Origin of the sequence: Chromobacterium sp. Panama (assembly GCF_003052555.1) — a bacterium.
Classification (GTDB): Bacteria; Pseudomonadota; Gammaproteobacteria; order Burkholderiales; family Chromobacteriaceae; genus Chromobacterium.
This window is the reverse complement of record NZ_QARX01000001.1, coordinates 4,858,748-4,913,619: the sequence shown is the minus strand read 5'-3', so window position 1 is coordinate 4,913,619 and position 54,872 is coordinate 4,858,748. Positions and strand designations below refer to the sequence as shown.

General features: G+C 62.9%; 58 protein-coding genes and 1 riboswitch (1 of these 59 cut by a window edge). Of the genes, 27 read left to right on the top strand and 31 right to left on the bottom strand.

The window, feature by feature from the left end:
- Positions 1-406 precede the first annotated feature (406 nt).
- The 4 genes from DB032_RS22125 to DB032_RS22110 all read left to right on the top strand — a co-directional run bounded on the left by DB032_RS22125 (position 407) and on the right by DB032_RS22110 (position 3,203).
- Positions 407-1,162: a glycosyltransferase family 2 protein gene (locus DB032_RS22125; RefSeq protein WP_107801358.1), complete on the top strand. Its 756-nt coding sequence runs from the start codon at positions 407-409 to the stop codon at positions 1,160-1,162.
- A gap of 66 nt (positions 1,163-1,228) precedes the next feature.
- The gene (locus tag DB032_RS22120) at positions 1,229-1,669 is read left to right on the top strand and encodes a GNAT family N-acetyltransferase (RefSeq protein WP_107801357.1); all 441 of its coding nucleotides are present in this window, start codon (positions 1,229-1,231) and stop codon (positions 1,667-1,669) included.
- Between the two features lie 38 nt (positions 1,670-1,707).
- Positions 1,708-2,700 carry a S66 peptidase family protein gene (locus tag DB032_RS22115; protein ID WP_158274395.1) on the top strand — a complete coding sequence of 331 codons (993 nt, stop codon included), beginning with the start codon at positions 1,708-1,710 and terminating at the stop codon, positions 2,698-2,700.
- The gene (locus DB032_RS22110; protein ID WP_107802081.1) at positions 2,697-3,203 is read left to right on the top strand and encodes a GNAT family N-acetyltransferase; all 507 of its coding nucleotides are present in this window, start codon (positions 2,697-2,699) and stop codon (positions 3,201-3,203) included. The genes DB032_RS22115 and DB032_RS22110 overlap by 4 nt, the downstream gene beginning before the upstream one ends.
- A 144-nt stretch (positions 3,204-3,347) precedes the next feature.
- Here DB032_RS22110 and DB032_RS22105 read toward each other — a convergent pair whose 3' ends face one another.
- The 4 genes from DB032_RS22105 to DB032_RS22090 all read right to left on the bottom strand — a co-directional run bounded on the left by DB032_RS22105 (position 3,348) and on the right by DB032_RS22090 (position 6,631).
- A complete protein-coding gene (locus tag DB032_RS22105) occupies positions 3,348-4,667 on the bottom strand; it encodes a hemolysin family protein (RefSeq protein ID WP_107801355.1) in 1,320 nt (439 codons plus the stop codon).
- 142 nt (positions 4,668-4,809) lie between these two features.
- Positions 4,810-5,532 carry a uracil-DNA glycosylase gene (locus DB032_RS22100; RefSeq protein ID WP_107801354.1) on the bottom strand — a complete coding sequence of 241 codons (723 nt, stop codon included), beginning with the start codon at positions 5,530-5,532 and terminating at the stop codon, positions 4,810-4,812.
- A gap of 116 nt (positions 5,533-5,648) precedes the next feature.
- Complete coding sequence (locus tag DB032_RS22095) at positions 5,649-5,972, bottom strand: rhodanese-like domain-containing protein (RefSeq protein WP_107801353.1); 324 nt, start codon at positions 5,970-5,972, stop codon at positions 5,649-5,651.
- Positions 5,972-6,631 carry a protein-L-isoaspartate O-methyltransferase gene (locus DB032_RS22090; protein WP_107801352.1) on the bottom strand — a complete coding sequence of 220 codons (660 nt, stop codon included), beginning with the start codon at positions 6,629-6,631 and terminating at the stop codon, positions 5,972-5,974. Before DB032_RS22090 ends, DB032_RS22095 begins: the two co-directional genes overlap by 1 nt.
- Before the next feature lie 93 nt (positions 6,632-6,724).
- Positions 6,725-6,875: riboswitch (TPP riboswitch) on the top strand.
- 118 nt (positions 6,876-6,993) lie between these two features.
- Here DB032_RS22090 and thiC point away from each other — a divergent pair.
- Together thiC and DB032_RS22080 are read left to right on the top strand one after the other, a co-directional pair.
- Complete coding sequence (thiC, locus tag DB032_RS22085) at positions 6,994-8,874, top strand: phosphomethylpyrimidine synthase ThiC (protein ID WP_233246806.1); 1,881 nt, start codon at positions 6,994-6,996, stop codon at positions 8,872-8,874.
- Positions 8,875-8,989: 115 nt separating this feature from the next.
- On the top strand, positions 8,990-9,223 hold the full coding sequence (locus tag DB032_RS22080) for a DUF2789 domain-containing protein (protein WP_107801350.1): 234 nt from the start codon (positions 8,990-8,992) through the stop codon (positions 9,221-9,223).
- On the opposite strand, the gene DB032_RS22075 is transcribed toward DB032_RS22080, so the two are convergent.
- Positions 9,220-10,131 (bottom strand): 5'-methylthioadenosine/S-adenosylhomocysteine nucleosidase, encoded by a 912-nt coding sequence (locus DB032_RS22075; protein WP_107801349.1) that lies wholly within the window; start codon positions 10,129-10,131, stop codon positions 9,220-9,222. The genes DB032_RS22080 and DB032_RS22075 overlap by 4 nt on opposite strands.
- Before the next feature lie 172 nt (positions 10,132-10,303).
- On the opposite strand from DB032_RS22075, the gene DB032_RS22070 reads away from it, so the two are divergent.
- Complete coding sequence (locus DB032_RS22070) at positions 10,304-11,068, top strand: SDR family oxidoreductase (protein WP_107801348.1); 765 nt, start codon at positions 10,304-10,306, stop codon at positions 11,066-11,068.
- On the opposite strand, the gene DB032_RS22065 is transcribed toward DB032_RS22070, so the two are convergent.
- Entirely contained in the window at positions 11,069-11,638 is a 570-nt protein-coding gene (locus DB032_RS22065) for a PTS sugar transporter subunit IIA (RefSeq protein WP_107801347.1), read from the bottom strand.
- Positions 11,639-11,748: 110 nt separating this feature from the next.
- Positions 11,749-12,078: a hypothetical protein gene (locus DB032_RS22060; protein WP_107801346.1), complete on the bottom strand. Its 330-nt coding sequence runs from the start codon at positions 12,076-12,078 to the stop codon at positions 11,749-11,751.
- Between the two features lie 159 nt (positions 12,079-12,237).
- Here DB032_RS22060 and DB032_RS22055 point away from each other — a divergent pair, with 159 nt between their 5' ends.
- Together DB032_RS22055 and DB032_RS22050 are read left to right on the top strand one after the other, a co-directional pair.
- Positions 12,238-12,687, top strand: coding sequence for a GNAT family N-acetyltransferase (locus DB032_RS22055; protein WP_107801345.1), 450 nt, complete (start codon positions 12,238-12,240; stop codon positions 12,685-12,687).
- Between the two features lie 25 nt (positions 12,688-12,712).
- Positions 12,713-13,186: a pyridoxamine 5'-phosphate oxidase family protein gene (locus tag DB032_RS22050; protein WP_107801344.1), complete on the top strand. Its 474-nt coding sequence runs from the start codon at positions 12,713-12,715 to the stop codon at positions 13,184-13,186.
- 1 nt (position 13,187) lies between these two features.
- Here DB032_RS22050 and DB032_RS22045 read toward each other — a convergent pair whose 3' ends face one another.
- The 3 genes from DB032_RS22045 to pyk all read right to left on the bottom strand — a co-directional run bounded on the left by DB032_RS22045 (position 13,188) and on the right by pyk (position 16,769).
- Complete coding sequence (locus DB032_RS22045; RefSeq protein WP_107801343.1) at positions 13,188-14,399, bottom strand: winged helix-turn-helix domain-containing protein; 1,212 nt, start codon at positions 14,397-14,399, stop codon at positions 13,188-13,190.
- Positions 14,400-14,472: 73 nt separating this feature from the next.
- The gene (locus DB032_RS22040; protein ID WP_107801342.1) at positions 14,473-15,249 is read right to left on the bottom strand and encodes an ABC transporter substrate-binding protein; all 777 of its coding nucleotides are present in this window, start codon (positions 15,247-15,249) and stop codon (positions 14,473-14,475) included.
- A gap of 113 nt (positions 15,250-15,362) precedes the next feature.
- Positions 15,363-16,769 (bottom strand): pyruvate kinase, encoded by a 1,407-nt coding sequence (gene pyk / locus DB032_RS22035; RefSeq protein ID WP_107801341.1) that lies wholly within the window; start codon positions 16,767-16,769, stop codon positions 15,363-15,365.
- Positions 16,770-17,499: 730 nt separating this feature from the next.
- Between pyk and glpK the strand changes: the two genes are divergently transcribed.
- From glpK to DB032_RS23975, 5 genes are all read left to right on the top strand, one after another.
- Positions 17,500-19,005 (top strand): glycerol kinase GlpK, encoded by a 1,506-nt coding sequence (glpK, locus tag DB032_RS22030; protein WP_107801340.1) that lies wholly within the window; start codon positions 17,500-17,502, stop codon positions 19,003-19,005.
- Between the two features lie 86 nt (positions 19,006-19,091).
- Positions 19,092-19,793 (top strand): MIP/aquaporin family protein, encoded by a 702-nt coding sequence (locus DB032_RS22025; protein WP_107801339.1) that lies wholly within the window; start codon positions 19,092-19,094, stop codon positions 19,791-19,793.
- Positions 19,794-19,917: 124 nt separating this feature from the next.
- On the top strand, positions 19,918-21,264 hold the full coding sequence (gene glpT, locus DB032_RS22020) for a glycerol-3-phosphate transporter (RefSeq protein ID WP_107801338.1): 1,347 nt from the start codon (positions 19,918-19,920) through the stop codon (positions 21,262-21,264).
- Between the two features lie 389 nt (positions 21,265-21,653).
- Positions 21,654-23,171, top strand: a complete 1,518-nt coding sequence (gene glpD / locus DB032_RS22015; RefSeq protein ID WP_107801337.1) for a glycerol-3-phosphate dehydrogenase — start codon at positions 21,654-21,656, stop codon at positions 23,169-23,171.
- Positions 23,172-23,423: 252 nt separating this feature from the next.
- A complete protein-coding gene (locus DB032_RS23975; protein WP_146176766.1) occupies positions 23,424-23,942 on the top strand; it encodes a hypothetical protein in 519 nt (172 codons plus the stop codon).
- Positions 23,943-24,112: 170 nt separating this feature from the next.
- On the opposite strand, the gene DB032_RS23970 is transcribed toward DB032_RS23975, so the two are convergent.
- The 8 genes from DB032_RS23970 to DB032_RS24265 all read right to left on the bottom strand — a co-directional run bounded on the left by DB032_RS23970 (position 24,113) and on the right by DB032_RS24265 (position 27,389).
- The gene (locus DB032_RS23970) at positions 24,113-24,508 is read right to left on the bottom strand and encodes a hypothetical protein (protein WP_146176765.1); all 396 of its coding nucleotides are present in this window, start codon (positions 24,506-24,508) and stop codon (positions 24,113-24,115) included.
- 42 nt (positions 24,509-24,550) lie between these two features.
- Positions 24,551-24,841, bottom strand: a complete 291-nt coding sequence (locus tag DB032_RS22005; RefSeq protein WP_146176764.1) for a hypothetical protein — start codon at positions 24,839-24,841, stop codon at positions 24,551-24,553.
- Between the two features lie 75 nt (positions 24,842-24,916).
- Positions 24,917-25,270 (bottom strand): hypothetical protein, encoded by a 354-nt coding sequence (locus DB032_RS23965; RefSeq protein ID WP_146176763.1) that lies wholly within the window; start codon positions 25,268-25,270, stop codon positions 24,917-24,919.
- Positions 25,267-25,557, bottom strand: coding sequence for a hypothetical protein (locus DB032_RS23960; protein ID WP_146176762.1), 291 nt, complete (start codon positions 25,555-25,557; stop codon positions 25,267-25,269). The genes DB032_RS23965 and DB032_RS23960 overlap by 4 nt, the downstream gene beginning before the upstream one ends.
- A gap of 60 nt (positions 25,558-25,617) precedes the next feature.
- Positions 25,618-25,899 carry a hypothetical protein gene (locus DB032_RS23955; protein ID WP_146176761.1) on the bottom strand — a complete coding sequence of 94 codons (282 nt, stop codon included), beginning with the start codon at positions 25,897-25,899 and terminating at the stop codon, positions 25,618-25,620.
- 3 nt (positions 25,900-25,902) lie between these two features.
- Positions 25,903-26,505: a hypothetical protein gene (locus tag DB032_RS22000; protein WP_199225960.1), complete on the bottom strand. Its 603-nt coding sequence runs from the start codon at positions 26,503-26,505 to the stop codon at positions 25,903-25,905.
- Positions 26,462-27,058, bottom strand: a complete 597-nt coding sequence (locus DB032_RS21995; protein ID WP_158274394.1) for a PAAR domain-containing protein — start codon at positions 27,056-27,058, stop codon at positions 26,462-26,464. Before DB032_RS21995 ends, DB032_RS22000 begins: the two co-directional genes overlap by 44 nt.
- Positions 27,042-27,389, bottom strand: a complete 348-nt coding sequence (locus tag DB032_RS24265; RefSeq protein WP_158274393.1) for a hypothetical protein — start codon at positions 27,387-27,389, stop codon at positions 27,042-27,044. The genes DB032_RS21995 and DB032_RS24265 overlap by 17 nt, the downstream gene beginning before the upstream one ends.
- A gap of 308 nt (positions 27,390-27,697) precedes the next feature.
- Between DB032_RS24265 and DB032_RS21985 the strand changes: the two genes are divergently transcribed.
- Positions 27,698-28,375, top strand: a complete 678-nt coding sequence (locus DB032_RS21985; RefSeq protein ID WP_107801332.1) for a B3/4 domain-containing protein — start codon at positions 27,698-27,700, stop codon at positions 28,373-28,375.
- 156 nt (positions 28,376-28,531) lie between these two features.
- Here DB032_RS21985 and DB032_RS21980 read toward each other — a convergent pair whose 3' ends face one another.
- The 7 genes from DB032_RS21980 to DB032_RS21950 form a co-directional block, all read right to left on the bottom strand.
- Positions 28,532-29,644 carry an ABC transporter ATP-binding protein gene (locus DB032_RS21980; protein ID WP_107801331.1) on the bottom strand — a complete coding sequence of 371 codons (1,113 nt, stop codon included), beginning with the start codon at positions 29,642-29,644 and terminating at the stop codon, positions 28,532-28,534.
- 11 nt (positions 29,645-29,655) lie between these two features.
- Positions 29,656-31,155, bottom strand: coding sequence for a beta-N-acetylhexosaminidase (nagZ, locus tag DB032_RS21975; RefSeq protein ID WP_107801330.1), 1,500 nt, complete (start codon positions 31,153-31,155; stop codon positions 29,656-29,658).
- Positions 31,152-32,021, bottom strand: a complete 870-nt coding sequence (locus tag DB032_RS21970) for a carbohydrate ABC transporter permease (RefSeq protein ID WP_107801329.1) — start codon at positions 32,019-32,021, stop codon at positions 31,152-31,154. Before DB032_RS21970 ends, nagZ begins: the two co-directional genes overlap by 4 nt.
- Positions 32,022-32,030: 9 nt before the next feature.
- Positions 32,031-32,894, bottom strand: coding sequence for a carbohydrate ABC transporter permease (locus DB032_RS21965; RefSeq protein WP_107801328.1), 864 nt, complete (start codon positions 32,892-32,894; stop codon positions 32,031-32,033).
- A 249-nt stretch (positions 32,895-33,143) separates the two neighbouring features.
- A complete protein-coding gene (locus DB032_RS21960; protein WP_107801327.1) occupies positions 33,144-34,403 on the bottom strand; it encodes an ABC transporter substrate-binding protein in 1,260 nt (419 codons plus the stop codon).
- Positions 34,404-34,594: 191 nt separating this feature from the next.
- The gene (locus DB032_RS21955; RefSeq protein ID WP_107801326.1) at positions 34,595-35,977 is read right to left on the bottom strand and encodes an OprD family outer membrane porin; all 1,383 of its coding nucleotides are present in this window, start codon (positions 35,975-35,977) and stop codon (positions 34,595-34,597) included.
- Positions 35,978-36,424: 447 nt separating this feature from the next.
- Positions 36,425-38,122, bottom strand: coding sequence for a methyl-accepting chemotaxis protein (locus DB032_RS21950; RefSeq protein ID WP_107801325.1), 1,698 nt, complete (start codon positions 38,120-38,122; stop codon positions 36,425-36,427).
- Positions 38,123-38,347: 225 nt separating this feature from the next.
- Between DB032_RS21950 and DB032_RS21945 the strand changes: the two genes are divergently transcribed.
- The 3 genes from DB032_RS21945 to DB032_RS21935 all read left to right on the top strand — a co-directional run bounded on the left by DB032_RS21945 (position 38,348) and on the right by DB032_RS21935 (position 41,382).
- Positions 38,348-40,327: a U32 family peptidase gene (locus tag DB032_RS21945; protein WP_107801324.1), complete on the top strand. Its 1,980-nt coding sequence runs from the start codon at positions 38,348-38,350 to the stop codon at positions 40,325-40,327.
- A 148-nt stretch (positions 40,328-40,475) separates the two neighbouring features.
- Complete coding sequence (locus tag DB032_RS21940; RefSeq protein ID WP_107801323.1) at positions 40,476-40,886, top strand: YkgJ family cysteine cluster protein; 411 nt, start codon at positions 40,476-40,478, stop codon at positions 40,884-40,886.
- A 28-nt stretch (positions 40,887-40,914) separates the two neighbouring features.
- On the top strand, positions 40,915-41,382 hold the full coding sequence (locus DB032_RS21935) for a DMT family transporter (RefSeq protein ID WP_107801322.1): 468 nt from the start codon (positions 40,915-40,917) through the stop codon (positions 41,380-41,382).
- Between the two features lie 73 nt (positions 41,383-41,455).
- On the opposite strand, the gene DB032_RS21930 is transcribed toward DB032_RS21935, so the two are convergent.
- Both DB032_RS21930 and DB032_RS21925 read right to left on the bottom strand, forming a co-directional pair.
- Positions 41,456-41,929 carry a Spy/CpxP family protein refolding chaperone gene (locus tag DB032_RS21930; RefSeq protein WP_052051842.1) on the bottom strand — a complete coding sequence of 158 codons (474 nt, stop codon included), beginning with the start codon at positions 41,927-41,929 and terminating at the stop codon, positions 41,456-41,458.
- A 325-nt stretch (positions 41,930-42,254) separates the two neighbouring features.
- Positions 42,255-42,734, bottom strand: coding sequence for a Spy/CpxP family protein refolding chaperone (locus DB032_RS21925; RefSeq protein WP_107801321.1), 480 nt, complete (start codon positions 42,732-42,734; stop codon positions 42,255-42,257).
- Positions 42,735-42,963: 229 nt separating this feature from the next.
- On the opposite strand from DB032_RS21925, the gene DB032_RS21920 reads away from it, so the two are divergent.
- From DB032_RS21920 to gstA, 4 genes are all read left to right on the top strand, one after another.
- Positions 42,964-45,234, top strand: coding sequence for a TerB family tellurite resistance protein (locus tag DB032_RS21920; protein WP_107801320.1), 2,271 nt, complete (start codon positions 42,964-42,966; stop codon positions 45,232-45,234).
- Between the two features lie 64 nt (positions 45,235-45,298).
- Entirely contained in the window at positions 45,299-45,583 is a 285-nt protein-coding gene (locus DB032_RS21915; RefSeq protein WP_107801319.1) for a VF530 family DNA-binding protein, read from the top strand.
- 82 nt (positions 45,584-45,665) lie between these two features.
- Entirely contained in the window at positions 45,666-46,235 is a 570-nt protein-coding gene (locus DB032_RS21910) for a DUF4337 domain-containing protein (protein ID WP_107801318.1), read from the top strand.
- Positions 46,236-46,356: 121 nt separating this feature from the next.
- Positions 46,357-46,968 (top strand): glutathione transferase GstA, encoded by a 612-nt coding sequence (gstA, locus tag DB032_RS21905; protein ID WP_107801317.1) that lies wholly within the window; start codon positions 46,357-46,359, stop codon positions 46,966-46,968.
- A gap of 83 nt (positions 46,969-47,051) precedes the next feature.
- Here the strand turns inward: gstA and DB032_RS21900 are convergent, their stop codons facing one another.
- Positions 47,052-47,591 carry an NAD(P)H-dependent oxidoreductase gene (locus DB032_RS21900; RefSeq protein ID WP_107801316.1) on the bottom strand — a complete coding sequence of 180 codons (540 nt, stop codon included), beginning with the start codon at positions 47,589-47,591 and terminating at the stop codon, positions 47,052-47,054.
- 103 nt (positions 47,592-47,694) lie between these two features.
- On the opposite strand from DB032_RS21900, the gene DB032_RS21895 reads away from it, so the two are divergent.
- The 5 genes from DB032_RS21895 to DB032_RS21875 all read left to right on the top strand — a co-directional run bounded on the left by DB032_RS21895 (position 47,695) and on the right by DB032_RS21875 (position 52,274).
- Positions 47,695-48,018 carry a helix-turn-helix domain-containing protein gene (locus DB032_RS21895; protein WP_107801315.1) on the top strand — a complete coding sequence of 108 codons (324 nt, stop codon included), beginning with the start codon at positions 47,695-47,697 and terminating at the stop codon, positions 48,016-48,018.
- 34 nt (positions 48,019-48,052) lie between these two features.
- Positions 48,053-49,960 carry a bifunctional 2',3'-cyclic-nucleotide 2'-phosphodiesterase/3'-nucleotidase gene (locus DB032_RS21890; protein WP_107801314.1) on the top strand — a complete coding sequence of 636 codons (1,908 nt, stop codon included), beginning with the start codon at positions 48,053-48,055 and terminating at the stop codon, positions 49,958-49,960.
- 187 nt (positions 49,961-50,147) lie between these two features.
- Positions 50,148-50,486 carry a nucleotide pyrophosphohydrolase gene (locus DB032_RS21885; protein ID WP_107801313.1) on the top strand — a complete coding sequence of 113 codons (339 nt, stop codon included), beginning with the start codon at positions 50,148-50,150 and terminating at the stop codon, positions 50,484-50,486.
- A 98-nt stretch (positions 50,487-50,584) separates the two neighbouring features.
- Positions 50,585-51,313 (top strand): NAD-dependent protein deacylase, encoded by a 729-nt coding sequence (locus tag DB032_RS21880; protein WP_107801312.1) that lies wholly within the window; start codon positions 50,585-50,587, stop codon positions 51,311-51,313.
- A gap of 157 nt (positions 51,314-51,470) precedes the next feature.
- On the top strand, positions 51,471-52,274 hold the full coding sequence (locus tag DB032_RS21875) for a mechanosensitive ion channel family protein (RefSeq protein ID WP_107801311.1): 804 nt from the start codon (positions 51,471-51,473) through the stop codon (positions 52,272-52,274).
- Positions 52,275-52,338: 64 nt separating this feature from the next.
- On the opposite strand, the gene DB032_RS21870 is transcribed toward DB032_RS21875, so the two are convergent.
- The 3 genes from DB032_RS21870 to DB032_RS21860 form a co-directional block, all read right to left on the bottom strand.
- A complete protein-coding gene (locus DB032_RS21870) occupies positions 52,339-52,872 on the bottom strand; it encodes a DUF2059 domain-containing protein (protein ID WP_107801310.1) in 534 nt (177 codons plus the stop codon).
- A gap of 74 nt (positions 52,873-52,946) precedes the next feature.
- Positions 52,947-53,498, bottom strand: a complete 552-nt coding sequence (locus DB032_RS21865; RefSeq protein WP_107801309.1) for a hypothetical protein — start codon at positions 53,496-53,498, stop codon at positions 52,947-52,949.
- Positions 53,499-53,706: 208 nt separating this feature from the next.
- Positions 53,707-54,872, bottom strand: the final stretch of a protein-coding gene (locus DB032_RS21860) for an indolepyruvate ferredoxin oxidoreductase family protein (RefSeq protein ID WP_107801308.1). It continues 2,311 nt past the right edge of the window; 1,166 of the gene's 3,477 nt are visible here — the last part of the coding sequence; its start codon lies off the right edge, out of view — the gene reads right to left on this strand; its stop codon occupies positions 53,707-53,709.

The window sequence follows — 54,872 nt, the reverse complement described above, 5'->3', positions numbered from 1 at the left end:
AATTTGCAATGCCGCAGCGCACCTAAACTATCCAAAGCCCATCAACAGGACAAGTAACTGAACCCTTTGAAGTTTTTGTCGCTTATCCACAGCAATGGCCGACTATATCAGTTTCATCAATATAAAATTGCGTTAAAGAGTTATTGGTGGCTGTAGCAGCTAGGCAGGCAAATTCACGCCATGCACAAGCAGGTGGGAACAAAGGGGATCGGAGCTGTGGACAAGCAGGGACTTCACCGTTCTCTCAGATTTATCCACAAGTCTTCCGTCTGCAAAACGCAGAGTGAACAACAAGATTTCAGCTTGTCCAACATGATGAAAACAATGGAAAAAATAGGGTTATCCACAGAAACGGGACGCCTTCTACCAGTTTCTTCAAATTACATATGGGAAAACATATAACAAGATGCGTGCGCGAATTAGCGTGGTGCTAATCACCAAGAATGCGGAAACCTCGCTGGAAAAATGCCTGGACAGCGTGGGCTTCGCCGATGAAATCGTGCTTGTGGATTCAGGCAGCACCGACAGGACATTGGCGATAGCTTCCGCCTATAAGGCAAAAGTTATCCACCAAGACTGGCTGGGATTCGGTCCTCAGAAACAATTGGCGGTAAGGGCGGCCAGCCACGACTGGGTGCTGTGCCTGGATGCCGACGAGTGGTTGTCGGAAAATTTAGTCAATGAAATCAAAGAACTGCTAGACAATCCACAGGCCATGGCCTTCCAGTTCCCGCGTTGCAACCGTTTCATGGGTCGTTTTCTGAAACACGGAGAAGGCTATCCGGACTGGTCTTTGCGCTTGTTCCATCGCGCTCACGCGCGTTGGTCCGACGATCTGGTTCACGAGTATGTGATCGCCGACGGCCCTGTGCATAAGCTGCGTCACGAGCTGATGCACGAATCCGGCGAAGACATCGCGCTGTATCTGAGCAAGCAGAACCGCTATACCAGCTTGCAGGCGGAACAACTGTTGCAAAGGGGAAAACGTGTGGGTATCGGCAAACTTATCCTCAGCCCGCTGCTGCGCTTCGTGAAGTTCTATTTTTTTCGCCGCGGTTTTCTCGACGGCGTCCCCGGTTTGGTCCACATCAGCATCGGTTGCTTCAACAGCTATATCAAATACGCCAAATTGATCGAACTGCGACGGCTGAAGAACAAATAACCGGCTTGCCGGCTATCCCTCCTTATGCTGACAATGTCATTTCCTTGAGCAACTAGGCGAAGACAGATGGTGGAGATCAGGACAATGCGGGCGGCGGACGCCGCCGCCGCGGCGCGGCTATGCCTGGATCTGGGCTATGAAGCGACGGAAGCGGACATCAGCGAGCGTTTCGCCAGGTTGACGACACTGCCGGACAACCAGGTTTGGGTGGCGTTATGGGAAGGCGCCGTGGTTGGTTGGATCCATGGGCATGGTGTTCACCTGTTGGAAGCCTCCCCGGCAATGGAAATTGGTGGGCTGGTCGTATCGCCATCCCACCAAGGACGAGGTCTGGGCAAGCAGTTGTTACGTGCTTGCGAAGACTGGGCACGACGGTTGGGCTATCCACGAATGCGACTTCGTTCCGGCGTGCATCGGGACGCTGCTCACGCTTTCTATCGTCATCTTGGTTATGTACAACAAAAAACCAGCCACGGCTTCGTCTTGGATCTGACTGACGGGCAATGATCGACTGCCTTGATGTTTATCCACAGGAGCAATCGCCGATGACGGCTTTTCCCGCGCCCTTGAAGCCAGGCGACCGCATCGCCGTCACCGCTTTTTCCTCCGGCGTGCCTCCGGTCTTGCACGGACAACTGGATCGCGCGCTGCAATGTCTGCGCGATCAGGGCTGGCAAGTGGTGGAGGGGGCTTGCCTGCGCGGCGAATCCCAGGACGCCAGCGCGCCGGCCGCCCAACGTCTGGCGGAGCTCAACCATTTTCTTTTCGATCCGGAGATTCGCGCCATCCTGCCGCCCTGGGGCGGCGAAAGGGCGATGGAATTGCTGGCCGGCATCGATTTCGCCGCCTTGGCGCGTTTGCCGCCCAAATGGCTGGCCGGGTTTTCCGATATTTCCACCGTGCTGACGCCGCTGACCCTGTTGGCGGGGTGGGCGACCTTGCACGGGCCGAACCTCTTCGATCTGGGCAATCCGCAGCGGATGGAAGAGAATTCGGCGCTGCTGCACGTCTTGCGCCACGGTTTGCCGCCTCAGCAAGGCCATTACAAGGCGTTTTGGCGCTGGGACGCTCCGGGAGAGTCTTATTCGTCCACGCTGCGCGTGTTGGGCGCGCAAAGGGCCCGCATGGCCGGCCGGCTGATAGGCGGCTGCCTGGATACGCTGAGCCGGCTGCAGGGCAGCCCTTATTTCGATTTGCGCGCGTTCAAACGGGAACCCGCGCTGCTTTACCTGGAAAACTGCGAGCTGAGGCCTTGCGAGTTGCTGCGCGCGCTGCTGGGCCTGCGCCTGTCCGGCGCGCTGGACGGCTTGAGCGGGCTGGTGTTGGGCCGCAGCAGCGGACCGGACGCCGCGGACGCGAACGCCTTGAGCTACAGCCAGGCCGTGGAAACGGCTTTGGACGGACTGCCGTATCCGGTGGCGGTGGACGCCGATATCGGCCATGTGCCGCCGCAATGGACATTGATGAACGGCGCCTGGGCCGAACTGGAAGTAGACGCGGGCCAGGCTACGCTGCGTTTTGCGAAAGGATGCGCATGAGTTGGCAATATCGTTTGGCCGGGGCGGGGGATGTGGACGCGTTGCGGACGCTGATCACGGAGCACGGACCCAATCCGTGGAACTGGCTGCCGGCGGACGGGGTGGAGCGGAGTTTGCGCCAGGTGGCTGCCGGCGAAGCCTGGGCGGCCTTGTTCGAGCGAGACGGCCTGCTGGGGGCCGCCATCCTGTATCGGCTGCACGATGCTTTTCCCCAACACCGGCCGGCCGAGGTGGCGGCGGACGCCGCCGGCTACATCATGGAGGCGGTGGTGCGGCGCGATCAGGCCGGGCAGGGCCTGGGCAGCTTGTTGTTGCGACAGGCTTGCGAGGATCTGGCCGCGCGCGGCGCGCGCTGGGTGACGGCGGACCGCCACGAGGAAAACGCCGCGTCCGGCGGCATGATGCGCAAGGCGGGTTTCGTTGAACTGGCCAGCTTCGACGATTGGGAACGCCGCGCCGGCGGCAGCCGTCGCAGCACGGTGTGCGGGCGCTTGCTGGGCTGAACGCTTGGTCTGCGGCGCTGCGGCGGGACTTTAAGCAGGAGGCGTTGAAAACCGCTTAAGAATGCTCGCCTACCCCCTGTGCATTCCGCTGTCTCAGCGCTTTTCGTCTTGTCTCGCTCTGGCTCGCGAGATCGTAAACAGGTTCTAAATGCCATCGTCGGCCGGCAGCGCCGCCGGTGGCGTCGGCAGTCGGGTGAGCAGAATCTTGTCTACCCGGGTCTTGTCCATGTCCACCACTTCGAAGCCGAAGCCGTTCCAGTCGAAACGGTCGGTGACGCTGGGCACCCGGCCCAGCTGGAACATCACCATGCCGCCCAGGGTGTGGATATTGCCGCCGGCTTCGCCCGGCAGCGCCTCGTCTATGTCGAAAAACTCCTTGAAGCGGTCCAGCGACAGCATGCCGTCTATCAGCCAGCTGCCGTCCTCGCGCTGGGCGATGTCGTCGTTTTCGGCGCTGATGGCGGGCATGTCGCCGACGATGGCTTCCAGCACGTCGTTCATCGTCACCAGGCCTTCCAGCTCGCCGTACTCGTCCACCACCAGCGCCATGTGATGGCGGGTCTGCTTGAACTGCTCCAGCAGCTGCATCAAGGTGATCTTGGCGGGCACGTAGAGCGGCTGGGACAGTTCGGCGGCGACGTCGGCTTGTTGGCCGGCCAGCATGCGGTCCAGCACGCGTTTGGCGTGCAGCACGCCGACGATCTGCTCGATGCTGCCGCGGCAGACCGGGAAATGATTGAAATGGTGGTTTTGCAGCAGGCGGTGGTTCAGTTCGGGCGCGTCGTCCAGATCCAGCGCCACGATGTCCTTGCGCGGCGTCATCGCCGCGGCCACCTTGCGGTTGTCCAGCCGGAAGATATTGGTCACCAGCTCCTGTTCGGCGCGGTCGAACACCCCCTCGTCCGCGCCTTGTTCCATCAGCACCCGGATTTCCTCCTCGGTGATGGACGGATCGCTGCTCTTCTTGGCGCCCAAGAGCCGCAACAGGCCGTCGGTGCAGCGGCTCAGGGCCTGGACCAGCGGCGCGCTGAGCCGCGACAGCAGCAGCATAGGCCGCGCCAGCGCGGTGGCCACCGCCTCAGGGTTGAGCAACGCCAGCCGCTTGGGCACCAGCTCGCCGAAGATCAGCGACAGCAAGGTGATGATGAACACCATCAGCGCCACCGACAGCGGCTTGCTGTAGGGCTCCAGCAAGGGATAGTCCTGCATCGCCCGGCGCAGTTGTTCTGACAGCGCGGCCTCGCCGTAAACGCCGGACAGGATGCTGATCGAGGTGATGCCTATCTGCACCGTGGACAGGAAGCGGCTGGGGTCGTTGGCCAGTTTCAGCGCGGCTTGCGCGCCGCGTTGGCCGTCGTCCGCGCGTTGCAGCAGGCGGACCTTGCGGGAAGAGACGATGGCGATTTCCGCCATGGCGAACAGGCCATTGAGCAGAATCAGGAACAGCAGAACGAGAATTTCCACGGCGAGGACTGGGGCTGAGGAGAGGGAGCCCTAGCTTAGGCCATGACGGCGCGCTGGAAAAGAGTCTAAGAGCCAGTTCAAAGTCTGGCGAGCAAGAGCGAGACAAGAAGGGCGGGCAGGGGAGGCCTGCCCGCCATCCTGCTCAGAACAGGCTGTTCTGCGGCGCCGGCGCGCCCCACTGGACGGCGCCGCGGCCGCGCGACAGCAGCCAGGCGTTGACCTGTGAAAAATGGCGGCAGCCGTGGAAGCCGCGGCTGGCGGACAGCGGCGAGGGATGGGCGGCGTCCAGCACCAGGTGGCGGCTGGCGTCGATGCGTTCGGCCTTGGTCTTGGCCCAATTGCCCCACAGCAGAAACACGCAGCCGGCGCTTTGCGCGTTGACGGCGTCGATCAGCGCGTCGCTGACCATTTGCCAGCCCAGCTTGGCGTGGCTGCCGGCCTTGTCCCGCTCCACGGTGAACACGCTGTTGAGCAGCAGCACGCCTTGTTGCGCCCAGTGGGTCAGGTCGCCGCTATTGGGCACGCCGCAGCCCAGATCCGCGGCCAGCTCCTTGTACAGATTGCGCAGGCTGGGCGGCACCCGCACGCCGGGCGGCACGGAAAACGACAAGCCCATCGCCTCGCCGTCGCCGTGGTAGGGGTCTTGCCCCAGGATCACCACGCGCACATCGGCCGGCGCGGTGAAGGTCAGCGCGTTGAAAGTCAGCGGCGCGGGGGGAAAGAGGATTTTGCCCTGCGCTTGCTGAGTTTGCAGTTCCCGGTCTATGCCGGCCAATTGCTGTTGAATGGCCGGCGTTGACAGCACTTTCTCCCAGTCGGGATGAACGCGGGCCAGGGCGGGAGACAGGTAAGACAATGCTTGCATGGAAAATTACGGCTCTTGCTATCGTGTGGGGGATTGGAATCCGGCAGACCGGTTTCGTTCCATGAAAAAGCCGTTCCCACGGGAACGGCTGGCGGCGACGGCGCGCGGCGGCTAAGTCAGTAGCGCGCCATTTGCGGGTCCACTTCCGCGGCCCAGGCTTCCACGCCGCCGGCCAGGCTCAGCACCTGTTCGAAGCCGGCGTCCAGCAGGAAACGCGCCACGTGCGCGCTGCGCACGCCGTGGTGGCAGATCACCACGATGGGCGCGTCCGGCAGCTCGCTCATGCGCAGCGGAATCAGATTCATCGGGATGTGCCGCGAGCCGGGAATCATGCACAGCTGCACTTCCCACGTTTCGCGCACGTCCAGCAGCACCGGCGGTTCCGCGGTGGTGTCGGCCAGCGCCGCCGCCAGATCGCGGGCGCGGATTTCCTGAACCATCAAAACGCGAAGCGTTCCGGCTCTACCGCTTCCGCCTTGGCCAGGCGGGCGATACAGGTTTCGAACAGGCCGGTTTCGCTGAAGCTGGCTTCGGTTTCGCGCTTGATCAGTTTGCAGGTCATCACCGGCAGATCGCCCGCCACCATGATCAGACGGCCGCCCACGGCCAACTGGTCTTTCAGTTCCTGCGGCACCACCGGCAGCGAGCCGCCGACCACGATCACGTCGAAGGGCGCTTGTTGCGGCAGGCCCAGCACGCCGTCGCCTTCCACCAGGGTCACGTTGGCGATGCCGGCCTGTTTCAGGTTGGCGGCCGCGGCTTCGCGCTGGGCGGGGTCGATTTCCACGCTGTAGACATGCTGGCCCTGCTTGGCCAGCAGCGCGGTCAGGTAGCCGCTGCCGGTGCCGATTTCCAGGATCTTGTCCTTGGCTTGGATGGCGGCGTCCTGAACCAGGCGCGCTTCCATTTTGGGCTGCAGCATGAAGCTGCCGTTGGGCAGCGGCAGTTCGGTGTCGACAAAGGCCAGGCTGCGTTTGTCGGCGGCGACGAACTGCTCGCGTTTCACGTGAAACAGCAGGTCCAGCACGTTCGTGTCAAGTACGTCCCACGGACGAATCTGCTGCTCGACCATGTTGAAACGGGCATTCTCAAAATCCATCAGCTCACTCCGGAGGGGCTTGCCGCCGAGTGAAAAAAGCGGCGGCGTGTCATGACGATAACTTGCGATTATCCCACATTTGCCGTACCTTCACAGCATCGCTAGGGGTCCTGCGCGACGGTCGGCAAGATGATCCATATCCTTGAAAGGATAGGATAATCGTTAAAGATTGTTGCGCGGGTGAGAAACACCCTTGGAACCTGACCCGGATAATACCGGCGTAGGGAAGCGTCAGCTGCCTTCGGCCCGGCATTGTCTTGTCGGACCGGCCCGCAGCCCGCCCAAGCGGCGGTCCGCTCCTTGCGCCATTCATCGACCAGGAGAATCGCCCGATGAACGCGCCCGCAACACCCAATCAAGCCATGGTGGTGGACACCGCCGCCATCCAGCCCTTGCCCAATTCCCGCAAGATCCACGTCGCCGGCAGCCGGCCGGACATCCGCGTGCCCATGCGCGAGATCAGCCAAAGCGACACGCCCACCCAGTTTGGCGGCGAAGCCAACCCGCCCATCACCGTTTACGACACCAGCGGCCCGTATACCGACCCGGACGCCCGCATCGACATCCAGAGCGGCCTGCCGCCGCTGCGCGCCGGCTGGATCGCCGAGCGCGGCGACTGTGAGCAGCTGGCCGGCCTGTCCAGCGAATACGGCCGCGCCCGCGAGGCCGACCCCAAGCTGGCCGAGCTGCGTTTCAACCTGACGCGCCAGCCGCGGCGGGCGCTGCCGGGCCGCAATGTCAGCCAGATGCATTACGCGCGCCGCGGCGTCGTCACGCCGGAAATGGAGTTCGTCGCCATCCGCGAGAACCTGCGCCGCCGCGAATACCTGGACGCGCTGCGCGAAGCCGGCGGCAAGAACAGCCGGCTGGCGGAACTGATGACGCGCCAGCATCCCGGCCAGGCTTACGGCGCGGCGCTGCCGGAGGAGATCACGCCGGAATTCGTGCGCGCCGAGATCGCCGCCGGCCGCGCCATCCTGCCGGCCAACATCAATCACCCCGAATCCGAGCCCATGATTATTGGCCGCAATTTCCTGGTCAAAATCAACGGCAATATCGGCAATAGCGCGGTAACGTCTTCGATCAGCGAAGAAGTCGACAAGATGACTTGGGGCATACGCTGGGGCGCGGACACCATCATGGACTTGTCCACCGGCAAGAACATCCATGAAACCCGCGAATGGATCATCCGCAATTCGCCGGTGCCCATCGGCACCGTGCCCATTTACCAGGCGCTGGAAAAAGTGGGCGGCAAGGCCGAGGACCTGAACTGGGAAATCTTCCGCGATACGCTGATCGAACAGGCCGAGCAGGGCGTCGATTACTTCACCATCCACGCCGGCGTATTGCTGCGCTATGTGCCGATGACCGCCGGCCGCATGACCGGCATCGTGTCGCGCGGCGGCTCCATCATGGCCAAATGGTGTCTGGCCCATCACCGCGAAAACTTCCTCTACACCTATTTCGAGGACATCTGCGAAATCATGAAGGCCTACGACGTGGCCTTCAGCCTGGGCGACGGCCTGCGGCCGGGCAGCGTCTGGGACGCCAACGACGAGGCGCAGCTGTCGGAATTGAAGACGCTGGGCGAGCTGACCGCCATCGCCTGGAAACACGATGTGCAGGTGATGATAGAGGGCCCCGGCCACGTGCCCATGCAGCTGATCAAGGAGAATATGGACAAGGAGCTGGAGTGGTGCCACGAGGCGCCGTTCTACACCCTGGGGCCGCTGACCACCGACATCGCGCCCGGCTACGACCACATCACCTCGGCGATAGGCGCGGCGCAGATAGGCTGGTACGGCACCGCGATGCTGTGCTACGTCACCCAGAAGGAACACCTGGGCCTGCCGGACAAGAACGACGTCAAGGAAGGCATCATCACCTACAAGCTGGCCGCGCACGCGGCCGACCTGGCCAAGGGGCACCCCGGCGCGCAGATCCGCGACAACGCGCTGTCCAAGGCGCGTTTCGAGTTCCGCTGGGAAGACCAGTTCAACCTGGGCCTGGATCCGGACAAGGCGCGCGCCTTCCACGACGAGACCCTGCCCAAGGACAGCGCCAAGGTCGCGCATTTCTGCAGCATGTGCGGTCCGCATTTCTGCAGCATGAAGATCACCCAGGACGTGCGCGAATACGCGGCCAAGCAGGGCATCAGCGATCAGGACGCGCTGGCGCGGGGGATGGAGGTCAAGTCGGTGGAGTTTCTGAAGGGCGGCTCCAAGCTTTACGACAAGGTGTGAGCCCGGAGTCAGGAGAAAACGGCGGCCGCGGCCGCCTTTTTTCATGGCGCAAGGGCCGGCGGCGGCGGCGGCGATTCGGGTCTATCATCAGACATCCCCTCATAGGAGAAGCGTCATGGACACCAGCGAACATTCCCTGTCCGGGCTGTTCCGCCAGTTGGGCCTGGCGGACGAGCCCGCCGCCATCCGCGCCTTCATCGCCAGCCATCCCTTGCCGCGGAACGCGGTGCTGGCCGATGCGCCGTTCTGGACGCCGGCGCAGGCGGATTTTCTGCGTCAGGCCTTGGCCGAGGACGCGGACTGGAGCGAGGAGGTGGATGAGCTGGCGGTGTTGTTGCAGCTTGGCTAGGGTTTCAACGCGCGCAGCAGCCCCCGCACCGTATTGGCGGCATTGTCGGCGGCGATTTGCATGAAGGTGTCCATTTCATTGGCGTGTTCGCTGCCGCCGGCCAGATCGGACAGGCTGCGGAAGGCGATGAAGGGCACGCGGTTGGCGTGCGCCACCTGGGCCACCGCCGCGGTTTCCATATCCACCACCTGGGCCTGATAAGTCTTGGCCAGGTAATCGCGGTAGCCGGCGTTGTCCATGAAGATGGGGCCGGACAGGCCGTTGCCGCCGGCGACGATGCGCGGCGGCGCGGACAGGCAGCGCTGAGCGGCGTCGCAGCCGCGCAGGGTGTCCGCCGGCAAGTTCTTGGCCAGCCGCAGCAGTTCCGGGTCCACCTCGAACCAGAAGCGGGTTTCGCTGCCGCCGTCGGCGGTGGCCAGCTTGACGTCTCGCGGGTGGATCATGCCGTAGTGGGCGCGCGCGGCCGGGTCCGCGTACGGCGGCGGCGCGTAGCGGCCGGGCGCGGTTTCTCGCGCGTAGATGGCTTCGGCGTAATTGCCCCAGCGCCGCGGCACCGCCACGTCGCCGATGCGCAAGCGGTCGTCCACGCCGCCGGCGATGCCGCTGAACACGATGCGGCTCACATTGAAGCGGTCCAGCGCCAGCTGGGCGTTCATCGCCGCATTGCTCATGCTGACCCCGCTCATGAACAGCAGCACCGGCCGGCCTTCCAGTTGCGCGGTGGTGAAACGCACGCCGTTGACGCGGTATTCGCGTTTATCGACGGCCTGGTTCAGCAGCAGGGTTTCCTCCGGACCGAAAGCCGAAACCACGGCGGTGCGCGGCGCCGCGTCCAGAACGGGGGCGGCGTGGACGGCGGCGCTCAGCGCCAGCATCGCGCCAACTAACTGAACATTGAATGCTTTCATGACGAAAATCCGGATGGAAATGGAATCGCGCCATGATAAACGGTTTTCGCGTCGAAACCGCGCATCAAGTCAGCAAGAATCGGAATGCCAAACGGGTTGATCGGCCTGAAACTGAAGCTGTCGCCGCGCCGAAGACCGGCGCGGGCCTCATTCACTTTCAGGAGGAAACTCAATGGGCGCATTGATCAATAAAACCGCCATCGTCACCGGCGCCAGTTCCGGCATCGGCATGGCGGCGGCCAGGCTGTTTGCGAGCGAAGGCGCGCGCGTGGTGCTGGTGGCGCGGCGCGCGGCCAAGCTGGACCGGCTGGTGTCGGAAATCGTGGCAGGCGGTGGTCAGGCGGCGGCTCTGGCCGGCGATCTCACTTCGGAGGATTGCGCGCGGGAGGCGGTGGAGCTGGCGCTGGATAGATTCGGCGGCCTGGACGTCGCCTTCAACAACGCCGGCAGCCTGGGTGCGCTGGGCAGCCTGGACCAGGTGTCGCTGGATGGCTGGCGCGCGACGCTGGACAGCAATCTGAGCAGCGCCTTTCTGTGCGCCAAGCACCAACTGCCGGCCCTGTTGCGCGGCGGCGGCGGATCGATGATCTTCACCTCGTCCTTTGTCGGCCACGCCATCGGTTTCCCCGGCATGGCCGCTTACGCGGCCAGCAAGGCGGGACTGGTGGGGCTGGCGCGCTCGCTGGCGGCGGAATACGGCGCCCGGGGCCTGCGCGTCAACGCCTTGTTGCCGGGCGGCACCGACACCGAGATGGGCCGCGCCGCGGCGGCGACGCCGGAGCAGCGCGAGGCGGTGGCCGGCCTGCACGCGCTCAAGCGCATGGCCGCGCCGGAGGAGATCGCGCGGGCGGCCTTGTTCCTGGCGTCGGACGCGTCCAGCTTCGTCACCGGGACCACCTTGTTCGTCGACGGCGGCGTGTCCATCGGCAAGCTGTGATCAGAAGCGGGCCACCATCTTGCGCTTCACCGTGTAATCCGGCCGCAGGCTGGCTTCGCTGTCCATGAAGTAACGGTTGCTGTCCAGCAGGAAGTGCGGGTCGTTCAGTTCTTCCGGATCGGCCCAGTCGCACAGCAGGTGATAGAGCGCCTGCGCGCTGTGGCAGCGTTCCAGCGCCTGGCGGAACGGCCGTTCCGCGAACATGCGCGCGCAGCTGGCCAAAATATGCAGATGGGCCTCGCGGCTTTGCCGCGGCAGGAGCAGCACCAGCGCGGTATGCACCGCTTGTTGGTCCGGGGCGTCGAAGGCGATGGGGGTTTGCAGCCGCAGCAGCAGCGCGCGGGCTTCCGTCAGGCCCTCGATGCGGGCGTGCGGCAGCGCGAGGCCGTGGCCGAGCGCGGTGCTGCCGGCCTGTTCGCGCTCATGCAGCGCGGCGGCCAGCGTCGGGCGGTGCAGGGCGTGGCGCTGGGCCAGCTGGGAGGCGGCGTGTTCCAGCAGCGCGGCCTTGTCGGCCAGGGTTTGATTGAGCAGGATGTCTTGCGGGCCGCAGAGGTCGGGCAGGGTCAGCATGGCGGATTTCTCCTTTGGTTAGGGGTGCGACCTCATCCTAGTCAGCAGGGGCTAAAGATCCGCTAAAGAAAACGCGCGGCGGCATAAAAATGCCGCCAACGCGGCCGGGCTTATTTTTGCTCGGATTGCGGCTGCTCGGCCTTTTTCTCCTGGGCCTGTAGCGCGCCCTTCACGGCGGAAGCCTGTTCTTTCAGCTTGTTCACCTGCTCTTTCAGTTCCGGGCTCAGCGCGGCGGCCGCGGCGCCTGCCTGTTTGGCGACACCGATGGCGGCGCTGGCCTGTTCCTTGAGCTGGCCCAGCGGCGCGCTGCTGTCCTGCAGCGTGTTGTGCACCGTGCCGATGGCGCTGGAGGCGGACTCTTGCAATTGGTTGGTTTGCTTCTCGCTGCAAGCGGCCAGAGCCAGGGTGGAAGCGGCGGCGATCAAAAGCGTGGCGCGCATGTAAACGTCCTCGTTGGGGAAAATGCTGTATTGAGCGCCGGCGAAGGCCGAAGTTCCGGGGTGGCTCCTGGCTGCAAGGCCAAGTGGTTCTTATGACTCCGTCTTGCTTGGGCCACAATGCGCGGATTGGGCGCGTTTGCGCCGCCACTGGAGATCGGCATGAGCGATACGCTTTCCATCCGCCCGTTGCGGGCCGAAGACTACGAGGCCTGGTTGCCGCTATGGCGCGGTTATCAGCGTTTTTACCAAGTGACGATGGACGAGGCCACGGTCATGGGAACCTGGCGGCGCTATCTGCTGCCGGATCACGCGATGCGCGGCTGGCTGGCCTGGGACGGCGAGCGGGCGGTGGGGCTGGTGCACATCGTATTGCACCCCAGCAGCTGGACCTTGGGCGATTATTGCTATTTGCAGGATTTGTTCGTGGCCGAGGATTGCCGCGGCCTGGGCGCCGGGCGGCAACTGATCGAATGGGTGTACCGGTGGGCGCGCGAGCGCGAGTGTTCGCGGGTGTATTGGCTGACCCATGAGACCAACGCCACCGCGCGGCGGCTTTACGATCAATTGGCGGAGAACCTGGGTTATATCCAGTACCGGAAGACCCTATAGCCGTCACGGGCGATCAGGAGCAACCATGTCAACGCATAGAGTGGAATACTGGGCCGAACGTTCGGTATTGTGCTGGCTGGCTACGAGCGACGGAAATGGCCTGCCGAATGTTTCGCCCAAGGAAATGTTCATGGCGGTGGACGACTCTCATCTGCTGATCGCGGACATCGCTTCTCCCCGGTCGGTGGCGAATATTCGCGTCAATCCCCAGGTATGCGTGGCCCTGCTGGATATATTCGCGCAAAGAGGCTGCAAATTGCGCGGCACGGCCAGCATCATAGAGCAGGGCCAGCCCGAGTTTTTGGCGCTGGCCGCTCCGTTGCTCGCCATGGGACAGGGCCAGTTTCCTATTAGGAGATTGATCTCCATTGCCGTGCAAGGCGTCAGCGATATTGTGGCGCCCAGTTACCGCTTGATCGCCGGGACTACGGAAGCTTCACAACGGGAGGCGGCTTTCAAGCGATACGGGGTTAAGCCGCTGGAAGCCTCCCAGGGCTGAATCAACTGTTCAATGCCTGGGCCAGCGTCCCCGGCGCGCGCTCCACGTGCAGCCGCGGCGCGCCGTGCCAGTCGGCCAGCTTTTGCAGCGCGGTCTTGAGATCGGCGCTCAGCCGCGCGCTGTGGCGAACGCCGGGCTCCAGGTAGAGCGCCTTGACCTCGAACACGCCTTGGGCGCGATGGGCCTTGGCGTCCAGCCGGCCCACCAGCTTGCCGCGGTTGAGTATGGGCAGCACGAAATAGCCGTACTGGCGTTTGGGCGCCGGGGTATAGCATTCGATGCGGTAGTCGAAGTCGAACAGTTCCGACGCGCGCTTGCGGTCCCAGACCAGCGGGTCGAACGGCGACAGGATGGCGGTGGCGGTGGCCTTGAGCTCGCCGGAGACGGCTTGGGGCAGGCGTTCCGCCAGATCCGCGTCGACGAAGACGTCGTGCTGCCAGCCGTCGATGCGGGCCGGGATCAGTTCGCCGGCATCGGCCATCTGGTGCAGCATGGCGTCGTAGCGGCCGCGCTTGAGCCGGTAGTAATCGGCCACCCAGCCGGCCTTGACCACGCCCAGCGCGCGGCAGCTGTTGCGCAGCATACGCCATTGCGCCTGTTCTTCGGTGGGCAGGTCGCGCGCGTCGTCCCAGCCGGGCTTCACCCGTTCCGCCAGATCGTAGACGCGCTGGAAATTGCGTCTTTCCCTGACCATCAGCCGGCCCAGCGTGAACAACACTTCCAGATGTCGTTTCTCCGGCTTCCAGTCCCACCAGCCGTTGCCCTTGCCGTCCTTGCGTTCGAAGTCCGCCGAACGCGCCGGGCCGTTGACGCGGATGCCGTCTATCAGCGCGTCGATGTCGGCGCGGTGCTGCTCCAGCCAGCGCAGCGAGAATTTCCAGCCCATCGCCTCGGGTTTGAGCATGCGATGGCGCAGCAGGCCGTAGTCCTCGGCGGGAACGAAACAGGCTTCGTGCGCCCAGTATTCGAACAGCCGGCCTTCGGCCAGCAATTGGTCCAGCCAGGCCGGATCGTAGGATCCCAGCCGGCTGTGCAGCACCAGATAGGGGCTGCGCGCCACCACGTGTATGGTGTCGATCTGCAATAAGGCCATGCGGCGGATGGCGGCCAGCACGTCGGCCTTGCCGGCTTTGCGACGCGGCGGGCTCAGCAGGCCCTGGGCGGCCAGTTGCAGATGACGGGCTTGCTGCGGCGACAGGTGCAAAATGGACATGGCATGGTCATCGGTAGGACAAGTGGATGACTATAGCAAAAACCGTTTTGCTCAGGGGGGCGCTAAGTCCGGCCTAGGGTTTGGAGGGGGGGCGACCGGAGAAGAACTGCTTCACCAATTGTTGATAACTGCCGTCCTGGCGCATTTTCTCCAGCGCCTGGTTGAAGCGCTGCAACAGCGGCAGCTGCGGCGAGGTTTTGTTGATGGCCAGATAAGTGGCTTTGCTGGCCAGGATGGCCGGCGCCACCGCGAGATTGGCGTAGGCGCCGTTTTGCATTCTGGCGTCCATCGCCTCCTGTATCGCCAGCACCGCGTCCAGATTGCCGCGCTGCAGGAGTTGCAGGTTCTGGCGGTCGGAGTCGCCGTCGTAGGCGCTGAAACGCTTGTCGGCGCGGGCGCGGTCGAATTCGTCGCCGTAGCTCCAGCCCGCCATCACGCCGACGCGCTTATTGTCCAGATCCGCCAGGCTGCGAAAATCGATGGGGCGTTGGCGGAGGTAGACCACCACGATGCGTTCCTGATACAGCGGCAGGCTGAAGTCGTAACGCTGTTCGCGGTTGACGGTTTTGTAGATGCCGGCCGCCGCCATGGCGCTGCGGTCCAGTTCGAAGATCGCGCGGCGCCACGTCAGGGCCCGAAACGCATGGGGAATGCCGGCTTTATCGCAGACGGCGCTGACCAGGCGCGGGTAGAGGCCGCCGACCCGTTCGTTCTCCTCGTACATGAAGGGCGGCGCGTTGGCGTCCACCGCCACGGTCAGGATGTCCGCGTCTTGCCCGCGGCAGGGCGCGGTCAGGCAGGCGCCGAGCAGCAGCAGGGTCAGGCCGAGGCGGCGGATGCTAGCGATCATCGAGAGGAATCCGGAACGTGCTGATCAGCTAAGCATAGCCGCTGCCGCGGCCGACGACGGGCAAACGAAAACGGAACCCTAAGGTTCCGTTTGCTGTGACGCTCGGCCGGCGTTCAAGGGTAGACGATGCGCAGCAAATTGGTGGTGCCCGGCGTGCCGAAGGGCACCCCGGCGATGATCACCATGGGCTTGCCTTGTTCCGCCAGGCCCAGCTTGGTGGCGGCGAAGGTGGTTTTCACCACCATGTCTTCCAGGTTTTCCGCGTCCGGGCCGTTATAGGCCACCACGCCCCAGACCAGGGTCAGCCGGCGCGCGGTGTTCAGCCGCGGCGAGATGCCGAGTATGGGGGTGTGCGGGCGCTCGCGTGCGAGCCGCAGGCAGGTGGAGCCGCTGGTGGTGAAGGCGGCGGACACGGTGACCGGCAGCAGCGAACCCACTTTGCGTACACAGGCGGCGATGGCGTCGGCGCGGTCCGGCGCGTCGGCGGCGCTGTAATCCAGCGCCATCACCCGGCGGTAGTCCGGCGCGCTTTCCACGCGGCGGATCACCCGGTCCATGATGCGCACCGCTTCCAGCGGGAACTGGCCGGCGGCGGTTTCCGCCGACAGCATCACCGCGTCGGCGCCTTCGTAAACCGCGGTGGCCACGTCGTTGGCCTCGGCGCGGGTGGGTGTGGGCGCGGTGATCATCGATTCCAGCATCTGGGTGGCGACGATGACCGGGCGGCCCAGATGACGGCACTGATGGACGATGCGGCGTTGCACCACCGGCACGTCTTCCGGCGGCAGCTCCACGCCCAGATCGCCGCGCGCCACCATCACCGCGTCGGCCAGTTCGGTGATGGCGTCCAGCTCGTCCACCGCCGACGGTTTTTCGATCTTGACCATGATGCCCAGCTTCTGTCCCACCAGTTCGCGCAGCTCGCGCACGTCGTTGGCGGTTTGCACGAAGGACAGCGCCAGCCAGTCCGCGCCTTCCTTCAGCGCGAATTCGGCGTCCAGCCGGTCTTTGTCGGTGATGGCGGACAGGGGCAGGATGGTTTGCGGCAGATTGAAGCCCTTGCGGCTGGACAACTCCCCGCCGACCTCCACCCGGGTGGCGATGCGGCGCGCTTCCACTTGTTCCACGTGAAACGCCAGCTTGCCGTCGTTGACCAGGATGCGATGGCCGGGCTTGAGCGCGGCGAAGGCTTCCGGATGCGGCAGGCTGGCGCGTTGTGCGTCGCCGTCCACCTCGTCCAGCACGAAGTCGAAGGCGTCGCCGGTGTTCACCATCGTCGGCACGGCGAACTGGCCGATGCGCAGCTTGGGTCCTTGCAGGTCCACCAGCACACCCAGCGGGCGGCCGAGCGCGGCTTCGGCGGCGCGGATGGACGCCAGGCGCGCGCGATGATCGTCATGGCTGCCGTGGCTCATATTGAGGCGGAACACGTTCACGCCGGAGCGCGCCAGTTCCAGGATGATTTCGGGCGTGCTGGAAGCCGGGCCCAGCGTGGCTAGGATTTTGGTATTGCGAAGCATGACAGTCCTTTATGCCCGGTCCGGCCGCGAGGCGTTGCGCGGCCTGGCGTGGGCGGTGTTGTTTTGCCAATCACATCCGTGCGTCTTTCCATCTAGGCTGCGCCGCGTTTGATGGAACTGTCTGTCATGCTGCCACAGTCGGACTGTAGCGGCTTGACTACGTAAGGCCGGCGGCGTTTAAGGCCGGAAAACGCGCGGCCTGTGTGCGAATCCCGCCACTGGATCAGGGTGAATGTTCGTTTTTTGCGCGTTTTACCCTTTTCAGCGGCAAGCGAGAGAAGCCGCCGAAAAGCTGGCCCTAGGGGGATCTTGGGACCAGAGCAGGGTTATTTTATCTCCAGATAAAGACAAAAACTTTGTTGCAACACAGAGTCAGTGGAGAATCATGGCGGCCAATGCGCTGCAACATAGGGCTTTTACTCGATAACTTGCTGAAACGGCACCACTTTGTAGTGGAGCGCTACAGGGAGCAAACCCTTGCTGTTATTGCTTTGCAGCATGAATTGGAGCGGCGCGGAAAGTCGCGATATTAAGATTTTTTTACGAAGAACGATTGACAAGCTTTGGCCGGGGCCTAGAATGGCTCGAAAATAAAACGAACGTCATAAGTACAAAAAGAAACATTATCAATAACTTGAGCGATGGAGCACGGTCCGCAACCGGCATCCGCCGCCGCATGCAACGAACGAACAGACACCAGGCCGCCCACCGGCTGAACAGGAGAAACCCTATGCAGGATCAATTCGTGTTGGCCTTGGATCAAGGCACCACCAGTTCTCGCGCCATTTTGTTTAATCGCAGCGGCGACATCGTGTCGCTGGCGCAAAAGGAATTCCGTCAGATCTACCCGCAGCCGGGCTGGGTGGAGCACGATCCGCAGGAAATCTGGGGCGGCCAGGTGGGCGTGGCGGCCGAGGCCGTGGCCAAGGCCGGCATCGACGGCCGCAGCATCGCCGCCATCGGCATCACCAATCAGCGTGAAACCACGATTGTATGGGACCGCGAAACCGGCCACCCGGTCTACAACGCCATCGTATGGCAGGACCGCCGCACCGCGGAATTCTGCGATGAGCTGAAGGGGCGCGGCCTGGGCGAGTTGATCCGCTCCAAGACCGGCCTGCTGGTGGACGCCTATTTCTCCGGCAGCAAGATCAAGTGGATTCTGGACAATGTGCCGGGCGCGCGGGAACGCGCCCGCGACGGCAAGCTGGCCTTCGGCACCGTGGACAGCTGGCTGATCTGGAATTTCACCCACGGCAAGGTGCACGTCACCGACGTGTCCAACGCCTCGCGCACCATGCTGTACAACATCCATACCCTGGAATGGGACGCCGAGCTGCTGGACATCATGGGCATTCCGGCCAGCATGCTGCCGGAGGTGAAAAGCTCCAGCGAAGTCTACGGCCACACCCACGCCGCCCATCTTGGCGTGGCCATCCCCATCGCCGGCGTGGCCGGCGACCAGCAGGCGGCCTTGTTCGGCCAGCAATGCACCCGCCCCGGCATGGTGAAGAACACCTACGGCACCGGCTGCTTCATGATGCTGAACACCGGCGACGCGCCGATCGAATCCAAGAACAATCTGCTGACCACCATCGCCTGGAAGGTGGACGGCAAGGTGCAGTATGCGCTGGAAGGCTCCATCTTCATCGGCGGCGCGGTGGTCAAGTGGCTGCGCGACGGCCTGGGCATCATCCGCCATTCCGCCGACGTGGGCCCGCTGGCCCAGGAAGTGGCCGACAGCGACGGCGTCTACCTGGTGCCGGCCTTCGCCGGCCTGGGCGCGCCGCATTGGAATCCGAACGCGCGCGGCACCATCGTCGGCGCCACCCTGGGCACCAAGGCCGCCCACATCGCCCGCGCGGCGCTGGACAGCATCGCCTATCAGACCATGGATGTGCTCAAGGCGATGGAGGCCGACGCCGGCTTCGACATCGCCGAATTGCGCGTGGACGGCGGCGCCACCGTCAACGAACTGCTGATGCAGTTCCAGTCCGACATCCTGAGCGTGGACGTGGTGCGCCCCAAGATCACCGAAACCACCGCGCTGGGCGCCGCCTATCTGGCCGGCCTCGCCGTGGGCTACTGGAAGAACGTCGACGACGTCCAGGGCCAATGGCAGCTGGACCACCGCTTCAAGCCGCGGCTGGAAGCCGCGCACGTGGCCGGCAAGGTCAAGGGCTGGCGGCGCGCGGTGAACGCCGCCAAGGTCTGGGCCGACGACGAACAGGCTTGATGAACGCGGCCTGTCTCGGACGCGACGACTGATAGGTTCCGCCACCCGGGCGCGGCGGACGCACTCCTTATCCGGAAGAAACAATCATGAATCCTTTAATGGGCGAATTCATCGGCACCGCCTTGCTGGTGTTGCTGGGCAACGGCGTGGTGGCCAATGTGCTGTTGAAAAACACCAAGGGCCACAATAGCGGCCTCATCGTCATCGCCTTCGGCTGGGCGATGGCGGTCTTCGTCGGCGTGTTCAGCGTGGCGGCGATCAGCGGCGCCCACCTGAACCCGGCGGTGTCCGTGGCGCTGGCGGTGGCCGGCAAGTTTGCCTGGGCCAAGGTGCCCGGCTACGTGCTGGCGCAGATGCTGGGCGGCATGAGCGGCGCCGGCCTGATGTGGCTGATCTACCGCAAGCATTTTGACAGCACCGATTGCGCCGACACCAAGCTGGCCACCTTCTGCACCGGCCCGGCCATCCGCAGCCTGCCGGGCAATCTGGTGTCCGAAATCGTCGCCACCTTCGTGCTGGTGTTCGCCATCCTCAGCATGGTGGCGCCCAAGATGTCGCTGGGCGCCATCGACGCGCTGCCGGTGGCGCTGCTGGTGTTGGGCATCGGGGTGTCGCTGGGCGGCACCACCGGCTATGCGATGAGCCCGGCCCGCGATCTGGCGCCGCGCATCATGCACGCCATCCTGCCGATTCCCGGCAAGCGCGACAGCGACTGGGGCTATGCCTGGGTGCCGGTGGTCGGCTCCCTGATCGGCGGCGCGCTGGCGGCCCTGGCTTATACCTTGTGATGCCTGGCCGGTTCCTTGGAACCGGCCGCAGTTTTCGCGCGGCGGCGTTTTAGCCGCCGCGCTTGTAATCCGGAGCCGGCGCAGATCGGACCGTAGTTGCCACACTAAAAAATGAGGTGTTCCCATGATCAGCATGTTCCGTCCGGCGGCGCATCAGCCGCTATTGCCCTCCTCTGAGCAAGAAAGCTTGTACCGGAGACTGCGCTGGCAGATCTTCCTCGGCATCTTCATCGGCTACGCCGGTTATTACCTGGTGCGCAAGAATTTCTCGCTAGCCATGCCCTACCTGGTGGAGCAAGGCTATTCGCGCGGCGACCTGGGCTTCGCCATGTCCGGCGTCGCCATCGCCTACGGCATTTCCAAATTCCTGATGGGCGCGGTGTCCGACCGCTCCAACCCCCGCGTCTTCCTCAGCGTCGGCCTGATTTTGTCCGCCGCCATCTTCCTGCTGATGGGCTTCGCTCCCTGGGCCACGTCCAGCGTGGGCATCATGTTCGTGCTGCTCTTCCTCAACGGCTGGTTCCAGGGCATGGGTTGGCCGGCCAGCGGCCGCACCATGGTGCACTGGTGGTCGCAGAAGGAGCGCGGCGGCATCGTGTCGATCTGGAACTGCGCGCATAACGTGGGCGGCGGCCTGATCGGCCCGCTGTTCATCCTGGGCATGGGCTGGTTCAACGACTGGCGCGCCGCCTTCTACGTGCCGGCCGCCGCCGCCATCGGCGTGGCCATCTTCGCCTATCTGACCATGCGCGACACCCCGCAGTCTTGCGGCCTGCCGCCGGTGGAAGCCTATAAGAACGACTACCCGGAAGACTACGACGCCAGCCACGAGCAAGAGCTGAGCGCGCGCGACATCTTCAAGAAATACATCCTGCCCAACAAATTGTTGTGGTACATCGCCTTCGCCAACGTGTTCATCTACCTGCTGCGCTACGGCGTGCTGGACTGGGCGCCCACCTATCTGAAAGAGGTCAAGCACTTCTCGGTGGACAAATCGTCGTGGGCCTACTTCCTGTACGAATGGGCCGGCATTCCCGGCACCCTGCTGTGCGGCTGGATGTCCGACAAGCTGTTCAAAGGCAACCGCGGCGCCACCGGCATGCTGTTCATGGCCCTGGTGACCGTGGCCACCGTGGTGTACTGGCTGAACCCGGCCGGCAATCCCACCGTGGACATGCTGGCGCTGATCGCCATCGGCTTCCTGATTTACGGCCCGGTGATGCTGGTGGGCCTGCACGCGCTGGAGTTGGCGCCGAAGAAAGCCGCCGGCACCGCCGCCGGCTTCACCGGCCTGTTCGGCTATCTGGGCGGCTCGGTGGCCGCCAACGCGGTGGTCGGCTACACCGTCGACCACTTTGGCTGGGACGGCGGCTTCATGCTGATGGTGGGCTCTTGCGTCGCCGCCATCGTGCTGCTGGCTTTGACCACCTGGCATGGGCGCGATCAGGACGCCGCCTTGAACCGGGTGTAGATCCCGCAGGGCCCGGCGCTGCCGGGCGCTTTACGAGGCGGCGACTCAGGTTGCCGCCTGTTTTTTTGCGTATTTCCGCGTTTAGCCGGTTAAAAAGACAAAACCGCGTGATAACAACGTATAAACGAAAGCAAAATGTTGTATTTTTGTTCGTTTATAATTATTCTGGGTAGGATGGCATTGCTGGGGCGTTGACGCGCGCCGGCGAGGGAATAACGGCGCTAAGAAGCTGTTCAAAGTCTCGCGAGCAAGAGCGAGACAAGGCCTTGCGGCTGAGAAAGCGGAATGCACACGTGGTACAAGCTGTACTCACCGTGTGATGCTCCACGACGCGCAGCAGACTTTGAACAGCCTCTAAGCAGGCCCCTGGAAAGAAAGAGGTAGGGAAGATGGCAGTGGAGATTTACGACCTGATGGTGATCGGCGGCGGCATCAACGGCGCCGGCATCGCGCGCGACGCGGCCGGACGCGGCTTGTCGGTGATGCTGTGCGAAAAGGACGATCTGGCCGCGCACACCTCCTCCGCCAGCACCAAGCTGATTCACGGCGGCCTGCGCTATCTCGAATACTATGAATTCGGCCTGGTGCGCAAAGCGCTGCAAGAGCGCGAAGTGCTGCTCAAGGCCGCGCCGCATATCATCTGGCCGCTGCGCTTCGTGATGCCGCACGACAAGAACCAGCGTCCGGAATGGATGATACGCTGCGGCCTGTTCCTCTACGATCACCTGGCGCGCCGCGAAGTGCTGCCCGGCTCCGAAACCGTCAGCTTCGCCAGCCACCCGGCCGGCCAGCCGATCAAGCCGGCGTTCAAGCGCGGCTTCGTCTACTCCGACGGCTGGGTGCAGGACGCGCGCCTGGTGGTGCTCAACGCCAAGGACGCCGCCGAGCGCGGCGCGCGGGTGCAGACCCGCACCGCCTGCGTCGGCGCCCGCCGCGACGGCGAACACTGGCTGTGCGAACTGCAGGCCGAAGACGGCAGCCGCAGCCAGGCGCGCGCTCGCGCGCTGGTCAACGCCGCTGGCCCGTGGGTGGAAAGCCTGATCAAGGACACGCTGGCCTTGCCGTCCGGCAAGTCCATCCGTCTGGTCAAGGGCAGCCATATCGTGGTCAAGAAGCTGTTCGACCACCCTTACGCCTACATCTTCCAGAACCCGGACAAGCGCATCATTTTCGCGATTCCCTACGAGCAGGATTTCACCCTGATCGGCACCACCGATGTGGAATACCGCGGCGATCCGGCCAAGGTGGCGATAGACGATCAGGAAGTGGCGTATCTGTGTCAGATGAGCAACCGCTACTTCCAGACCCAGATCAGCCCGGCCGACGTGCTGTCCACTTACTCCGGCGTGCGTCCGCTGCTGGACGACGAAGCCAGCAATGCCGCCAGCGTCACCCGCGATTACTCGCTGGAAATGGATCTGGACGGCGCGCCGCTGCTGTCGGTGTTCGGCGGCAAGATCACCACCTTCCGCAAACTGGCGGAAGAGGCGGTGGACAAGCTGGCGCCGTTGCTGGGCAACAACAAGACCACCTGGACCGCCGACGCGCCGCTGCCGGGCGGCGATATGCCGGGCGCGGATTTCGAGCGCTTCCTGCAAAGCCTGCGCCAGCAATATCCGTGGCTGCCGGAAGCGTTGGCGCGACGCTGGGCGCGCGCCTACGGCACCCGTGTGGCTAAATTGATAGGCGAGGCCGCCGGCCTGGAGCAATTGGGCGCGGAACTCCTGCCCGGCTTGTACGAAGCCGAGTTGCGTTATCTGGTGAACGAGGAATGGGCGACGCGCAGCGAGGATATCCTGTGGCGCCGTTCCAAGCTCAAGCTGCACCTGCCGGCGCACGCCGCCCAGGTGATCGACGCCTGGTTATTGGGCCAGGCCGCCGCGCGCGAGCAGCGGCTGACCGCCTGATTCAAGGCGGTTTCAAGCCAAAACAGCCCGGCCTTGCGCCGGGCTTTTTCTTTGCCGGTTCTTTGGCGGGCGGCGCGATGCGGACTTTAGCGGATGTATCCACAGGCAAGCCTGAAACCCGGATTCATCCACAGCGCAGGCAAGCGGCCGGCTTGATCGCTCGCCGCCCGCCCTCGGCGGGGCCGGGACGGCATGCGCGGGCCTTGCCGCGCCAAAGCTGCTACTCTTTGCTTTCCTAGCCTGAAGCCAGGCATGCAGTGGGAGCCTGATCAATTTGAGCGAGGCAAGGCGTTAGCGCTGAAGAATACGGTAGTGGGCGTTCTGAAGCGGCGTTCGCCGCGCAAAGCTTCGCGCAGCGCAGGCATTGAACAGGTTCTACGACCAATGGGAGGCTTTATGTCCGTAAAACGTCCATTTCGTCATGATGAGCATTCCGTCGCCCAGACGGAGTCCTTGCAGGAGCCCTCTTTCGCCGTGTGTCTGCCGGCGCGTTTGCGTTTGTACTGCCAGTTGGTGCCAGCCACGGCAAGCAATCAAGAGGCTTACCGGATGGGCCGCGCGTTTGCCGGCCATTACATGGCCTACGTGGCGGAGCACCCCTGCCATGCGGAAGATTCGCTGTTGGCGCGCATGGCGGAGCACGCCGATTTCACCGCGGAAGGGCTGGAAGGCGAATACTGGGCCGGCTTTTTTTCGCTGATAGAAGAGGCGGTGCTCAACGCGGTTGAACTCCTGAACGCGGATGGCAAGACGGGTGGCTCTATCCACTGAGCTCGCGCCATTGCGGTTTCTGCCCGGCCATGGCGCCGGGCTTGCTATTTGTGCCCGGCTTGCTTGGTTTGCAGCATGCTGCTTTAGAAGCTGACGCCGCTTAGCTGCGGGCTGTTCTTATCCACAGCGTCCAAGCCCGCATGTCTAGCGGTGGGCATCGATCACTCGGTTCATTCCACAATACCGAATACTTCATTCCATTTCTTCAATTCAGCTACGACTTCAGGGTTTGCTTTGTATTTTATTAGTAATCGTTTTTGTTGTTTCATTGCTCGATTACAGTATTTATTTAAATCACGGATAACTTCGCGTTGACGAGCATCATTATCGCCGGATATCTCACCTGACAAATGTTCACAGGTTTCAGCATTATCTATGAAGATTTTTACGTCCTTATTGCTGAGGTTGCCGGCATAGAGGTTGCTGGAGAGTCGTGCCAAAATAATGAGAAACTTTTTCATATTAATAAATAAAATAATTTTCTCCCATTTATATTTTACAATATCGTAGATGATAACGGCGATATGCTGTTCTTTATTCACAACTTGCCATTGTTTGATGGCCATGATATCAGTGTTTGTTAATTGTCGTTAAAATAACCACAATTATCAATCCTTATAATCCAATACTTCATCAAACTGTCTTATGGCTTTAATGATCTTATGATCATTTTTGTATTTCACTAACAATTGCCTTCTCAATTTATCTGCCCTTTCGCAATGCTTGTTAGCATCCTTAATAACGTCCATCTGGCGGGCATCACCATCCCCTGATACTTCACCTAACAGATGCTCACAAATCTCTGCATTATCCATAAAGCTTTTTACATCCTTATTGCTGAGGTTGCCGGCATAGAGATTGCTGGAGAGCATTACCAAAATAGTGAGTAAATTTTTCATATTGTTAAATAAGATAGAAATTACATTGTGGCTAAAGATTTTTAATTACTCATAAACGGATATTTTTCTTGGTCTTCAATGTTTTGGGTCAAGCGTTTCATCAAACTCCCTAATCACTTTTATTACTTCTCCATCATTTTTATATTTTTCCAACAATTTTTTCCTTTGCCGCTTGGCTATTCCACAATATTTATTAGCATTTTTGATATCAATAGCTTTTGCCTTATGCCCTCCACTGACCTCCCCGGATAAATGTTCACAAATCTGAGCATTTTCAAAAAATATTTTTATCTCATTCGATTCAAGATTGCTGGAATTCACTTTGCTTGATATTAATATAATGAATGATTGCAAAATCATTCTTGGAATATTACTGTTTAATATCGTTGTGTTTTTTGAATTGTGTTCGGAGAAAGTTGTTTTCTTCATTCCACAGTCCCGAATATTTCATTCCATTTCTTTAATTCAGCCATCACGTCAGGGTCTGCCTTATATTTTATTAGCAAGCGCTTTTGTTGTCGTTTAGCACGCTCACAATACTTATTCACCCCCTTGGTGACTTCGCGTTGTCTCGCGTCACCCATGCCTGTTATCTCTCCTGCTAGATGTTCACAGGTTTCAGCATTATCTATAAAGTTTTTTACATCCTTATTGCTGAGGTTGCCGGCATAGAGGTTGTTAGAAAGCATTATAAAAATATCGAGAAATTTTTTCATGTCAATAAATGGAAATACAATTCCATGGTATGTAAAAATTTATGTGGTTTTTATTTGGCTTCAGTATTTTGGAGCAAGCGTTTCATCAAATTCTCTGATAATTTTTATCACTTCTCTGTCTTTACTATATTTTTTAAGTAATCGCTTTCGCTGTTTTTTGGCTTGTTCACATGCTTTATTGGCATCATTAATCATCGTCATATCGCTAGTCTCAGAAACCTCGCCAACCAAGTGCTGACAAATCTCTGCGTTCTCAACGAAGCGCTTGACGTCTTTATTTGTTAAAGCACCGCCATATGTGTTACTAGACAGTATCATCACAAAGATTAGTATGTGCTTCATAATTTACCTTCCGTCTGAAGACCAATGTGGTCTATCTTTTATGCCCCATTTAAATTTAACAACACCGTAGGTGGCGCCGACTGCATGTAGCTCCTTATTCATGCCAGTACGTGGCTCAGTTTTAATAGTTACAACAGAACTATCTTTATTGGCTATTGTTAAATCACCTGTCCAAGTAGTGTTCATATCAATAGCTTGGCGGGTAGTATGCCTAGTGCGTAAAGCCGGATTAGTACCTAGATGAAGTGTCTTGAAATATTTTGACATTGCGGTGGCTGCTTCGATAGATTTCGTATCATCACTGTGATCCCACAAGATTGGTACGTCTATACGAAGAACGGCCTTATTGGGTTTAATTTTCTTTTTAGCAATTTGGTAACTCCAGTGCATCAGATAAGCCCGTTTCTCAGGCCTATAGGTCGATGCCACCCGCACAGTTGCACCTGCCGCTTTCAATGCCTCAATAAAAGCCCGCACATTGGCTTGGAAGGCTGGTTCCAGCTCCGAGAGGCTGTTGCTGCCTGGATAGCGCTCCACCCAGGCCATGCCGCTGAGTTCGGGTTCAGGAATCGTCACTACAACAGGCGTCGCTTCCGATCTCGCCATCAAAGGTCTGTGTATTGTCGTCATGGTAGGGGGCCGTCAAGGTTGAGTTCATGCACAGGGTGCTGACGATGAGTTGGGTCATGCCCAGCGAATCCGTCAGTCCGGTTCTGAAGGTGTTGTCTTGCAGGTCTATGCGGTAAGGCATGCCCACATGCGGTTTGCCTGTTGTCTCGCTGACCAGTTGGTACTGGATTTCGAAGCGGTAGGGCGAGACATAGTCCTGTGTTGCCGCATGTCCAGGCGGCGGAGGCGGAGGTTCGCCTTCATCGGTCGAATTGCTTTTCAGCTTTTGATTGGCGATCAGTTTGGGCGGCGGTTCGCACTGGCAGATGCACAGATCGCCCTCCAGCGCGGCTTGTTTGCCATGCCAGATTTCCGATGTCCGCGGCGGCACGCAGAGGATGCGGCCTAGGCGGTTGCAGGCCGGACAATGAATGGGGTCGCCTTCAACGGCCAGTTCCCTGCCCTCGATGCGTCCTTGCCCGCTGGCGGCTACGATGACGCCGCCGGCGGTGGTGCTTGCTCCAAGGCAGCAGTTATATCTCTTTGACAAGGTCCGGGCTCCAGTCAGGGTCCAAGAAGCCGGGGATGGGTTTCCCTTCGTATTCATCAAGGAAGCGCAAGCCATTGGGCGGGCCCGAATGGATCTTGTCGCTGTTGCTGAGCGGGCTGCCTATCAGCGCCAGCGATTTACCGGTTTCCCTGTTATAGAAAGCGTGGCCGCAGCCAGCGCTGACGATGGCGGTGCTGCCGTCCGGATATTCGACAATATCGCCGGTCTGACCCACTTTTATATTGTCGCAGGCGATTTTGCTGGTGGCTTTCAATACTCCGCCTTTTTGGCTCACACTCCCATCCAGTGCAACTTGATGCCAAGTTCCCATGATTGCACCTCTGATTATTTAAAAATAATGATGATTTATTTAATAGTAGGTGCCGGCAACTGGCTTAAAGACTAGTATTTCTATTTGCATTCCATTGCGTTTATATAAAAAAATAAATACATTAAAAATGATTGATGCTTTGCTTGTTTTTAATGATGGGTTATTTATTGGTAGTAATGGTTTTTATTGAATGGGCAGCCAGAAATCATAATGGATTCAGTTTCACTAATACCCCAGCAAAAAAACGCGTTTCCCCTTTGTCCGCGGCGGGCCTATGCTGAGGCGGATTCAACCGTGGAAAGTCCGAGATGCAGATTGCCCTGAGCCCCGCCTTATTGTCCCGCCTGCCGCAGATCCAGGTCAGCGGCCTGATCGCGCTGGAGATAGACGCCGCCGCCTTGCCCGCGCGCTTGCCGACGCTGCCGGAGCCGGAGCGTGATCTGGACGCGCTGCTGCAAGCCTGGAAGCAGTTGTACAAGGACTTGCCCGGCGACAAGAAGGCGCGCTGTTCGCTGGAATACCTGGTCAAGGCGGCGCAAAAGGACAAGCTGCGCAGCATTCTGCCGCTGGTGGACTTGTACAATCAGGCGTCCTTGTCGAGCCTGAGCCCGTTTGGCGGCGAGGACATCGCCAAGCTGGGCGGCGTATTGCAATTGGATCTGGCGGCGGGCGACGAGTCCTTCCTGCCGCTGGGACGGGATCAGGCGGAAACGCCGCAGCCGGGCGAGGCGGTGTGGCTGAACGGCGAGCGGCGGGTGGTGTGCCGCTGTCTGAACTGGTTGGAGTCCGACCTGTTCAAGCTGGACGCCGGCAGCCGCGACGTGGTCTTCGTCAGCGAGCGCCCGGATCAGGGGTTTCCTTCCGGCGCGGCGGGCATGGACTGGCTGGCCGAGCAACTGCGGCCGCATGCCGGAAGGCTGCTGCGTTTCGAACTGGACGCGGCGCGGCCCCGCTTTGAACTGGTTGCTGTGGATAAAGCGGCGTGAAGACGCCGGCTTGTGGGTAAGTGGCGCAGGTCTGCTTTTAGCCGAGCATCGTCGCGCGGCGATGGCGGCTTGTGGATAAAACGGCAGGATAAGGTTTTCTGTGGATAAATGAAAAAGGACGCGATCGCGTCCTTTTTGCGTATGCGCTGCCGTTGTTCAGACCGTCTCGGTCTGGGCCTGCGCTTGCGCCGCCAGCCTGGACAAGGCCTGGTCCCGGGCGTCGAACAGATGACAGTGCTCGGCGTCCAGCGCCAGGCGGCAGGCGCTGCCGGCCGGCGGGGCGGCGTCCTGGCCGCCCAGCTTGACCGCGATGGGCTCGGTCACGCCGTCGGCCTGGACGTAGACGATCTGCACATCGCCCAGGTGTTCGACCAGTTGCACCGTTGCCGGTACGCCGGTGTCGGCGAAGCGCAGGTGTTCGGCGCGCACGCCCAGGGTGGCGGCGTCGCCGGCGCGTCCCTGGAAGGGCAGGCTCAGCCGGTGGCCGCCGGGCAGTTCCAGCGCCAGGCCGGCCGGGCCGGCCGCGGCGATGGCCGCCGGCAGGAAGTTCATCTTGGGCGAGCCGATGAAGCCGGCGACGAAGCGGTTGGCTGGGCGCTGGTAGAGCTCCAGCGGCGTGCCCACTTGTTCGATGCGGCCGGCGTTGAACACGGCGATGCGGTCGCCCATGGTCATCGCTTCCACCTGGTCGTGGGTGACGTAAATCATGGTGCTGCCCAGTTCCTTGTGCAGACGCGCCAGTTCGATGCGCATTTGCACCCTGAGCGCGGCGTCCAGATTGGACAGTGGCTCGTCGAACAGAAACACCTCCGGCTTGCGCACGATGGCGCGGCCTATGGCCACGCGCTGGCGCTGGCCGCCGGACAGGGCCTTGGGTTTGCGGTCCAGCAGGTGTTCTATCTGAAGGGTCAGCGCCGCGCGGTGCACGGCGGCGGCGATTTCCTGCTTGCTCTTGCCGGCCAGCTTGAGGCCGAAAGCCATGTTTTCCCGCACCGTCATGTGCGGATAGAGCGCGTAGCTCTGGAACACCATGGCCACGCCGCGCTTGGACGGCTGGATGTCGTTGGCGAGCTGGCCGCCTATCCACAGTTCGCCGGCGCTGATGTCTTCCAGGCCGGCGATCATGCGCATCATCGTGGATTTGCCGCAGCCGGACGGGCCGACGAAGACCATGAATTCGCCGTCGCGGACGGCGAGATCGACGCCGTGGATGACCGCGTTGCCGTCGTCGTAGACTTTTTTAATATTGCTGAGCTTGAGGTGGGCCATATCGAATCCTTTTAGTGCAGGCGCGCCGGCAGCGCGCCCGCGGCGTCTATCTCGCCGGCCAGCCATTGGGCGACGGCGTCCAGCGCCGCGTCGGCGAAACCGTAGCTGATCAGCGCCGGCGCGTCGAGATCGGCGGCGGCGTAGGGGTTCCACAAGGCCAGGTGCAGGTCCGGCCGCCATTCGGCGCGCTCGCGCGCGCCGTAGCGTTCGCGGGTGGTGGAGGCGACCACGGTGTAGCGGCCGTCCTGAGGCAGCCGGCGCCAGTCCAGTTCCTCGCGCCGCTGGTAGCGGATCACTTCCAGGCTGAAGCGGCGCGACAGCTGGGCGATCAGCCTAGCGATCAGCGCGTCGGCGGACAGGCCGGCCTCGGACACGCCGTCGGACGGCGCCTGGTCCTGCACCACCAGGCGCAGCGTGGCGCCGGCCGGCGGCCGTTGCGGCTGGCCGTGGGCGGTCAGCGCGCGGCGCCAGGCGTCGGCGAACAATTCGGCGTCGGCGGCGCGCTGCGCCGCGTCGTAATCGCGCTGACGGCTGGGGTAGCGCCGGATCAGCGCGTCCACGCGCGCGGCCGCTTCTTGCAGCCGCGCCTCGCTCAGCCGGCCGGCGGAGACGGCGGCTATCAAGGCCTGCTTGCTCTCCTCCATTTCGTCCGGGAATTGCAGCACCAGGCTGAGGTCGGCGCCGGCGGCCAGCGCCTGCGCGCTGCCCTGGGCCTGGCCCCAGCGTTCGCGGATGGCCTTCATATTCATGCCGTCGGTGATCACCACGCCCTGGTAGCCCAGCTGCTCGCGCAGCAGTTGCTGCAAGATGGCCGGCGACAGCGTGGCCGGCCAGTCCGCGTCCAGCGTCGGAAAGCGGATGTGGGCGCTCATCATGCCGGGGGCGAGGTCGGCCAGCGCGGCGAACGGCGACAGTTCGTAATCGCGCAGCTCGGCCTTGGGCTTGTCCACCACCGGCAGGTCCAGGTGGGAGTCGGTATGGGTGTCGCCGTGGCCGGGGAAGTGCTTGACGCAGCAGGCCACGCCTTCGGACAGATGGCCGTTGATCCAGGCGCGCGCCAGCCGCGTCGCCTTGAGCGGGTCCTCGCCGAAGGAGCGTTCCGAGATCACCGGATTGGCCGGGTTGTTGTTGAGGTCCAGCACCGGGGCGAAGTTCCAGTTCACGCCCAGGCTGGCCAGGCCGCGCGCCACCGCGGCGCCCACTTTCTCGGCCAGTTCGGCGTCGTCCACCGCGCCCAGCGCCATCGCCGACGGCGCCGCCGGCAGGAACAGGGTGCGCATCACCGCGCCGCCTTCCTGGTCCATGCCGATCAGGATGTCCTCGCCCAGCGCGCATTGCAGATCGGCGATCAGCCGGCGGATGCTGGCCTCGTCCGGCACATTGCGGCGGAACAGGCAGATGGCGCGCGCGCCCAATTCTTGCAGGAAGGCGGCTTCCTCATCGCCCAGGCGCGGGCCGGCCACGTCCACCATCAGCGCCTGGCCGGCCAGTTGTTGCAGGGTATCGCTCATTTGACGGCTCCATCGAATCCGCGCAGGAAATAGCGCTGGGTGAACAGGAAGACCAGCAGGATGGGCAGCACGGTCAGCACCGCGCCGGCGGCCACCACCCGGGTCTTGAAGCTGAAGGCGCCGGACAGGTAGAGCACGCCCACCGACAGCGGGAATTTGTCCGGGCTGGACATCACGATGGACGGCCAGATGTATTGGTTCCACGCCGACACCATGGTGAGTATGGTCAGCGCCGCCAAGGCCGGGCGCGACAGCGGCAGCATGATTTTCCAGAAGATCTGCCAGTCGCCGGCGCCGTCGACGCGGGCGGCGTCGATCAAATCCTGCGGCACCGCCTCGAAGGCCTGCTTCATCAGGAAGATGCCCACCGCGCCCGCCAGCGTGGGCAGCACCACGCCGCTGTAGCTGTCGGTGAGCTGCAGCTTGGACACGGTGATGAAGTTGACCAGGAAATTGACTTCGCTGGGCAGGATCATGGTGGCGAGGATGGCGCCGAACACCAGCTTGCGGCCGGGAAAACGCATCCGCGCCAGCGGGTAGGCGGCCAGCGCGCTGACCAGCAGGGTGCCGGCCACGGTGGCCAGCGCGATGACGACGGAGTTCTTGTAGAAGGCCAGCAGATCGATGCTGGACACCGCCTCCTTGAAGTTGTCCAGGCCGGGGGCGCTGGGCAGCAAGGGCGGCGGGAAGGCGAACACGTCGCCCTCGGTGGACAGCGCGGTGACCAGCGTCCACCAGAACGGATAGACGGTGACGACGGCGATCAGGCTCAGCACCAGATAGTGCAGGCCGCGGCCGGCCAGCTTGCTCAGCCGCGCGCTGTGGCGGCGGGCGGCGGGCGCGGCGAGGGTGGCGGTGTTGTGCATGGCGTTTCCTTAAGCGTCGCGCGGCTGCAGATAGCGGAAGTTCAGCCAGGCCAGCGCCACGCAGAACACCGACATCACCAGGCTGGCGGCCAGCGCGCGGCCGAAGTTCAGCGATTTGATGCCGAACTCGTAGGCGTAGAACAGCGCGGTGTAGGTGGATTGCATCGGTCCGCCCTTGGTCATGATCTGCACCTCTTCGAAGGCCTTGACCGCGGCCAGCACCGACATCACCGAGCACAGCAGGATGGTGGGCGCCAGCAGCGGCACGGTGATGCGCCAGAAGCGCTGCCAGGCGTTGGCGCCGTCCAGCTGCGCGGCTTCGTAGATGTCGGCCGGCACCGCTTGCAGGCCGGCCAGGTAGAGCACCATATACCAGCCCAGGCCGCGCCAGACGGTGATGAACATCACCGCGAACAGCGCGATGCGGTCGTCGTTGAGCCAGCCCACCGGTTCGTTGATCACCCGCAGCCAGTGCAGCGCGGCGTTGAGCACGCCGTCCTCGGTATACATGAAGTTCCAGATGATGCCGATCACCGATACCGAGGTGACCACGGGCAGGTAGTAGGCGGCGCGGAACCACTTGATCGCCGGCAGTTGGTTGTTGACCAGCACCGCCAGCAGCATGGCGACGATCTGGATCACCGGCACCACCAGCAGGTAGACGGCGGAGTTTTTCAGCGAGGCCAGGAACAGTTCGTCGCCGAACAAATCGCGGAAATTGTCCAGGCCCACCCAGCGCGGACTGTCGATCAGATTGTACTGGGTGAAGGCGATGAAGCTGCCGAAGCCCACCGGCCAGAAGGAGAAAGCCAGCATCAGCAGCAGCGCCGGGGCCAGGAACAGATAGGCTTGCAGCGTGGTCTTGGTGCGCATGGGCAGAACCTTGTGACGTAGCGGCAGGCCGGCGCCGGGATGCGGCGTCGGCCTGCGGGTTGCGGGGCGGCGGGGTCTGGGACGCCGCCGCGTTCAAGCGCGTATCAGAACCTGTTTACGATCTGCTGCGCGTCGTGAGACGTCACACGGTGAGTACCGCTTCGAAATGCTGATGTAGCATTTGTACATTCCGCTTTCTCAGCCGCAACGCCTTGTCTCGTCTTCGCTCGCGAGATCGTAAACACGTTCTCAGAGCTTGCCGCTCCAGAACGCCGCCGCCTCGTCCAGCGCGGCCTTGGGGTCCTGGCGGCCGGTGACGGCTTTTTCCACCGCGGCGGCCAGGCGGGCGGACAGCACGTCCGGATCCTTGACGCCGGCCAGGTAGATGGTGCGGGTCTTGTCCAGACTGGCGGCGGCCACGCCTACGGCTTTTTCCGCCGCGCCGGCGTCATTGGCCACTTTCTGGAAGTAGGGGTCCTGCGCCGCCTTGCGCGCGGTGGGCAGGGTGCCGGCCAGTTTGGCGAAGGCGAGCTGGTTGTCGGCGTTGGTCAGGTAGTTGCCGAACTTGCCTATTTCCGGCAGCAGCGCCTTGTTGACGTTGCGCGCCACGCCGAAGTTGAACATCCAGCCGCCGGCGGCGATGCCGGTGGGGCCGATGGGCGCCGGAGCCACCTGGGTGGACTGGTAGAGCTTGGGCGCTTCGTCGCGCACCCGGGTCAGCGAGGCCGGGGTGGTGACCAGCATGGCCATGCGGCCGCTGTTGTAGGCGGCGATGGACACCTGGAAGTTGTCCTGGGCGAACAGATTGTCCTTCAGCAGCGCGCCGGACTTGTAGGCGTCGCCCAGTTTTTTCAGCATGGCCACGTGGGCCGGGCTGTTGAACACGGGTTTGCCGTCCTTGAGCAAGGGCAGGCCGTTCTGGATCAGAAAGCCTTCGATCTTGGTGGGGCCCAGCGCCGGCGCGAAGCCGGCGACGCCGGTCTTGGCCTTGATGGTTTTGGCGTAAGCCAGCTGCTCGTCCAGCGATTTGGGCGGCTTGGCCGGGTTGAGGCCGGCTTTCTTGAACAGTTCGGCGTTATAGGCGATGACGTTGGCGCCGTTGTAGTGCGGGAAGGCGTAGACCTTGCCGTCGAAGGTCACGTCCTTGATCGCGCCGTCCACGTACTGGCCCTTGTTGATTACGCCGTCCAGCGGCTGCAGCAGGCCGCTTTGCTTGTAGTCGTAAGCCCAAGGCACGTTCAGGTTGACCAGGGCCGGCGGCTTGCCGGCGCCGACGGCGGCGGTGAACTTGGACTGGATCACGTCCCAGGGGTAGTCGGTCCATTTGATTTCGACATTGGGATTCTGGGCGTTGTATTTGCCGACCAGATCCTTGAAGTAGCCGTCGAATTTGGGCGACAAGCTCATGGTCCACACTTCCAGCACCGGTTTGTCGGCGGCCAGCGCCGGCAGGGCGACGGCGCAGCCGGCGATGAGCAGGGAGGCGCGAGCGAAGGCGTTGAGTTTCATGATGGTTTCTCCTTGGAGGCCGGCGCTGGCGGGCGGCCAGTCTGACGGCGGACTTGCTGTGTTGTTATGCCATTTGATTGGCGTTTTTCCGCATTGTGGCATTGAAGTGGTGTCAATGAAAGCGAGACCAGTTCAATGCCAGTGAGCCGGCGGCCGGACGGGGGAGGAAAGGCCCCGGCCGGCCGCGCGGATCAGAAGGTCTTGCTGTAGGAAGCGATCACCTTGACGTCGTTGCGGTCGGATTTGCCGTAGAAGCCGTCGGTGCGCAGCCAGGCCGGGTAGACGCCGATGCTGGCGCCCTTGAACATGCCGCTTTGCACGCTGTAGCCGATGCTGAAGTCCACCTCGTGCGCCTTGGTGTCGGCCTTGCCCGGGTTTTTCATTCCGGTGGCGTAGTTGCCGGACAGGCCCACGGTCAGGCCGGGCACGCCCACCTTGGCCAGGTCGTAGTTGACGCCCAGCTTGTAGACGGTGGTGCCGTCCCAGACGAAGTCGTCCAGCTGGCCCCAGGTCTGGATGAAGTTGCGGTTGTCGCTATTGCCCCACGGCGTCATGCGGAAGTTCAGTTCGCCGGAGTCCGGGGCCTTGGTGTAGCCCAGGCCGCCCATCAGCGTCCAGCCGTTGGTGGCGTAGCTGACGCTGCCGCTGGCGTGGTATTCGTTCTTGGGGTTCTGGATGCCGGAGAGCTGGGTCTGGTACTTGCCGGTGAAGTAGTAGCCGGTGGCGGTCAGCTTGTCGTCGCCGTTGAGCTGCCAGGAGTAGGAGCCGGCGATCTGGGCGTTGCGGCGGTAGTCCTTGCCTTCGCCTACGCCGACGTCGACGAAGCCGTTCTTGGGCGCGTAGCGGAAGCCCAGGCTGTTGACGTAGTCGACGCGCTTGGCGGCGCTGCCGTTGCTGCGGCCCTGTTCCCAGGAGTTGCTCATGTCGCGGAAGCGGGTGTCCCATTCGTTGCGGAACTGGTCGGCCCAGCCGTAGCCCACTTCGAAGTCGCCGAACTTGTATTTCATTTCCACGCCGCGGTAGGCGTGGGATTGCAGGCCGCCGGAGGTGCCCAGGGTGCCGATGCCTATCGGAGTGTAGCCGGCGCGGGCGGAGAAGCCCTGGCCGTCCTCGTGCTGGCGGAATTTCAGCGCCGCCTGGCTCAAGACCGCGGCGCTCTTGTCCACGCCGCCGGGCTGGGAGCTGTCGTTGACGTCGTGATTCAGCACTTCCGACCAGCCTTTGCCGCTGTCCAGGCGGATGGCGGCGTGGGCGGCGGCGTCGAAGCCCAGCTTGTTCCAGGCGTAGCCGGAGCGGAAGTTCAGGCCCAGGTTGAGCGCGTTGACGGTGATGTCGTCGCGGTTCTTGCCGTTGGGCGGGGCCGGCCAGTCCGCCTGGCGGTTGCGGCCGTAATAGATGGCGCTGACGGTGGTTTCGGACTTGGTGATCAAGTCGTAGACGTCCACCGGTTCGAAGGTGGACGGCGCGCCCTGGGTGGGCGAGGTGTCGTTGGTCGGAATCGAGTCTTCCGCCGCCATGACGACACAGGGCAGGGCGGTCAACAGCAGTAGGGCAAGCTTGGTCGGCTTAGGCATTTCAGTCACTCCAATCACGTGGCGACACCTCTGGCGGATGTCCTGCGCTAAAACTATCTGGTCTTTTACTGGTTCTCAATTGGTATCTCATTGGTATTGCAAAATAATTCGTCATATTGTTGCAATGCTGCCATGCACATGGGTTTGCTGGAAGTAGCCGTTCTTTGACGTCAGATGGCCGCTGAATGCGAATGAAAGGCATCTGCTTTTTGTTTTTACGAACGAAATTTGGAGCGCCAACGAATGATTGGCCGTGGAGGCTATGCGTTTTCAGTCGCGATAGCGTGTGTGGGCGCGGAGAATGTTCGCTTATCGACATTGCTGCTATGCAGCATGACCTTGAGGCCAAGTCCGGCTCCGGCTGACCCATAGGCCACCGGCCATTGCCAGACTAAAAAAAAGCCTGGCAAGCGCCAGGCCAAGTGCGGAGAGGAGGTAAGCGGCGCTTCAGCCGGCGGCCGCCAGCGAATGGCCGGTCTGCAGCGGCGTTTCGCCGCCCTGGCTTTGACCGGCCTGAGGCAGGGTGAAGTAGTTGATGCTGGATTGCAGCTCGTGCGACATCTGTTCCATCTGGCTGGCGGAGTCCGCGGTCTGGCTGGCGGCGGCGCTGGTTTCCTCGGACATCTGCGCCACTTTCTCCACATTGGCGGCGATGCCGGTGCCGGCGGCCTGCTGCTCGTGCAGGGACACCGAGATCGCGCTCAGCGATTGCTTGACCCTGGCCACCTTGTCGTTGATGCCGGTGATGGCGGCGCGCGCGTCGCTGGCCTGTTGCAGCCCCACTTCCATATGGTCCACGGTGTGGTGGATGTTCTGCACCACGTGGGCGCTGCTATCCAGCATTTCGCGGATGCTGGCGCCGATTTCGGAGGTGGATTGGGCGGTGCGCTCGGACAGTTTGCGCACTTCGTCGGCCACCACGGCGAAGCCGCGGCCCTGTTCGCCGGCGCGCGCGGCCTCGATGGCGGCGTTCAGCGCCAGCAGATTGGTCTGGTCCGCCACGTCGCGTATCACCTGGATCACGTTGGCGATCTGCTGCGAGCGGCTGCTCATCAGGTCGGCCTGGTCTTGCGAGGCGCGCGCCATGTCGGCCACCGATTCTATGGTGTGCAGGGTCTGGTCGATGATGGATTCGCCGCGGGTGGCCAGTTCGCCGGTGGAGACGGATTCGGTGGCCACGTCCGTGGTGTTGTCGTCCACCGAGCAGATGCTGACCGACAACTGTTCCACCGACGCCGACATCGACGAGGCGGCGCGAGTCTGTTCCTCCGCGCTGGCGGCCACCTGCTCCGCCGCCGCCGCCAGCTCGGTGGCGTTGGCGCTCAGCTGGCTGATGATCTGCTGCATGGCGCGCACCATGCGGATCAAGCCGCTCTGCATCCGCGCCATGGAGGCGATCACGCTGTGCTGATCGCCCGCCTTGACCTGCAGTCTTTGGCTGAGGTCGCCGTTGGCGATGCGTTCGGTCAGCGCCACCACGTCGCGCGGCTCGCCGCCCAGCTCGGCCATCAGCGAGCGGATGATGATCAGCGACAGCACGGCGCCCAGCGCCACGCCGCAGATCAAGAGCGCGATGGCGACGGCGCGGCTGGCGGCGGCGCGTTCCTGCGCCTTGGCGAACTCTTCCGCCGCCACCCGCAGCTGCAAGTCGATCAGCGCGGCGATGCGGTTGGCGATGGGATCGATGGCCGGGTACATTTCCTTGTCCAGGAAGAGCTGCATCGCGGCGCGGTCCCCGGACTGGGCCAGGCTTTTGAGCCGCGCCACGCTGGCGTCGGCCTGACGCATCGCCGCCTCGGCCTGGTCGGCCAGGGTTTTTTCCTCGGCGGTCAGATAGGTGGCGCGGTAATCGCCCCATTGTTTTTTCAGCGCCGCCTGCGCGGCGTCGATGCCGCCTAGAAAACCGGCGGCGTCGATGGCGCCGGCATGCAGCTTGTGCGCGCCGTCCACAATGCCCACCGCGTAGCTGTCGGCCACGGTTTTCAGCTGCTTCAGGCAGACCACCCGGTCGTTGTAGGTGGTGGCGAAGTCGTCGAGTATGCCTTTTTGCGCATGTTGGCCAAACAGGCTGATCAGGATGGTGATGGCCAGCAGGGCCGCGACGAGCGCGCTTAGGCGCTGGGCGATGGTCAGGCGGTTGAACATGACGCTCTCCGAATTGGTTTTTACATGCATAAAACCGATTTTGACTATTTGGAGGTGTAGTCGCGGCATGTGACGGCGGCATGGCAAGGCCGTGAACCTGGGGGTTTAACTTAAAAGCCGCTGCTGCAAAATTCTACCTATAACTCCATGATTCCGTTATAATTCCGCCCCTTTGCGGCCGCCATCGCCCGACGCGGCCACCTATACTAAATGTCAGGAAACGCCATGAGCCTGTTGTCGCACCAGATCGAGTTGCTATCGCCCGCCAAGACCGCCGAAATCGGCCGCGAGGCCATCTTGCACGGCGCCGACGCGGTGTACATCGGCGGGCCCAGCTTCGGCGCGCGCCACAACGCCTGTAATAGCGTGGAGGACATCGCCGGCCTGACCGCGTTCGCCCACCGTTACCACACGCGCATCTTCGCCACGCTCAACACCATCTTGCACGACGCCGAGCTGGAGCCGGCGCGCAAGCTGATCTGGCAGTTGTACGACGCCGGCGTGGACGCGCTGATCATCCAGGATATGGGCATCCTGGAACTGGACCTGCCGCCTATCCAGCTGCACGCGTCCACCCAATGCGACATCCGCACGCCGGAAAAAGCGCGTTTCCTGTCCGACGCCGGCTTCTCCCAGGTGGTGCTGGCCCGCGAGCTGACCATTCCGCAAATCCGCAAGGCGGCGGATGCGGTGGGCGACGACGCCACCATCGAATACTTCATCCACGGCGCGCTGTGCGTGGCCTTCTCCGGCCAGTGCTATATCAGCCACGCCGACAACGGCCGCAGCGCCAACCGCGGCGACTGTTCGCAAGCCTGTAGGCTGCCGTACACGCTGACCGACAAGGACGGCGGCGTGGTGGCTTTCGACAAGCATTTGCTGTCGATGAAGGACAACAACCAGAGCGCCAATCTGGAGGCCTTGCTGGACGCCGGCGTGCGTTCCTTGAAGATCGAGGGCCGCTACAAGGACGTGTCCTATGTGAAGAACATCACCGCCCATTACCGGCTGCTGCTGGACGAGATCATCGAGCGGCGGCCGGAGCTGGCGCGCGCCTCCAGCGGCGACAGCGAGATCTTCTTCGCGCCTGACCCGGACAAGACCTTCCACCGCGGCGGCACCGACTACTTCGCCACCGGCCGCAAGATCGACATCGGCGCCTTCGATTCGCCCAAATTCGTCGGCGTCGGCCTGGGCGTGGTCAGCAAGGTGGGCCCGGACTGGCTGGAGATCGCCACCGGCGAAACCATGAGCAACGGCGACGGCATCAACTTCATGAAGAAGCGCGAAGTGGTGGGCGTGCAGGCCAATACCGTGCAGCAAGTGGGTAAGACCGCGGACGGCGAGCTGTTGTGGCGGGTGTTTCCCAACGACGTTTCGGTGCTGGCCGGTCTCAAGCCGGGCGTGGACATCAGCCGCAACCGCGACCACGCCTGGGAACTGGCGCTGCTGAAGAAGTCCGCCGAACGCAAGGTGGGCGTGTGGATGAGGCTGAGCGAAAACGCCGAAGGCCTGGAACTGAGCGTTACCGACGAGGACGGCGTCAGCGCCTCCGCCTGTAGCCCGCTGGCGCTGGAGCCGGCCAAGGACGCCGACAAGGCGCTGGCCGGCCTGCGCGACAATCTGGGCAAGCTGGGCAACACCATGTTCGTCGCCCACGAGGTGACGCTGCAGCTGTCCCAGCCGTGGTTCGCGCCGGCCTCGGCGATCAACGCGCTGCGCCGCGACGCCATCGCCCGGCTGGAGGCCGCGCGCTTGCAGGCCTGGCCGCGCCAGCCGCGCAAGGCGGCGCTGGAGCCGCCGGCGCCGTATCCGGAAAAGACGCTGAGCTATCTGGCCAATGTCTACAACAACCTGGCCTGGCAGTTCTACCGCAAGCACGGGGTGGAGCTCATCGACGCCGCCTACGAAGCGCACGAGGAAGAGGGCGAGGTCAGCCTGATGATCACCAAGCACTGCCTGCGCTTCTCCTTCAATCTGTGTCCGAAGCAGGCCAAGGGCGTGAAGGGCGTGATGGGTCAGGTGCGCGCCGATCCGATGACGCTGAAGTCCGGCAACGAGACCTATACGCTGAAGTTCGAATGCCGGCCCTGCGAGATGCATGTGATGGGCAAGATGAAAAAGCACATCCTGAAGGCGGCGCCGCCGAGCGAGGTGCCCTACACCGCGCCCCTGACCTTCTTCAAGCAGCGACCGCAGTCTTGAGCGCTGGATTGCCGGCCTGAAACGGCCGGCGAGCCGATTGCGGCGGCGGCGGGGAGGCGCGTAAAATGCGCCTCTTTCCTTTTTTCCTCTCTGGAACAATCCTTTAATAAACGATCGCCGGCCACGCCGGCAGCACGGGGAATCAAACGTGGCCGACATCGAGCGCCTGGACACCTGGGTCAAATACAAGAACGGTTTATGCGACGACTGCATGGGCAGCTGCTGTTCCATGCCGGTGGAAGTGCGGCTGCCCGATCTGGTGCGCATGGGCGTGGTGGACGAGTTCGAGTTGGAAGAACCGATCAAGAACATCGCCAAGCGCCTGGAAAAGCAGCGGCTGATCCAGCACTTCAATTTCAAGCGCGAGCTGTTCACGCTGGCGCGGCGCGCCAACGGCGATTGCATGCACCTGGATCAGAAGACCCGTTTGTGCACTATCTACGAGCGGCGGCCCAACACCTGCCGCAACCATCCCAAGGTGGGCCCCAAGCGTATACCCGCAATCCGCAGAAGATCGCTTTCCATCGCAACACCGCGGCGTGAACGCTGTTTCACGTGAAACCCTCCGTTGATTCGACTGGATCGTCATGAACCCCATTTATCCTTTATTCGCTTTCCTCATCGGCGTCGTGGTGCCGCTGCAAGCCGCCATCAACAACCAGCTCAAGGGCGTGCTGGGCAATAGCACGCTGCTGGCGGCGCTGGTGTCGTTCTCCGTGGGCAGCCTGTGTCTGGCCGGCCTGGCCGTCGCCACCGGTCAAAAATGGCAGGATTTGGCGCAGTTGGGCCGGGTAGAGTGGTGGATGTTGCTGGGCGGCGCGATGGGGGCGATGTTCGTGTTCGGCACTACCTTGCTGGCGCCGCGGCTGGGCGTGGCGGCCATGCTGTCCCTGGTGATCGCCGGCCAGGTGTGCGTATCCCTGATGTTCGACCGTTTCGGTTGGCTGGCGATGCCGCTGCGCGAGGTGAACGCGCCTCGGCTGCTGGGCGCGGCGCTGGTGGTGGGCGGGGTGTTGTTGGTCAACTTCGGCGACAAGTGGTTTGGACGCGCTTGAACGATGGGCGCGGAGTCAACATGCTAAAAACGGCAGCCAGAGGCTGCCGTTTTTTTGGGCCGGCGCGCGGCGCTTACTTGGGTTGCGGCTTGGCCATCGGACTCATGCGGCGGCCCATCTGGCCGTGCCATTGGTCCATCACCTTCTGTTGCTCCGGCGTCAGTTGGGCGTAGAAGGTTTTCAGCGCGTCCAGGCGCTTCTGCATCGCGTCCTGATGTTGTTTCATCATGTCCAGCATGCGCTCCATGCGCTGCGGCGCGGTGTCGCCGGCCTGGGGCTTGGGCGGCATCATCCGTTCGCCCGGCTTCATCGAGGCGGCGAAGGTTTTCCAGGCGGCTTCCTGGTTCGCCTGCAGCTTCAGTTGATCGTGTAGCCCTTGCAGATGGCGCGCGGCCATGGCTTCGCGCTGGGCCGGGTCCATGTGGCGGCCTTTTTCCATCATCGGCATCGGGCTTTGCGTCGGGGCCTCGCCGGCGGCCAGCGCGGAACCGGCAACGCCGGCGGCCAGCAGCGTGGCGATCAGCATGGGCTTGAACAGCTTGGTCATGATTGAAGACTCCTACCGAGGTTGATCATGCAGCCAGTATTGACCACGGATGTCTGGCAAGTGTTGCGGCTAGGGCGGGGCTTGTTATCGAGTGTTAACCGGGCCGGCCGGCTTAGCAGTTTGCAACAATGCGCGGAGAGATGTCGTCGGGGGCCGGCTGCTTAAGGTTCTGTCCTGCCGGCGAGGCGATTAAGCAATGCTTAGAGTCTGTTCAAAGCCTGCTGCGCTTGGTGAGACGCGACCTGCCCATCTGCCGTGGGCGCCTTCCGCTTTCTCAGCCGCAAGGTCTTGCCTCGATCTTGCTCGCGAGGCTTTGAACCGCTTCTTAGTTGTGGGGCTCGTTGCCTTGGCCGGCCTGCAGTTTGCGCATCGGCCCCTGGCCTCGGCCGCCCATCAACGGCGGGCTGTCCTGGTCCATGATTTTTTGCTGCTCGGGCGTGAGCTGGCCGTAGAAGGATTTGAGCGCTTCCAGCCGTTTTTGCAGGTTCAGCAAGTGGCGCTGCGCCATCAGCACGCGCTGCTCCATGCGCTCGGGCGCGGTGGACGCGTTTTCGCAAGGCGGCGGCGGGCCGGGGCGGGTGGCGCTGGCAAAGGCCAGCCAGGCGGCTTCCTGCGCCGGCTGTATCTTGAGCTTGTCGTGCAGCGCTTTCTGGTGCTGGGCGATGAAGGCGTCGCGCTTGGCCGGGTCTATCTTCCACGACCGGCCGGCGAAGTTGCCCATCGGCGGGCATGCGGGCTCCGGCGGCGCGGCCAGAGCGGCGCCGGCGACGAGGCTGGCGAGTATAAAGGGTATCTGCGGTTTCATAGGCGGGCCATTCCATTGATGGCTGCGACGCGGGCGGACGGCATCGGCAGGATCACTCCATTATTCTGGATGGCGACTGTCAATTAAGTATGAGTTGGCCGGGGTCAATTGTTACCAAATGTAAAGCCCGTCCGCAAGCGTTTTGCCTACGGGCTTTTTCCCGACCGGTGCGGGGATTTGAACTAGAGTGAATTGCGGCATTCCCTTATCGTCGCCGGAGCGTTTTCGCATGAGCCTGCCTGACTCTTCATTTCCTTGGTTCTCCGCGCTGGGCGCGGGCGGTTTGAACGGCGCCTTGGTGGAATATTGGATCGATGCCTGGCAGCGTTCCGTGCTGTATTGCGATATTTTGCGCCAGCGCGGCGACACCTATCTGGAGCACGCCGCCTCCGGCCACCCGCCGGTGCTGGTGTTCGACTACGACATCATCGTCGACGGCCGCGAACTGGAACAGCCGGTCAATTACGCCTTGTCGGCCATCCGTCCGCCGGACGGCTGCCCGAAACCGGACCCGGCCAAACGGCCTTTCGTGGTGATAGACCCGCGCGCCGGCCACGGGCCCGGCATAGGCGGTTTCAAGATGGACAGCGAGATCGGCATCGCGCTGCGCCAAGGCCATCCTTGTTATTTCGTGATGTTCTTCCCGGTGCCGGAGCCCAAGCAGACGATTGAATGCGTGTGGCGGGCCGAGAAAATCTTTCTGCAAAAGGTCAATCAACTGCATCCGCACAGTTCCGGCAAGCCCTTCGTCATCGGCAATTGCCAGGGCGGCTGGGCCTTGGCGATGCTGGCGGCCACCGCGCCGGAACTGGTGGGCCCCATCCTGCTGGCCGGTTCGCCCTTGTCCTACTGGGCCGGCGTGGCCGGCAAGAATCCGATGCGTTATTCCGGCGGCCTCTACGGCGGCACCTGGATGGCCTCCCTGGCCGGAGACCTGGGCCACGGCCAGTTCGACGGCGCCCACCTGGTCAGCAATTTCGAGCAGCTGGACCCGGCCAACACCTACTGGAAAAAACCTTACACCCTGTACGCCAAGGTGGACAGCGAGCGCGAACGCTTTCTGGAGTTCGAACGCTGGTGGGGCGGCCACTATCTGCTGAACAAGGCGGAAATGGAGTGGATTGTGCAGAACCTGTTCGTCGGCAACCGGCTGAGCCACGGCGAGGTGACGCTGGAGCAGGGGCGGCAGGCGGTGGATTTGCGCAATATCCGTTCGCCCATCGTGGTGTTCGCCTCCTGGGGCGACAACATCACGCCGCCGCAACAGGCCTTGTTCTGGATCGCGGATCTGTACCACAGCGTGGAGGACATCCGCGTCAATGAGCAGACCATCGTCTATTGCCTGCACGAGCAGGTGGGCCATCTGGGCATTTTCGTGTCCGCCGGCGTGGCCAACAAGGAGCACAGCGAACTGGCCAGCGCGCTGGACCTGATCGACGTGCTGCCGCCCGGCCTGTACGAGGCCATCATCACCGATACCCACCCGGAAATGGCCGGGCTGGAATATCTGCAAGGGCGCTATGTGATCCGCTTCGAGCCGCGCGACATCGACGACATCCTGGCCTTGGGCGACGGCCGCCAGGGCGAGGCCGCCTTCGAAGTGGTGCGTCGGGTGGGCGAGGTCAACCAGCAGTTGTACGACACCTTTGTCTCGCCCTGGCTGCGTTTGTACGGCAATGAGCACACCGCGCGCTGGTGGCGCGAAATGCATCCGTCGCGCCTGGAGCGGCGCTGGTTCTCCAGCCGCAACCCCTGGCTGGCCGGGCTGAGGCAATGGGCGGAGCAAGTGCGCGACGAGAGGCGGCCGGCGGCGGAGGACAATCCCTTCTGGCAATGGCAGCAAAGCTACGCGCGCTTGATGGAGACCGCGCTGGACGGCTGGCGCGACGGCCGCGACGCCTGGCAGGAACTGAGTTTCCGTAGCCTGTTCGAATCGCCGTGGAGCGCGGCGCTGACCGGCTTGAAGCCGCAGCGCGAATACGGAGTGCGCAAGGCGGACGGCAGCTGGGAGCGCAGCGAGATGCTGCGGCTCAAGCGCCAGGAGTTGGAGGCCCATTACGCCGAGGGCGGGCCGGTGGACGGCTTTTTGCGGCTGCTGATCTATGTCGCCATCGGCAACGGCGTGGTGGACGTGAGGCCGTTCAACGCCATCCGCCGGGTGATGCAGGAAACCGCCCTGGGCGAGGATTTGACGCTGGAGCAGTTCAAGCAGGCGGTGCGGCGGCAAACCTGGCTGGTGCGCAACGACGAGAAACGCGCGCTGGCGACGCTGGAGCATTTGCTGCCCACCGAGGAGCAGCGCCAGTTCTCGTTGGAATTGGCCATCCTGTTGTTGCAGGCGGCCGGGCCCATCAGCGGCGAAAAACAACAGCGGCTGGGCCGGCTGGCGCTGGCGATGGGCTTGGCGCAGCGGCACGCCGCTCCCGCCCCGGCCCCGGCGCCCGTCAAGCCCGCGCCCCAGCGCGCGCCGCGGCAACGCAAGCCCAAGCCGGCCGCGTGAGGATGGCTTTGCGGCGCGGCGGGCGCAAGGTACACTGCGCCCGCTCAAGCCAGAAAACACGATCATGAACGCATCGCAAGCCAAGAACCCCACCCACGGCGTCACGCTGGAACAGATGTTGAACCAGCTGGTCGGCCACTACGGCTGGCCGGAGCTGGGCCGGCGCATCCAGATCCGCTGCTTCAATCACGATCCCAGCGTCAAATCCAGCCTGGCCTTCTTGCGCCGCACCCCGTGGGCGCGCCAGCAGGTGGAAGACTTGTTCGTGGCGCTGAAGACCCGGCCGCAAGCGGCCGCCGGTTCCGGAACGGACTCCCGTCCGCGGCTATTTTCCAAAAAATCGTCCTGACGATCCATTGTCCCTGTCCACGGTTTGACACTGTATTGCGTTATGGCGATGGGAACCCCCTATCGTCAGCCGGGAGCGTGAGATGGAACTGGAAATCAGCGTGGAAGCGGAGAAGAAGTACTTGAACAGCCTGGTGGCGCTGACCGTGGTGCTGCTGTCGGTGTTCATGGGACTGGGCAAGCTGAAGGACGACAATATCGTGCAGGCGCGCCAGCTCTTGAAGGCGGACGCCGTGGACGGCTGGTCCGAATACCAATCCAAGAAGATCAAACAGCATCTGGCGGAAAGCAGCCTGCGCCAGGCGCGTTTGCTGGCGCTGGCCAATCCGGCGGCGGCGGCGGCCTTGCGGCCGGAGCAAGCGACGATTCAAGGCGATATCGCCCGCTACGCGGCGGAGGCGCAGGCTTTGCAGCAGAAAGCCAAGGCCAAGGAGCAGGGCTTCGAGGAGTTGAACGCTCGCCATGAGCTGTTCGACGTCAGCGACGCCGGCCTGTCCATCGCCGTCGCCTGCGCCGCGGTGGCGGCGCTGGCCGCCAATTTCATCCCGCTCTTGTGCGCCTGGGCTTTTGGCGCGCTGGGCGTGTTTTTCTGGCTGGCGGGCTTTGCCGGCTGGAACATCCATCCGGGCTGGATCGTTTCCTTGCTGGGCTGAGCCGCCGAGGCTGCGGCCCTATCGGCGGCAGGGTTGCAACTGTCATCGATTTGGATCAGGCTGTCCGGGTTTTCCGCAATCCTGCGTTTTGTCCCGAGACATTCTGAACTGGAGAAAAGCGATGAAACTGTATTTTTCCCCCGGCGCCTGCTCGCTGTCCCCGCATATCGTGTTGTTCGCCAGCGGCCTGCCCTTCGATACCGAGAAGGTCAATCTCAAGGTTCAGCCGCATCTGACCGAGGGCGGGGTGGACTTCTCCACCATCAATCCGCGCGGCTATGTGCCGGCCTTGCAGCTGGACAACGGCGAACTGCTGGCCGAGGGCGTGGCCATCGTGCAATACCTGGCGGATCAGGTGCCGGCCAAGCAGTTGGCGCCGGCCAACGGCACGCTGGAGCGCTACCGGCTGCAAGAGTGGCTGAACTATATCTCCACCGAGGTGCACAAGGGCTTCTCGCCGCTGTTCTACCCCAATAGCGACGAGCTCAAGCAGCAGGCCTGGGACAAGCTGACCCGCCGCCTGGGACTGGCGGAACAGCAGCTGGCGAAAACGCCCTATCTGCTGGGTGAACGTTTCAGCGTGGCCGACGCCTATCTGTTCACCTGCCTGAACTGGGCGCAGTTCGTCCAGCGCTCGCTGGGCGATTTCCCGGCGCTGATCGATTTCCAGAAACGCGTGGCGGCGCTGCCCTTTGTGCAGCAGGCCTTGAAGGCGGAAGGCTTGCTGGAATAATTCCAACTGGAACAGGAATACGTTCTCCGTTCCAGACAAGATCATGCCCGGCTTCGGCCGGGCATTTTTCATGGCGAGTGGATTTATATCGCCTCGGCCTGCAGGTGCCGCAGATACGCGTCCGCGCTGGCCTCGATCTCGGCGTCGCTCAGATCGTGCTCGGCGCCGTGCAGCGTGAAGCCGGGCAGCCATTCGGCGCGGAGGTAGCGGCAGGTCAGCTCGAACGGCCGCAGCACTTCCTCCATCCGGTACAGATAGCGGCCGTCGGGCGCGAAGTCCCGCTCGCGTATGCCGGTGGACACCGCCACGCTGATGCGCTTGTCCCGCATGCGCCAGTCTTCCGGCCATGCGCCGATGGCGAAGCCCTCGTCCAGCACCTGGTCCTGCCAGGTTTTCAACAGAGGCGGCGAACTGAACCAGTACAGCGGGAATTGCAGCACGATGCGTTGGTGGCGGTTCAGCAGCGCCTGTTCGCGCGCCACGTCGATCTTGCCGTCCGGGTAGGCCTGATAGAGCGAGTGCACGGTGTAGCGCTCCGGGTGCCGGCATAACGCGGCCATCCAGCGGCGGTTGATTCGGGATTGTTCCAGATCGGGGTGGGCAACGATGATCAGGGTTTTCATGGCGCTTCCTGTAAAATGGGAGAGGGCATGCTAACAACGGATCAAGTTGTTGATAAGTATGCACTTTTTTGTTTCATAAGCACCAAGAGGTAACTGTGCCCGCATGAGCGAACTGAATTTCCCCATCGACGCCACCGTGCGGCTGGTGGGCGGCAAATGGAAATGCGCGATCCTCTGCCATTTGTCCGAGGACAGCCGGCGCACCGGCGAACTGCGCCGCTTGCTGGGCGGGGTGTCGCAGAAAGTGTTGACCGAGCAACTGCGCGAACTGGAGCGCGACGGCCTGATCGCGCGCACGGTTTACGCTGAAGTGCCGCCGCGGGTGGATTACCGGCTGACCGAGCTGGGCGACACGCTGCGGCCGGTGATAGACGCGATGTGCGCCTGGGGCGCTTTCTATCTGGAGCGGCCGACGGCGGGCGTATAATGCGGGCGCGATAAAACCAGAAAAAGGCTGTCCCGTGAAACTTGCGCCTCTCCTCCTCACCTCCCTGCTGGCCGCGACGGCCGTGAACGCTTGGGCCGCCCCGCTGAAGCTGCGGGTGCTGGAAACCTCCGACGTGCACATGAACCTGCTGGATTACGATTACTACCAGGACAAGCCGACGCAGGACTTCGGCCTGGCGCGCGCGGCGACGCTGATCCGCGCGGCGCGGCAAGAGGCGCGCAACAGCCTGCTGATAGACAACGGCGATCTGTTGCAAGGCAATCCGCTGGGCGATCTGGTGGCCAAGGTTCAGCCGCTGCGCGCCGGCGAGGTTCATCCCGCCTACAAAGTGCTCAACTGGCTGGGTTACGACGCCGGCAATATCGGCAACCACGAGTTCAATTACGGCTTGCCCTTTCTGGGTCAGGCGCTGAAGACGGCGGCCTTTCCCTACGTCAACGCCAATGTGGTGGACGCCAAGACCGGCCGGCCGTATTTCCAGCCCTATGTGTTGCTCAAGCGGGAGTTCAAGGACGAGGACGGACGGCCGCAGACGCTGAACATCGGCGTGATCGGCTTTGTGCCGCCGCAGATCATGCAGTGGGACAAGGCCAATCTGCAGGGCAAGGTGGAGGTGAGGGACATCGTCGACACCGCGCGCCGCTATCTGCCTGAACTCAAGCAGAAGGGCGCCGACATCGTGATTGCGGTGCCGCATTCCGGTTTCGAAAAAGGCGAGAGCGCGCGCTTCGCCGAGAACTCGGTGGCCGGCCTGGCCGAGGTGGCCGGCATCGACGCCATCTTGTTTGGCCACGCTCACGCGGAATTCCCGTCTTCCGCCTTCGCCGGCTATCCCAAGGTGGACCTGGCCGCCGGCACCATCAACGGCGTACCGGCGGTGATGCCGGGACGTTGGGGCGATCATATCGGCGTGGTGGACCTGGTGCTGGAGCGGGGCGACGGCGGCTGGAAGGTGAGCGGCAAGCAGGCCGGCCTGCGCGCCGTCTACGACAAGCTGGCCAAGAAATCGCTGGCGGCCGCCGAGCCCAAGGTGGCCGAGCTGATCGCCGCCGAGCACCGCCGGACGCTGGACTATGTGCGCGGCAAGGTGGCGGAAACCCGCGCGCCGATTTACAGCTACTTCGCCCAGGCGGCGGACGATCCCTCGGTGCAGATCGTGGCCGAGGCCCAGGCCTGGTATGTGAAGAACGCGATCAAGGGCACCGAGTACGAAGGCTTGCCGGTATTGTCCGCCGCCGCGCCGTTCAAGGCCGGCGGCCGCCAGGGCTGGAATTACTACACCGACATCCCGGCCGGTCCGCTGGCGATCCGCAATCTGGCCGATCTCTACATCTATCCCAATACGCTGAAGGCGGTGAAGGTCAGCGGCCGCGAAGTGCGCGAGTGGCTGGAGATGTCGGCCGGGCAGTTCCTGCGCGTCGATCCCAAGGGCCCCAAGACCCAGCCGCTGCTGAACCCGGAATTCCGCTCTTACAACTTCGACAGCATCGCCGGCGTCAGCTATGAGATCGACGTCAGCCGGCCGGCGCGCTACGACGCCGACGGCAAGCTGGTTGCGCCGGACAGCCATCGCATCGTCAAGCTGAGCTATCAGGGCAAGCCGATAGACGAGAACGCCGGTTTCCTGGTGGCCACCAACAACTACCGCGCCTCCGGCGGCGGCCACTTCCCCGGCATAGACGCCAGCCGCGTGGTGGTGGATTCTCCGGACGAAAACCGCGCGGCGGTGGCCGCCTATCTGGCCGAGCGCAAGGTGGTGGACCCGGCGGCCAAGCCGGCCTGGCGCATCCTGCCGGTAGCCGGCGTCGCCATGCGCTTCGACACCGGCGCCGGCGCGTTGCGCTATCTGGCGCGCCAGCCGCAGTTCCGCCTGGCGGCGGAGCATGGCGACGGTTCGGTGAGCCTGGAATTGGCGGAATAAGAGAAAGGTTTAAGAACCTGTTCAAAGTCTGCTGAGACGTGGCACGGTTGAGTACAACTTCGAAATACTCATGTACCGTATGTACACTCTGCTTTCTCAGCCGCAACGCCCTGTCTCGCTCGCGAGCTTTTGAACAGGCTCTGAGGCGGCAAGCGCCTGATGTTCCATGTGAAACCCGGATTGAACGATGACCGAAGCCCTGATTGCTACTGAAAAACTCACCGCCGCATTGCAGCGTTTTGCCGATGAACGCGACTGGAACCGCTACCACACGCCGCGCGGCCTGATGCTGGCGCTGGTGGGCGAGGTGGGCGAACTGGCGGAAATCTTCCAATGGCTGAGCGACGAGGAAGCCGCCGCGCTGCGCGACGATCCGGCGCGCTTCACCCATCTGCAGGAGGAAATCGCCGATGTGCTGCTCTACCTGACGCGGCTGGCGATGGTGACGGGAGTGGACCTGGACGCGGCGGTACGCGACAAAATGGCCAAGAACGCCGTCAAATACCCTGTGCCAACGGCCGGCTGAGCGTATGGCATGAAAACGGCTAAGCTGAGGCCACGGTACGCGAGTGCATGACGCGGCCAGCTTCTATAGTGGATTCAATCAATAGCTGGAATGCATAGATGTCCGAGCAAATCCACCGCCTGCGCCAGATGCTGGAGCAGGCGGAAACCATTGTGGCGCTGACCGGCGCCGGCATGAGCACCGAATCCGGCATCCCGGATTTCCGCTCCGCCAACGGCCTGTGGTCGCGCAGCATGAGCCTGGCCGAAGTGGTGTCCATCGATTATTTTCGTCGCGATCCGGAGGCGTTCTGGCAGGCGTTTCGCGAGATCTTCCGCATCAAGTTGATTGGCGATTACCGGCCCAACGCCGGCCACCAGTTTCTGGCGGAATTGGAGCAGCAGGGCAAGCGGGTGACAGTGCTGACTCAGAACATAGACGGCCTGCACGCGCGCGCCGGCAGCGGCCAGGTGTTGGAATTGCACGGCAGCTTGCTGACCGCCAGCTGCCCCAGCTGCGACACCACTCACGCGCTGGACTACGTGCTGCATCACCCGCTGCCGGTCTGCCGGCTGTGTCACGACGTGCTCAAGCCCGACGTGGTGCTGTACGGGGAGGCGGTGCCCTTGATCGAGCTGGCCTTCGACGCCGCCTTGCAGGCGGACCTGCTGCTGGTGATGGGCTCGTCGTTGGAGGTGTCGCCGGTCAATCTGATCCCGCTGGAGGCGGCGCAGGCCGGCGTGGCCACCGCCTTGATCAATTACACGCCCACGCGCATGGACCACGCTTTCGACCTGCGCATTCTGGGCGGCATCGGGGAGACCTGCCGCGCCTTGTCCGACGCTTGAGAGGCGGCGCAGGTCCCGCCGCGCGTCGGCTCGCGGGACTTTGAACCGGCGCTAAAAAACGATGAGGCGGTTTCGCATTTAAAATTCATTTGGTATTTCTGTGGCAAACTCCTATCTTTAAACATGTTGCAAAACCGTTCAAAAGGGGAATTTACAAATGGATGCCATTAACTGGACTCACTGGACCGATCTGGCGGTGAAGATCGGCCTCAATATATTGTCGGCCATCTTGCTGTGGCTGGTGGGCCGCTGGCTGATCAATTTCGCCACCCGGCTGCTGGACGCCAAGCTGGCCAGCAAGTCGCTGGACCACACCATCCGCCAGTACGTGAAGTCCTTCCTGGACGTGACGCTGACCATTGTGCTGGTGATCGGCATCCTCGGTTTCTTCGGGGTGCAGACCACCACCTTCGCCGCGGTGATCGCCGCCGCCGGCGTGGCGGTGGGCATGGCCTGGAGCGGACTGCTGGCCAATTTCGCCGCCGGCATCTTCCTGGTGGTGTTGCGGCCGTTCAAAGTGGGCGATCTGGTGGGCGTGGCCGGCGTGATCGGCACGGTCAAGCACATCGGCTTGTTCGCCACCGCGGTGGACACGCCGGACGGGGTGCTGACCCTGATCGGCAATAACAAGATCTTCTCCGACACCATCCAGAACTTCAGCGTCAACGAACAGCGGCGGGTGGATTTGAAAGCCCAGTTGGCCGCCAGCGCCGATCACGCCGCGGCGATGAGCTTGCTGCGGGAGACGGTGGCCAAGGTGCCCAATGTGCTGGCCAGCCCGGCGCCGGACATCGGCCTGCTGGAGTTCACGCCCTTGGGACCGGTGTTGGCGGTGCGGCCTTATTGCAAGCCGCAGGATTACTGGCAGGTGTATTTCGACAGCAACCGCGTGATTCGCGAGACCCTGGCCGCCGGCGGCTTCCCGGCGCCGGAGCAGGCGATGGTGGTGCGTCAGAGCTGAGCGCCGCGGGCGCTGGACAACAATAACGGGGCCGCTGGCCCCGTTTTGCTGCGTGTTGGCCGGTTTAGCGGACGTCGTTCCGCCGCGCGAACTCGTCCATCTGCTGCTTGAGCTCGGGCATCAAGCGCTGGCCGATGTCCTTCATCAGCACCGGACCGATTTCCGCCGTGATCTTGGGCATCAGCCGCAGCATCTTGCTGCCGGTGGGGGTCTGATAGAAAGCGCTCATCTCGCGGATCTCGGCGACGCTGAAATTCTTGCTCAGCGCCTGGACCTGCACTTCGTTCATCAATTTGCGGGTTTCGGGGGAGTGGAAATAGGCTTGCTGGGTTTTCATCACCTGCTGCAGAAAAGCGCCGACCTTGCTTTTGCAGTCCGGCGTTTCCGCGCAGTTTGGCAGGTTTTGCCACAGCTGCTGCTCCATTTGCTGCTGCATGGAGGCTTCCATCTGTTGCATCGTTTGCGCGATGATCTCGTCGTAACGCATCGCCCGCAGCAGGGCTTTGGCGGCGGCGACGCTGTCTTCGGCGGCGAACGCCGGGCCGGCGTGGAACAGCGCGGCGCACAGGCCGGCGGCGAGAAGGGGCTTAAGGCGCATGGTCGTTTCTCTTGTTGGAATAAACGACCATGCTGATGGCTTAGAAGGTTGGCGTCAATTGAGTGGGGTCTCGCTCAAGAGGCCGGCGGGAAATCTCCCAGGTCCTCGCAGCGCTCCACCAGCAGGCTGTCCGGGCTGGCGTTGGGGATGTAGACCTGGTTGACCGGCGAGGGCGGATAGTTGGCGTCCGGCGCGCAATCGGCGCTCTGGCCCGGGCCCACCGCCACCTGGGCGCCCACTTTCAATTGGCAGCGCACCATGCGGTTGAGCTGGCTCCAGCTTGGGCAGATGGCGTTGGCGGCGCGGTAGGCGGCCACCGGCCCTTGCGGCTGGCTGAACGACCACCAGCGGCCCAGCCGCGAATTGGCCTTGGCGCTGTCGTACACGCGGTAGACCGTCACGGTTTGATCCGCCGGCTCCTGGCGCCGTACCTGGCCGGCGCACAGGCCGCCTTTGCCGGGCTGGCCCAATGCGCTGTTCAGCAGATCGGGATTGTCCACCGCGGCCATGCCGGGCAGGGCTGGCTGGGTCAGGCCGGCGCAGCGGTCGCTGCCGGGCGTGGACGCGCAGCCCAATAGCAGCGCGCAGGCGGAGGCGAGCAGCCAGTGGCGACAGTTCAGGGACATATGGGGTCTCCTATGCGGACAAGCTTGGGATGGGACGGCGCGAGAGTGCGCCAGTCTTGAGGCTAGGAAATGCTTTTGGCATTTTCAATGCGAGCAGGGCGCGACCGGCAGAAAGAATGGGTAAAAAAAGGGCGTCGACCTTGGTCGACGCCCGCAAGCTGTAGGAACACTCGGGTACTACGTTTACAGCAACTTCAATCTGTTCAACTTAGGCCACCTGGCGGTTTTTGCCCCCCGGCTTCAGCTCGCTCAGCAGCTGCGTTTGTTTGCTCTTGGCCTGCTGGTAGTTGCGCTCCTTGATGTGGCCGAAGCCGCGCACGCCTTCCCAGGTTTTCACCAGCTCCACCGCGCGCGGCAGCGCGTCCAGCGTCAGACCGCCCAGCAAGGCGTCCACCTGTTGTTCGAACTCGCCGATCAGCCGGCGCTCCAGCTTGCGGTCGGCCTGCCAAGCGAACGGGTCCAGCAGGGTGCCGCGCAGGAAGCGCAGCTTGGCCAGCCACTTCATGCCGGTCAGCAGCCAGGGGCCGAAAGCCACTTTGCGCGGCTGGCCGCCGGTGATCCAGCCGGCGCCGATGTGGAAGCGCAGCTGGTAATCGCCGTCGAACTGCTGCGCCAGCTCGCGCTGGAAGCCGCCGTCGGTGTAGAGCCGGGCCACTTCGAATTCGTCCTTGTAGGCCAGCACATGGTAGTAGTTCTTGGCCACCGCCAGCGTCAGCGCGCTGCTGGCCGGGTTCAGCGCTTCCTCGGCCTGGCGCACGCGGCCGACCAGCGCCTTGTAGCGTTCGGCCAGCGCCGCGTTCTGGTAGGCGGTCAGCGCGCTGGCGCGATGGTGCAGCACCGCGTCCGGCGTTTCACGTGGAACGAAGGCCACCACCGCCGACGGGCTGACCAGCGCTTCGATGCGCGCCGGATCATGGGCGGCGTGGCGGCCCCAGCTGAAGGCGTCCTGATTGAACTTGACCGCGGCGCCGTTCAGGCGCACCGCCTCCATGATGGCTTCCAGCGTCACCGGCACCAAACCCTTTTGCCAGGCGTAGCCCAGCATGAACATATTGCTGGCGATGGCGTCGCCCAGCAGCGAGGTGGCCAGCCGGGTGGCGTTGACCTCGCTGTAGCGGCCGGCGCCCACCGATTCGACGACGGCGTCCTTCATCGCCTTGCTGGGGAAGCGCACGTCCGGGTTTTTCAGGAAGGCGCTGGTCGGCGATTCGTAGTTGTTGACGATGGCGTGGCTGAAGCCGTCGCGCATCTTGGCCAGCGCCTCCTCGGCGGCGGTGACCACCAGATCGCAGCCCAGCACCAGGTTGGCGTCGCCGGCGGCGATGCGCACCGCGTGCAGCTTGTCCTGGCTGTCGGCGATGCGCACATGCGACC

Coding starts and splice junctions, on each gene's coding strand:
- DB032_RS22125 (WP_107801358.1), top strand. CDS start 407: ATGCGTGCGCGAATTAGCGTGGTGCTAATCACCAAGAATGCGGAAACC.
- DB032_RS22120 (WP_107801357.1), top strand. CDS start 1,229: ATGGTGGAGATCAGGACAATGCGGGCGGCGGACGCCGCCGCCGCGGCG.
- DB032_RS22115 (WP_158274395.1), top strand. CDS start 1,708: ATGACGGCTTTTCCCGCGCCCTTGAAGCCAGGCGACCGCATCGCCGTC.
- DB032_RS22110 (WP_107802081.1), top strand. CDS start 2,697: ATGAGTTGGCAATATCGTTTGGCCGGGGCGGGGGATGTGGACGCGTTG.
- DB032_RS22100 (WP_107801354.1), bottom strand. CDS start 5,532: ATGCAAGCATTGTCTTACCTGTCTCCCGCCCTGGCCCGCGTTCATCCC.
- DB032_RS22095 (WP_107801353.1), bottom strand. CDS start 5,972: ATGGTTCAGGAAATCCGCGCCCGCGATCTGGCGGCGGCGCTGGCCGAC.
- DB032_RS22090 (WP_107801352.1), bottom strand. CDS start 6,631: ATGGATTTTGAGAATGCCCGTTTCAACATGGTCGAGCAGCAGATTCGT.
- thiC (WP_233246806.1), top strand. CDS start 6,994: ATGGTGGTGGACACCGCCGCCATCCAGCCCTTGCCCAATTCCCGCAAG.
- DB032_RS22080 (WP_107801350.1), top strand. CDS start 8,990: ATGGACACCAGCGAACATTCCCTGTCCGGGCTGTTCCGCCAGTTGGGC.
- DB032_RS22075 (WP_107801349.1), bottom strand. CDS start 10,131: ATGAAAGCATTCAATGTTCAGTTAGTTGGCGCGATGCTGGCGCTGAGC.
- DB032_RS22070 (WP_107801348.1), top strand. CDS start 10,304: ATGGGCGCATTGATCAATAAAACCGCCATCGTCACCGGCGCCAGTTCC.
- DB032_RS22065 (WP_107801347.1), bottom strand. CDS start 11,638: ATGCTGACCCTGCCCGACCTCTGCGGCCCGCAAGACATCCTGCTCAAT.
- DB032_RS22060 (WP_107801346.1), bottom strand. CDS start 12,078: ATGCGCGCCACGCTTTTGATCGCCGCCGCTTCCACCCTGGCTCTGGCC.
- DB032_RS22055 (WP_107801345.1), top strand. CDS start 12,238: ATGAGCGATACGCTTTCCATCCGCCCGTTGCGGGCCGAAGACTACGAG.
- DB032_RS22050 (WP_107801344.1), top strand. CDS start 12,713: ATGTCAACGCATAGAGTGGAATACTGGGCCGAACGTTCGGTATTGTGC.
- DB032_RS22045 (WP_107801343.1), bottom strand. CDS start 14,399: ATGTCCATTTTGCACCTGTCGCCGCAGCAAGCCCGTCATCTGCAACTG.
- DB032_RS22040 (WP_107801342.1), bottom strand. CDS start 15,249: ATGATCGCTAGCATCCGCCGCCTCGGCCTGACCCTGCTGCTGCTCGGC.
- pyk (WP_107801341.1), bottom strand. CDS start 16,769: ATGCTTCGCAATACCAAAATCCTAGCCACGCTGGGCCCGGCTTCCAGC.
- glpK (WP_107801340.1), top strand. CDS start 17,500: ATGCAGGATCAATTCGTGTTGGCCTTGGATCAAGGCACCACCAGTTCT.
- DB032_RS22025 (WP_107801339.1), top strand. CDS start 19,092: ATGAATCCTTTAATGGGCGAATTCATCGGCACCGCCTTGCTGGTGTTG.
- glpT (WP_107801338.1), top strand. CDS start 19,918: ATGATCAGCATGTTCCGTCCGGCGGCGCATCAGCCGCTATTGCCCTCC.
- glpD (WP_107801337.1), top strand. CDS start 21,654: ATGGCAGTGGAGATTTACGACCTGATGGTGATCGGCGGCGGCATCAAC.
- DB032_RS23975 (WP_146176766.1), top strand. CDS start 23,424: ATGCAGTGGGAGCCTGATCAATTTGAGCGAGGCAAGGCGTTAGCGCTG.
- DB032_RS23970 (WP_146176765.1), bottom strand. CDS start 24,508: ATGGCCATCAAACAATGGCAAGTTGTGAATAAAGAACAGCATATCGCC.
- DB032_RS22005 (WP_146176764.1), bottom strand. CDS start 24,841: ATGAAAAATTTACTCACTATTTTGGTAATGCTCTCCAGCAATCTCTAT.
- DB032_RS23965 (WP_146176763.1), bottom strand. CDS start 25,270: ATGAAGAAAACAACTTTCTCCGAACACAATTCAAAAAACACAACGATA.
- DB032_RS23960 (WP_146176762.1), bottom strand. CDS start 25,557: ATGAAAAAATTTCTCGATATTTTTATAATGCTTTCTAACAACCTCTAT.
- DB032_RS23955 (WP_146176761.1), bottom strand. CDS start 25,899: ATGAAGCACATACTAATCTTTGTGATGATACTGTCTAGTAACACATAT.
- DB032_RS22000 (WP_199225960.1), bottom strand. CDS start 26,505: ATGGCGAGATCGGAAGCGACGCCTGTTGTAGTGACGATTCCTGAACCC.
- DB032_RS24265 (WP_158274393.1), bottom strand. CDS start 27,389: ATGGGAACTTGGCATCAAGTTGCACTGGATGGGAGTGTGAGCCAAAAA.
- DB032_RS21985 (WP_107801332.1), top strand. CDS start 27,698: ATGCAGATTGCCCTGAGCCCCGCCTTATTGTCCCGCCTGCCGCAGATC.
- DB032_RS21980 (WP_107801331.1), bottom strand. CDS start 29,644: ATGGCCCACCTCAAGCTCAGCAATATTAAAAAAGTCTACGACGACGGC.
- nagZ (WP_107801330.1), bottom strand. CDS start 31,155: ATGAGCGATACCCTGCAACAACTGGCCGGCCAGGCGCTGATGGTGGAC.
- DB032_RS21970 (WP_107801329.1), bottom strand. CDS start 32,021: ATGCACAACACCGCCACCCTCGCCGCGCCCGCCGCCCGCCGCCACAGC.
- DB032_RS21965 (WP_107801328.1), bottom strand. CDS start 32,894: ATGCGCACCAAGACCACGCTGCAAGCCTATCTGTTCCTGGCCCCGGCG.
- DB032_RS21960 (WP_107801327.1), bottom strand. CDS start 34,403: ATGAAACTCAACGCCTTCGCTCGCGCCTCCCTGCTCATCGCCGGCTGC.
- DB032_RS21955 (WP_107801326.1), bottom strand. CDS start 35,977: ATGCCTAAGCCGACCAAGCTTGCCCTACTGCTGTTGACCGCCCTGCCC.
- DB032_RS21950 (WP_107801325.1), bottom strand. CDS start 38,122: ATGTTCAACCGCCTGACCATCGCCCAGCGCCTAAGCGCGCTCGTCGCG.
- DB032_RS21945 (WP_107801324.1), top strand. CDS start 38,348: ATGAGCCTGTTGTCGCACCAGATCGAGTTGCTATCGCCCGCCAAGACC.
- DB032_RS21935 (WP_107801322.1), top strand. CDS start 40,915: ATGAACCCCATTTATCCTTTATTCGCTTTCCTCATCGGCGTCGTGGTG.
- DB032_RS21930 (WP_052051842.1), bottom strand. CDS start 41,929: ATGACCAAGCTGTTCAAGCCCATGCTGATCGCCACGCTGCTGGCCGCC.
- DB032_RS21925 (WP_107801321.1), bottom strand. CDS start 42,734: ATGAAACCGCAGATACCCTTTATACTCGCCAGCCTCGTCGCCGGCGCC.
- DB032_RS21920 (WP_107801320.1), top strand. CDS start 42,964: ATGAGCCTGCCTGACTCTTCATTTCCTTGGTTCTCCGCGCTGGGCGCG.
- DB032_RS21915 (WP_107801319.1), top strand. CDS start 45,299: ATGAACGCATCGCAAGCCAAGAACCCCACCCACGGCGTCACGCTGGAA.
- DB032_RS21910 (WP_107801318.1), top strand. CDS start 45,666: ATGGAACTGGAAATCAGCGTGGAAGCGGAGAAGAAGTACTTGAACAGC.
- gstA (WP_107801317.1), top strand. CDS start 46,357: ATGAAACTGTATTTTTCCCCCGGCGCCTGCTCGCTGTCCCCGCATATC.
- DB032_RS21900 (WP_107801316.1), bottom strand. CDS start 47,591: ATGAAAACCCTGATCATCGTTGCCCACCCCGATCTGGAACAATCCCGA.
- DB032_RS21895 (WP_107801315.1), top strand. CDS start 47,695: ATGAGCGAACTGAATTTCCCCATCGACGCCACCGTGCGGCTGGTGGGC.
- DB032_RS21885 (WP_107801313.1), top strand. CDS start 50,148: ATGACCGAAGCCCTGATTGCTACTGAAAAACTCACCGCCGCATTGCAG.
- DB032_RS21880 (WP_107801312.1), top strand. CDS start 50,585: ATGTCCGAGCAAATCCACCGCCTGCGCCAGATGCTGGAGCAGGCGGAA.
- DB032_RS21875 (WP_107801311.1), top strand. CDS start 51,471: ATGGATGCCATTAACTGGACTCACTGGACCGATCTGGCGGTGAAGATC.
- DB032_RS21870 (WP_107801310.1), bottom strand. CDS start 52,872: ATGCGCCTTAAGCCCCTTCTCGCCGCCGGCCTGTGCGCCGCGCTGTTC.
- DB032_RS21865 (WP_107801309.1), bottom strand. CDS start 53,498: ATGTCCCTGAACTGTCGCCACTGGCTGCTCGCCTCCGCCTGCGCGCTG.